Origin of the sequence: Vibrio cincinnatiensis, from assembly GCF_022113815.1 — a bacterium.
GTDB classification, from domain to species: Bacteria; Pseudomonadota; Gammaproteobacteria; order Enterobacterales; family Vibrionaceae; genus Vibrio; species Vibrio cincinnatiensis_A.
In genome coordinates this window covers 115,343-173,013 of record NZ_SGOM01000008.1, presented here as the reverse complement: position 1 = coordinate 173,013, position 57,671 = coordinate 115,343, and the positions used below count along the sequence as shown (strand labels likewise).

The following is a 57,671-nucleotide window of genomic DNA, read 5'->3' as shown; positions in this document are numbered from 1 at the left end:
ATGAGCGCGCAGAATGTGAAAGATATCACACTTTACTATTTTGAAACAAAAAAGTTGACCAAAGGCCAACAAATGGCGGTGAGGGAGGGATTCGAACCCTCGATACGGCTATAAACCGTATACTCCCTTAGCAGGGGAGCGCCTTCAGCCTCTCGGCCACCTCACCACAAGCATGTTTCAATATAATATGGCGCGTCCTGGAGGATTCGAACCTCCGACCGCCTGGTTCGTAGCCAGGTACTCTATCCAGCTGAGCTAAGGACGCGCTATTGCTTAATTACCTAAGCATTGCAAGAATGGCGGTGAAGGAGGGATTCGAACCCTCGATACGGCTACAAACCGTATACTCCCTTAGCAGGGGAGCGCCTTCAGCCTCTCGGCCACCTCACCGTCTTGCGGAGGCACATATTACGATTTACCAAAAATATGTCAAACACTTTCTTGGCAAAAGATTTAAAAAAAACGTTAACCGTTGGCTATTTAACCAAAGCGTCGAGTTTTTGCACTTCACCTCCAAAAGTGGCGATTTAGTACGTCATTTAAAATGAGTAACACTAAGATTCTTAATTAACGGTAAAAATAAATAAGGCTGGTCAATGCCAGCCTTATCTCGATAATTAGTAGTTGCCAGGTGCAACGTTACCATTACCTTTTTCAGCTTGAATGCGCATGTAAATTTCTTCACGGTGTACCGATACTTCTTTTGGAGCGTTAACACCAATCCGTACTTGGTTACCTTTTACGCCCAAAACTGTGACAGTTACTTCATCACCGATCATCAGTGTTTCGCCAACGCGGCGAGTCAAAATTAGCATTCTTTGCTCCTTGAGTAATCTCTGTATTATCTTGCAACTACGCTATTATCCACTAAAAGTCATATTTCAGTAAACTTTATTACATCTAAATCAGCCTAAAAGCATCTGTTTAGCCTGAAACGCCAGCGAAGTATCCGAATTAATATAAGCCTTGTGCAAAATATTGGCCGCATTATCTACCTTGTGCGGCGCAAGCATTAACATCAATGATTGCGAACCAGTAGAAACATAATGCACATCAATACCCTGTTCGGTCAATAATGCACGTGCATGTTCTGTCAACGTAGGGGCTTGCCGTCCCACGGTGGTTAACAAGCTCACAGGCTCACTATTGCGGATTTTATCGTTGAACGCCAGATCCAACTTCGCATAAGCATCCTGTTTTATCACCACAGCCGTCCATTCTGTTTCCTCGATCACATTCCACAACTCAATACCTAGCATGTGACACTGCTTTGTTACCATGGCCAAATCACCATGAGCGATACGGACTAACAACATCTCTCGTTGAATCGCAATACCACAAATATGCTCAGTGCCCACCTCACCTTTGATTAAACTACCTCGATTAATATCAAAGGTAGACAATACTCTTAATGGAACTTGATGTTTCCAAGCGTATTGAACACACGGTAAGTGCAACACTTTCGCCCCTCTACGCGCCATTTCCTCCATCGAAGGAAAATCGATCACCGCCAACTTCTGAGCAAATGGCACTACGCGAGGATCGCAGGTATACACGCCATCCACATCGGTAAAAATTTGACATTCGTCGGCTTTCAAGGCTCCTGCTAACGCTACAGCACTGGTATCTGAGCCACCTCGACCTAACGTAGTGATATCTCCATTCTCATTCACCCCTTGGAAACCCGCAACAATAACAATGAAATCTTGTGCCAATAATTCGTTGATCGGTCGAATATCAATCGATTGAATCGTGGCATCATTGTATTGGCTATCCGTCACGATGTTAGCCTGTGTCCCCGTAAGAGAACGCGCAGGATAACCAAGTTTATTCAAGGCCATCGCTAACAATGCCATAGAGACTTGTTCACCAGCCGAGAGCAAAACATCAAGTTCCCTTGCATTCGGTACACGATCGATTTGTTGAGCAAGCCCTAATAATCGATTCGTTTCTCCTGCCATCGCAGAGACGACCACAACCACTTGATTACCATCATTTTTCGCTTTAATGATGTGTTCAGCAACGGTATATATTCTCTCAATCGAGCCAACCGAAGTTCCGCCGAACTTTTGCACGATCAGGGGCGTTTTCACCAGTATTCACCTTCCCAAGACAACGTCTCATTGATCTACTAAATAGTCAACCAGTTGATTATTTAGTAGGAGTTATAAACAACAAAACCAAGTGGATAATTGGCCATGTTTAAAACAGCACCAATTACACCACTTGGTTGATCAAATAAAATTAAGCTCAATCAAAAGATAATTGATTGAGCTTAATTTATCACTATTTTTTATAGACGCTCAGCAATCCAAGCATCAACGGATGCTAAAGCCGCAGGTAGTGCTTTTGTATCACTTCCTCCAGCTTGAGCCATGTCTGGCCGGCCACCACCTTTGCCGCCAACCTGCAATGCTACCATGTTCACCAATTCACCGGCCTTCACTTTTGCCGTCAAATCTTTGGTTACACCTGCAATCAAGCCAACTTTATCATCCGCAACATTACCTAGCATGATGATACCACTGCCTAGCTGATTTTTCAGTTCATCAACCATACCACGTAGTGCTTTATTATCAGCATTCTCTAACTGAGCAACGAGGACGTTAACACCAGCGATCTCTTTAACTTTATCCGTTAACGTTGCGCTTGCTTGCGACGCCAATTTATCTTTCAACTGCTGGATTTCTTTCTCTAACAGCTTCGCTTTTTGCGCCGCTTCTGAGAGTTTTTCTTCAAATTTATGTTGCTGAGTCTCTAAAGCATCCAATGCGGTTTCACCAGTCACCGCTTCAATACGACGAATTCCAGCCGCGATCCCACCTTCAGAAAGGATCTTAAACAAGCCGATATCTCCTGTATGTGAAGCATGGATACCGCCACACAGTTCGGTTGAGAAATCTCCCATAGAAAGGACGCGCACTTGCTCATCATATTTCTCACCAAATAGTGCCATCGCTCCTTGCTGCTTCGCTGCTTCAATATCCATGATCGCCGTTTCAATCACATGGTTACAACGAATCTGTGCGTTAACCAAGCGCTCAACTTCTTTTACTTCAGCAGCGGTCATTGCTTCAAGATGAGAGAAGTCAAAGCGTAATCCTTCCGCTCTCACTAACGACCCTTTTTGAGCAACATGTTCGCCTAACACTTGGCGAAGGGCTGCGTGTAATAAGTGGGTGGCTGAGTGGTTAAGTGAAATCGCAATACGACGTTGTACATCAACGATGGCTTCAACTTGATCCTCTTTGGCCATGACACCATCTTGCATCAAACCATGATGAGCAATGGCATTACCTAATTTCTGTGTATCTTCAACTTTAAACACGCCGGACACTGTTTTTAATACACCAGTATCGCCACATTGACCACCCGATTCAGCATAAAACGGAGTTTTCTCAAGTACGATAATCGCCTTATCTCCGGCAGACAGCGCACTGACTTCTTCACCGTCAATAAACATGGCGAGCACTGGGCTTGTTTCTTGCACTGCGTGGTAACCACAGAATTCAGACTGACCCTCAACCTTGATCAAACTGTTATAGTCCGTTCCAAAGTGTCCAGCCTCGCGTGCACGTTGACGCTGCTCTTCCATTGCAGTTTCAAAACCGGTTTCATCAATGGTAAAACCGCGCTCACGAGCCACATCATTGGTTAAGTCGGCAGGAAAACCGTAAGTGTCATAGAGCTTAAAGACCGTTTCACCATCCAGCTCTTGTCCAGCTAGACCATCTAATGCTTCATTCAAAATGGCCATTCCCCGTTCAAGGGTTCGGCCAAAATTTTCTTCTTCTATGCGCAGAATTTTTTCAACCAACGCTTGCTGATGATCTAATTCTTTACCAGCACTGCCCATCACTTCAATCAGTGGTGTGACAAGTTTGTAGAAAAAGGCTCCTTGAGCACCGAGTTTGTTACCGTGGCGAACCGCTCGACGAATAATACGGCGTAATACATAACCACGCCCTTCGTTAGAAGGCATTACACCATCCACGATCAAGAAAGCACATGAACGAATATGGTCAGCTAAAACACGTAATGATTGATTGGTCAGATCTTGATAACCAATGACCTCTGCCGCCGCTTTGATCAAGGTTTGGAAAACATCGATCTCATAGTTTGAGTGCACACCTTGAGTAATTGCTGAGATGCGCTCAATACCCATCCCAGTATCTACCGAAGGTTTCGGCAATGGTTCCATCTTTCCATCAGCATGGCGGTTAAACTGCATAAACACCACGTTCCAGATTTCAATAAAACGGTCACCATCTTCTTCTTCCGATCCTGGAGGCCCACCCCAAATGTGTTCACCATGATCATAAAAGATTTCAGTACAAGGGCCACAAGGTCCGGTATCCCCCATTTGCCAGAAGTTATCTGACTCATAAGCTTTACCTCCGGGTTTGTCACCAATACGAATAATGCGTTCTTGTGGAATACCGACTTTTTGATGCCAAATATCAAACGCTTCATCATCCGTTTGGTACACAGTCACCAGTAAGCGCTCTTTTGGTAATTGAAGCACTTCAGTCAGAAACTCCCATGCATATTGAATCGCATCTTCTTTGAAATAGTCACCAAAACTGAAGTTACCTAACATTTCAAAAAACGTATGGTGACGAGCAGTAAAGCCAACATTTTCTAGATCGTTATGCTTACCGCCAGCACGCACACAACGCTGGGCTGTTGTCGCACGCGTATAGGCGCGTTTCTCTAAGCCAAGAAAACAATCTTTAAATTGGTTCATCCCTGCATTGGTAAATAACAGGGTCGGATCATTAGCAGGCACCAATGATGAACTATCAACGATCTGGTGCCCTTTACTTTCAAAGAATGAGAGGAACGCGCGGCGAACCTCATCGGTGCTCATATACATGCAGCTCTTCCTGAATGACTCAAGTTAGAATTTTGCGCTATTGTAAAGCATGGATAAGGCTTCGACTAGTTTTCTTAATTAAAAGCAGGAAATTGAAAGACCCGAGATAAAAATAAGTGAAGGTAAGATGGCTTACTGGAAAAACATTCATCAAGCAGATTCATTCTGGCCTTGATCGGATAACGCGTACTGGATTTGCTCAAAACTAAACCCTCGGTACTGTAAAAAACGAATCCGCTTTGCTTGTTCTTTTCTGTCGATATCAACCAAAGAATGAAATTTTTTCTCTGCCGTCTGTTTGGCGAGTTCAAACCAGTTCACATCTATTTGCGTAAAAGCTGTCGAAATAGCATCATCACTCACTCGGTTTTGTTGTAAAGATTGACGAATCCGCCTCTCACCATGCCCCTTGCTTATATGTTGACGAATGACACTGAAGGTATAGCGTAAATCATCGATATACCCGTATTGTTGGCAATATAAAATGGCTTGCTCAACCTCACTACTCAAAAAACCTTTGCTCAGAAGTTTTTGGGCAAGTTCATATTGACCATGATCGCGCCGAGCTAATAACCCTAACGCGCTCTCTTGACAACTTCTCTTTGGCTTATTTCCAGCCGATCTCGGGGGGCCAAAAGACATATCTAATTCTCCAATAAGAAAAAAGCCCTGCAAAAGCAGGGCTAGATAAACCGAATGAATCGCTTATAACTCTTCTTCTTGTTCCGGTACGATACCGAACTCTGGTTCTTCAACCGCAATTTGTTCAGGACTCAGCAACATTTCACGCAATTTGCTATCAATCGCTTTAGCTGATTCAGTATTTTCACGTAAGAACTTGCAAGCGTTCGCTTTACCTTGACCGATCTTATCACCGTTATAGCTATACCATGCGCCTGCTTTCTCAATCAGCTTATGTTTCACCCCAAGATCAACGAGCTCACCTTCACGGTTAAAGCCTTGACCATACATAATTTGGGTATTTGCTTCTTTAAATGGAGCCGCAATTTTGTTTTTAACCACTTTAATACGAGTTTCGTTCCCTACGACTTCATCCCCCTCTTTAATCGCACCAGTACGGCGAATATCAAGACGAACAGAAGCATAGAACTTCAATGCGTTACCACCAGTTGTGGTTTCTGGGTTACCAAACATCACACCAATTTTCATCCGAATCTGGTTGATGAAGATACACATACAGTTAGACTGTTTGAGGTTACCCGTTAATTTCCGCATCGCTTGAGACAGCATACGCGCCTGGAGGCCCATGTGGCTGTCGCCCATTTCACCTTCAATTTCCGCTTTTGGTGTTAATGCGGCAACAGAGTCAACAACGATAACGTCAACGGCACCTGAACGTGCCAGTGCGTCACAAATTTCCAGTGCTTGTTCACCGGTATCTGGCTGCGACACAAGAAGTTCATCAATATTGACCCCCAGTTTGCGCGCATAAACGGGATCAAGTGCATGTTCTGCATCGATAAAGGCGCATGTTTTACCTTCTCGCTGCGCAGAGGCAATCAACTCAAGGGTTAATGTGGTTTTACCTGAAGATTCAGGGCCAAACACTTCCACAATTCGCCCCATCGGCAAACCCCCCGCGCCTAATGCAATATCCAGAGAAAGAGAACCCGTTGAAATGGTTTCAACATCCATGGCTCGGTTATCACCGAGGCGCATGATCGAGCCTTTACCGAATTGCTTTTCAATTTGACCAAGCGCCGCGGCCAATGCTTTTTGTTTATTCTCGTCCATTACTTTCTCCAGACTGTCACCTAAATGGTGAGCGGTGAATGCTTAGATAGTGTGTCGACAGGATCGTCAAGTTGCTGCTCATTATACTGTTGATTCATACAGTGTCTAGACCTGTATGAAAAAAATTGCGCTTAACTTCAAGTTAACTAAGCGCAGATAAATAAGTCGCTAACGTTTGTAAAGCATGGACAATGGCCTGTTGGCGAACTTGCGATCGATCGCCAATAAAATGCATCGTCTCCATTTTTTGCCAACCTTGTGTATCAGCCCAAGCAAAACAAACCGTTCCAACGGGTTTCTCTTCACTGCCACCATCAGGGCCAGCAATTCCACTGATCGCGACCCCGATTGTCGCTCGTGAATGCGCCAGTGCTCCTTGTACCATCTCTTGCACCACCGGCTCAGAAACGGCGCCAAATTCAGCTAATGTTTCACTTTGAACGCCTATCATCTCTTGTTTCGCATCATTACTGTATGTCACAAAAGCACGCTCAAACCATGCAGAGCTACCCGGAATGTCCGTGATAGCGAAAGCGACCCCGCCTCCTGTACACGACTCGGCACTGGTTAGCACTTGTTGGCTTCGTAATAATTGCAACCCTACTTGCTGGCTTAACGAAAATAGTGTTGTCATGTTCTTCTCCACGGATACCGATTAGGCGTATACCCTTACCACAGTTCGAAGGATGAGAAAATACAATGGGTACATCATCGTACCCATTGTATGTTCAAATTACCGAAAAGCGTTTAAATCTCAAACATCAAACTGTCAGGATCTAAAAATGGCCAGCGAATAACATAAGGAGCACTTTGTTGTTCACCAAAAAAGTAGCCGACTTGGGGGGTTGCAAAGGTGTGGTCTCCACGGGTTATCGAGTACTCACTTAATGCTCGATGAGTTAATTTGGCTTCCCAAAGTTCATCGCTTTTCCATCCGACCGGAGCCAGTTCAATACGCACTTCCGCACCAACCGGATTAACAGAAACAACCTCAAACGGTAACGATGCCTGACTGTTAGGCTTACGAGAAAGCGTTAACTCATGGCTGCGAACGTATAGCTTACCAGAGTAGTCAATGGCTTGTTCTTTTGGCGGTAAAATAAACGCCTGACCATTGGCCCATCGCTCATTTTGCCACTCAGCTTGGAACACATTCACATTACCGAAGAAATCAAATACAAACCGGCTATTAGGCTGCGCATACAGTTGTACGGGAGAATCAATCTGCTCTATCCGTCCATTACTCATCACCACCACACGATCTGACAGTTCTAAGGCTTCATCTTGATCATGGGTGACAAAAACACTGGTAAAGCCCAATTCATCATGCAGATTACGTAACCAACGGCGCAACTCTTTACGCACTTTGGCATCTAATGCTCCAAATGGCTCATCTAGCAACAATACTTCAGGCTTGGTCGCTAACGCCCTTGCCAGAGCAATACGCTGTTTTTGTCCACCCGAAAGTTGCTCTGGGTAACGATCGGCAAGATGCCCTAACTGAACAATCTCTAATAGCTGTTTCACGCGTTGAGCAATCACCGCTGGTGCCGGTCTTTGACGTCGATCCATCACTTGCAAACCAAAAGCGACATTATCCGCCACCGTCATATGACGAAAAAGCGCATAATTTTGAAATACAAATCCGACTCGACGCTCACGAACATGCACATTGGTGACATTTCGATCACGAAAGTGAATCGTGCCGCTATCAGCCCCTTCTAAGCCTGCAATAATACGTAATAGCGTCGTTTTTCCTGAACCAGATGGTCCAAGCAGACCCACCATCTCTCCATCATCAATATGCAAAGAGAGCGGAGAGAGGGCTTGAAATTGGCCAAAATTTTTGGATATATTGTCTAAACGTATACTCATACCGTCTCTTGCTCACTGTTATTTTTTACTTGGTTGTGCTCTTGTCGCCACTCTACGTAGGCTTTAAAAATAAGGGTCAATAATGCGATAAACGCGAGTAACGATGCGCTGGCAAACGCCGCTTCTGATTGATAATCCTCATAGAGCAACTGAACATGCAGTGGCAAGGTATTCGTTTCACCACGAATGTTGCCCGACACCACCGCCACCGCGCCAAATTCACCAATAGCGCGAGCATTGGTTAAAATTACGCCATAAATGAGTGCCCATTTGATATTAGGCAGGGTGACTCGTCGAAACAGTTGCCACCAAGATGCCCCCAAAATCACCGCCGCTTCTTCATCAGAGCGCCCTTGCTGCTGCATTAATGGGATCAACTCACGCGCCACAAAAGGACAAGTCACGAAAATGGTGACTAACAAAATCCCCGGCCAAGCGAACATGATTTGTAAATCCCGTTCAAACAACCATGCGCCTAACCAGCCGCTGCTGCCATATAGCAATAGATAGAGCAATCCGGCAACAACGGGGGAAACGGCAAAAGGGATATCAATTAACGTCACTAATATTTTTCGACCGGGAAATTCAAAACGCGTCACAGCCCAAGCCAGCAGCACACCAAACACCAAATTAATCGGCACAGTAAGTAGTGCGACCAAAAGCGTTAAACCAATCGCATGGCGAGTATCGGCTTCGAGCAAACTCTCTAAGTAACTGGATAAACCACTAGCAAACGCTTGCTGAAAGATACTGACCAATGGAATGATCAACAGCAAAGTCACCCAAAATAACGCCAGAGCAATCAGACTCCATTTTACCCAAGGGCTTTCACCGACACGTCGTGGTTGATGTACACTCATCCTTTATTCCTTAACGTCCATGAATACGACGCAGATAAGCGCCCTGCCATACATTAATGGCAAACAGTAGTAATAAAGAGGTGATCAATACCACTGAGGCGATGGCACTGGCTGCTGGAAAGTCAAATTCTTGCAGGCGAACAAAAATCATCAGTGAGGTAATTTCACTGATATAAGGCATATTACCTGCTATAAAAATGACTGCGCCAAATTCACCCAAACTACGTGTAAATGATAAAGCAACCCCAACCAATAGCGCGGGTCGAATAGACGGCAGGATCACTTTACCAAAGACCGCTCGATCTGAGGCTCCTAATGTCATTCCCGCCTCTTCTTCTTCCTTAGAAATTTCTTCTAACACTGGCTGAACCGTGCGAACCACAAATGGGATACTGGTAAATGCCATCGCTAAGACAATACCGACTGGGGTATAAGCCACTTTAATCCCCAATGACTCAAGAACACTCCCAACCCAACCGCTTGACGAATACAGTGTTGCTAACGTAATCCCGGCAACAGCGGTTGGCAGAGCAAAAGGCAAATCGACTAAAGCATCGAGAATTCGCTTTCCATAAAAATCATAACGAACCAGTACCCAAGCTAACAGCAAGCCAAGTAACCCATTAAATAGTGAAGCAATCAATGCCGCTCCAACCGTCACTTTATAACTCGCCACCACACGAGGATCAGTAATCACCTGCCAATATTCACTCAATGACATTTGGCTGGTTTGCATAATTAAGCCACTGGCCGGTAGCAGCAATATCAAGCTGATAAAAAACAGCGATGTACCAAGGCTGATACCAAACCCGGGCAATACCCTTTTATGTCGTGGCCGAACCGTGGCAGCAATGAGAGAATGACTCATAAGCCCTCTAAACTCTATCAAGCATGAAATCACCACTCGACTGGCAAGTGGCGAGCATCCATTAACGACGTTGTAGTTGGTCTAGTTTTGCTCCATTCGCAAAATGCGTTTTCATCGCGTTATCCCAGCCACCCGCAATATTTTCGACGGTCAGCAGCTCAACGTCAGGGAAACGGTCCGCAAATTCAGCTTTAACTGTCTCATCGTGAATTCGATAGTTAAAGCCCGCTAACAAACGCTGAGCTTCTTCACTATAGAGATAAGACAAGTACTCGGTTGCCACTTCTTTGGTGCCTTTACGCTGGGTATTTTTCTCCACAACAGCAACTGGAAACTCAGCCAAAATAGAGGTTTTCGGTACCACCACTTGGTAATCATCCACCCCATATTGCTGACGAATGTTATTCACTTCTGATTCAAAGGTGATTAAAACATCACCAATACCACGTTCAACAAATGAAGTCGTAGCGCCGCGACCACCGGTATCAAACACGGCAACATTGGCTAAGAACTGTTTAAGAAATTTATCTTGTGCCGCCTGATCGTCTTTACCAAAGGTCTTTTGGGCATAACCTAAAGCAGCCAGATAGGTATAGCGTGCATTACCCGATGTTTTGGGGTTAGGGAAAACCGAAGCCACCCCATCTTGAGCCAGATCTCCCCAATCCTGAATATTTTTAGGGTTCCCTTTGCGAACTAAAAAAGCCGTTGTGGAATAATAAGGTGAGCTGGCATTGGGCAGTTTCTCTTGCCAATTCGCCTCAATCAGCTTGCCTCGATCATGTAAGATCTGCACATCGGTCACCTGATTAAAGGTTACGACATCAGCTGCTAGACCTTGTAGGATAGAGCGAGCTTGAGCAGAAGAGCCACCATGTGACTGTTTAACTTCTACCGTTTGACCGGTTTTTTCTTGCCAATGTTTAATAAACAATGGGTTATAAGAGGCAAACAGTTCACGAGCAATATCGTATGACGAATTGAGAATGGTTTGATCTGCGGCAGAAGCATTCAATGACCCCACCATTAATAGGCCAGCTAACGCTGATTTAATAAATTTCATATTTTCCTACTCCATAATTACGATGCCACCGTGGCTTGCTTAATCAGTAGAGTATGGGGAAATTGAATTATAACAAAGCCCCCCTACTAGAACTTTTTGGAATAAACTCTAGCAATAAATTGTATGCCACTTTGATCCACATCCTTGTAATATAGAAATTAACTTATTTATTTAATCACTATCACGGACTCACTCATCATTGTATTAAGGATAAGCACGTGGCTGACTTTCCCACTATCGAAGCCTATGTTGGGCAAACTCCCTTAGTTCGCTTACAACGCCTCACCGCACAAACCTCCAGTACGGTCTTAGTCAAGCTGGAAGGCAATAACCCGGCCGGTTCTGTTAAAGATCGTCCAGCTCTCAATATGATCGTCCAAGCAGAACGGCGCGGAGAAATTCAGCCCGGTGATACCTTAATTGAAGCGACCAGTGGCAATACAGGTATCGCTTTAGCCATGGCAGCAGCGATTAAAGGCTACCAAATGATTTTAATCATGCCGGACAATGCGACCCAAGAGCGCAAAGATGCTATGAAAGCATATGGCTGTGAACTGATCCTTGTCAGTAAAGAGAAAGGCATGGAAGGTGCTCGAGACTTAGCCCTCCAGATGCAAAGTGAAGGGAAAGGCAAGGTACTGGATCAATTTAATAATCCAGATAATCCAGATGCTCACTTTCATTCTACAGGGCCGGAAATCTGGCAACAAAGCCAAGGAAAAATTACCCATTTTGTCTCAAGCATGGGTACTACTGGTACAATCATGGGCACCTCTCGCTACTTAAAGTCACAAAATTCTGACATTACCATTGTCGGGCTTCAGCCTGCTGAGGGAAGTACGATCCCTGGAATTCGTCGCTGGCCGAAAGAATATCTTCCCAGCATCTTTGAACAGTCCCGTGTCGATGTGGTGCTCGATATTGAAGAACAAGATGCGATAGCTACCGCGCGAGCCTTAGCCACACAAGAAGGGATTTGTGCTGGGGTTAGTTCTGGAGGTGCTGTCTTTGCTGCCCTACAGGTTGCCAAAGCCAATCCCGGTTCTGTGGTGGTGGCAATTATCTGTGATCGGGGTGATCGATACCTCTCTTCTGGGCTCTTTTCTTAATCTCCATTATCGACCCAAGAGTGGTATGCCCTTTACCACTCTTTTTTCTTCTGCATCGCTTGATTGCTCAGCAATAGTGAAATTTGTTATTCTCTCTAGCTATTTTCAAGTTCTGATCAGAGATTATCCCTTGATCGGAATACAACGACTCCAGCGACTTTCTCTCACAGTGAAAACGCTTTTACTGTCAGTAACACGACTTGGTAACCGAGTGACAAATAACATGAGTATATCCAGCGCTTCTTCAGTAGAGTCTGAGCAACAACACACCCCGATGATGCGACAATATCTGAAGCTCAAAGCAGAAAACCCAGATATTTTACTGTTTTATCGCATGGGGGATTTTTACGAACTGTTTTACGATGACGCCAAGCGAGCTTCACAGCTGTTGGATATTTCGCTAACAAAACGTGGCGCTTCCGCTGGTGAACCCATTCCAATGGCAGGCGTCCCTTACCATGCCGTAGAGGGCTACCTTGCTAAGTTAGTTCATCTTGGTGAATCGGTCGCCATCTGTGAACAGATCGGCGATCCGGCCACCAGCAAAGGTCCAGTAGAAAGAAAGGTGGTACGAATTGTCACTCCCGGCACCATTACCGATGAAGCCTTACTTTCAGAACGAAGTGATAATCTGATTGCTGCCATTTACCATCAAGAAGGTAAATTTGGTTATGCTACTCTCGACATAACTTCAGGTCGTTTTCAACTCTGTGAGCCAGAATCATTCGAATCAATGACGGCAGAATTGCAACGTACCTCTCCCAGAGAATTGCTGTTTCCTGAAGACTTCTCTCCCGTTCAATTAATGGCAAACCGAAAAGGTAACCGTCGCCGTCCAATATGGGAGTTTGAACTCGATACCGCCAAACAGCAACTTAATCAACAATTTGGCACTCGAGATTTAATCGGGTTTGGCGTTGAACAAGCCAAACTGGGGCTGTGCGCTGCTGGATGTTTAATTCAATACGTCAAAGATACCCAGCGCACCGCACTGCCGCATATCCGTTCGCTCACTTTCGATAGCCAAGATCAGTCCGTGATTCTTGATGCCGCCACTCGCCGTAATTTGGAACTCACACAAAACTTATCGGGCAGTAGTGACAACTCGCTAGCAGAAATTTTAGACCACTGCGCAACGCCAATGGGCAGCCGTATGCTCAAGCGCTGGATTCATCAACCCATGCGCTGCATCGAGAGTTTAAATCAGCGACTAGATGCCATTGGTGACATTAAACAACAAGCCCTTTTTGCCGATTTACACCCCATACTCAAACAAATTGGTGATATTGAACGGATTTTAGCTCGTCTAGCCCTACGCTCTGCTCGGCCACGCGATCTCGCTCGCCTACGTAATGCGCTGCAACAGCTGCCAGAACTCAATGAGTGGTTATCTTCGCTCTCACTCCCTTATTTACAACAACTTCGCCAAGATGCGCAGCCGATGGATGAGCTGTGCCAACTGCTTGAGCGAGCCATCAAAGATAACCCTCCCGTTGTGATCCGAGATGGTGGGGTTCTGGCCGATGGATATAATGCAGAATTGGATGAATGGCGCAACTTAGCTGCCGGAGCAACCGAATACCTAGAACAATTAGAAGCCGAAGAACGTGAACGGCATGGTATTGATACCCTGAAAGTGGGTTATAACAATGTGCATGGTTTTTATATTCAGGTCAGCCGAGGACAAAGCCACTTGGTTCCACCGCACTATGTACGTCGTCAAACGTTAAAAAATGCCGAACGTTATATCATTCCTGAACTGAAAGAACATGAAGACAAAGTCTTAAACTCAAAATCAAAAGCTCTAGCATTAGAAAAACAGCTCTGGGATGAATTATTCGACCGACTGCTTCCTGATTTAGAGCGCATGCAGAATTTAGCCTCTGCCCTCTCACAGTTGGATGTGTTACAAAATTTAGCAGAAAGAGCAGAAAGCTTAGATTATTGTCGCCCAACACTAAGCCAAGAAGTGGGGCTGCATATTCAAGCAGGGCGGCACCCTGTGGTTGAACAAGTGATGGATGCTCCTTTTATTGCCAACCCTATTGAGCTGCACCCACAACGAAAAATGTTAATCATTACCGGCCCCAATATGGGGGGGAAATCTACGTATATGCGTCAAACGGCGTTAATTGCGTTAATGGCTCATATTGGAAGTTATGTCCCCGCCGAATCTGCACAAATTGGGATACTTGATCGTATCTTTACTCGTATTGGTGCATCCGATGATCTCGCCTCGGGTCGTTCTACTTTTATGGTTGAAATGACAGAAACCGCCAATATTTTGCACAATGCAACTCACCGCAGCCTTGTATTGATGGATGAAATAGGTCGAGGCACCAGCACCTATGATGGTCTGTCGTTAGCTTGGGCAAGTGCTGAATGGCTAGCAAAAAAAATTGGGGCTCTGACCTTGTTTGCTACCCATTATTTTGAACTGACCGAGCTCCCTAGCCATTTACCGCATTTAGCCAATGTACATTTAGATGCGGTTGAACATGGTGATAGCATCGCGTTTATGCATGCCGTCCAAGAAGGAGCTGCCAGTAAATCCTATGGATTAGCGGTTGCTGGCTTAGCGGGAGTTCCTAAAGCGGTGATCACTCAAGCTCGAGCCAAACTTTCTCAGTTAGAACAACTGAGTTTGCCATCAGAGAGAAAAAACGCCCATGTTGATATTGCAAATCAACTGAGCTTGATCCCTGAGCCAAGTGAAATCGAGCAAGCCTTATCTAACCTTGATCCTGATGAGCTAACCCCTCGCCAAGCGCTAGAGGCCTTATATCGTTTGAAGAAAATGCTGTAAGAACATTGCAACGAATTCAGGCGCTCAAATGAGAGCCTGAATCTAGTATGAGCGAGAAGGTTATCCATCATTCTCAATATTAAACAGGGCTTCCATATTCAGTCCCTGTTTAAGCAAAATTTCGCGCAATCGGCGCAGCCCTTCAACTTGGATTTGTCTCACTCGTTCACGAGTTAAACTAATTTCTCTTCCAACTTCTTCAAGTGTTGATGGCTCATAACCCAACAAGCCAAAACGCCGAGCAAGCACCTCTTTTTGTTTCGGGTTCAGTTCATCTAACCAATTAACAAGCGAGTCTCGAATATCGTCATCTTGAGTTGAAAATTCAGGATCGGAATTATTCGCATCAGGCAAAATATCCAGTAGCGCTTTGTCTCCATCTCCACCAATCGGTGTGTCTACTGAGCTAATACGTTCATTTAAACGCAACATTTTATTGACATCATCAACCGGCTTATCCAGCTCTGCCGCAATTTCTTCTGCGGTCGGTTCATGATCCAATCGTTGGGAAAGTTCACGCGCTGTACGTAAGTAAATATTCAGCTCTTTAACCACATGGATGGGTAAACGGATCGTCCGAGTTTGGTTCATCAATGCTCGTTCGATGGTTTGTCGAATCCACCAAGTCGCATAAGTTGAAAAACGAAAACCACGTTCCGGATCGAATTTCTCAACAGCACGAATCAAACCTAAGTTGCCTTCTTCGATTAAATCTAATAAGGCAAGCCCTCGATTACTGTAGCGACGGGAAATTTTCACCACTAAACGTAGGTTACTTTCAATCATACGTTTTCGGGCCGCATCATCGCCCCGTAATGCTCGCCGTGCGTAGAGAACTTCTTCTTCTGCAGTCAGCAGGGGTGAAAAACCAATTTCGCTTAAGTACATTTGTGTAGCATCTAAGCTTTTATTTGATGCATCGTACTCTTCTCGGAGACTGGTGTTGGTGGGTGATGGCTCAATAGCAGAGTCAGACTCTAGGGTATTGAGAACCTCTGGGTCAAAATCAAAATCTTCGACTTTAGTTACTGCTGTATTGCTGATACTCATAACGCCTCCCCTGGCGAGCTAGCAAGACATTAAAACGTCAAATGTCGCGATATCACTCTTAACAAATTTACGGTAAGTAACGTTGTGGATTCACCGGTTTTCCTTGATAACGAATTTCAAAGTGCAAACGAACGCTGTTGGTTCCTGAACTACCCATGGTAGCAATTTTCTGGCCCGCCTTAATACTTTGACCTTCTTTTACCAGCAGTTGATCATTATGAGCATAAGCACTTAAGTAATGATCATTGTGCTTGATAATAATCAAGTTCCCGTAGCCTCGCAGCGCATTACCTGAATACACAACGGTGCCAGCAGCTGTAGAAATAATGGATTGACCGCGTTGCCCCGCAATATCGATACCTTTATTTCCTTGATCACCTGCCGAAAAGTTTTTAATGACCCTCCCTTTCGCTGGCCACAACCATTTAGCCACCTTATCATTAGTCTGTTTAGGTTTAGTTACAACCTTGTTATTAACATTTTTTTTACTTCCAGAGCCAACATACGCTTTTGTTTTTCCCTGATCAATAGGTTTTGTTGCAGGTTTGCTCACAGAACTTGTGGCTTTTTTATTATTTTGAGAGGTCGATACCGGATTAGAGCTCTTACTCACAGTGGGAATCGGCGGTGAAACCAGCGGTGCTTTTTTCACATTTGAAAGCGTGGCAGTCGTCGCGGCAACTGTTCCTGCCCCCGTCCCACCATAAGCAGGAGGTGTATAAGCTGGGATCCAAAGGCGTATTTTTTGACCTGGATGAATGGTATAAGGGGGTTGCAATTGGTTGTAACGAATCAAATCATTGACATCTTTATCGGTGATATAAGAAATAAAGTAGAGGGTATCCCCCTTCTTTACTTCATAGTAGCTTCCCCGATAGCTGCCTCTAGGAATAGAATTATAGTCTTTATTTAGCCCCGAAACAGGTGCTGGTGTTAGCGTCGTGCAGCCTAACATTAAGCTACATAAGCCTATCAGCCAACCATATCGAAACCAAACACCATTCATTACGCTAATTCACCTGCGATTAAGGGAACAAAACGCACCATTTCGACCACATCCGTTATCCAGTTATCTCCTTGGCGAACAATTTTTAATAGTTGCTGCTCATTCTCCCCAACAGGGATCACTAAACGCCCACCATCATTAAGTTGTTCAAGCAAAGCTTGTGGGATCTCTTGCGCCGCGGCAGTAACAATAATGGCATCAAACGGTGCTTTAGCAGGCCAACCTTGCCAGCCATCACCATGCTTGGTAGAAACATTATAAATATCCAATTGTTTCAAACGCCGTTTAGCTTCCCATTGCAACGTTTTAATCCGTTCAATAGAAAAGACATGGTTCACTAATTGAGCCAGTACTGCGGTTTGATACCCCGAGCCCGTTCCCACTTCTAATACTCGACTAGAGGGCGTCAAATCTAACATTTGGGTCATTTTTGCCACGATATAGGGCTGAGAGATAGTTTGTCCTAATCCGATAGGCAAAGCGTTATTATCGTACGCTTGATGTACCATAGCTTGGGACACAAAGAGTTCACGGGGCAATGTGTGTATAACCGATAAGACTTGATCATCATCAATGCCTTGGCTGATTAAAAATTCAATCAATTTATCTGCTTTCGGGTTTGCCATCGATTTATTCCTTCACCCACTCAGACATCGCAGTAAGAGACTCATGTGCCGTGAGATCAACCAAAATAGGCGTGATGGAAACAAACTTATGTTCCACTGCATGAAAATCTGTCCCTCTTCCTGCATCCTGTTCCCGCCCCGGAGGTCCTAACCAATAAATAGAATGCCCCCGTGGATCTTTTTGCTTAATCATATTCTCAGCATGATGTCGAGCACCTAAACGGGTCACTTGAATTCCCTGCACTTGATCGATCGGGAGATCCGGGATGTTTACATTGATCAAACGGTTCGTCGGAATCGGTGAGGCCAAATGCTGCAAAACCAATTGGCGAGCAATTTTCCCCGCGGTTGCAAAATGTCGCTTGCCAACCAATGAAAATGCGATCGACTGAACACCTAAAAAATGCCCTTCCATTGCAGCCGCTACGGTGCCTGAATACAGTACATCATCCCCAAGATTCGCTCCGTGATTAATGCCACTAAGCACTAAATCGGGTAAATCATCTTTGAGTAACTCATTGAGAGCAAAATGAACACAGTCCGTCGGCGTGCCTTGTACCGAATACGTATTCGGCTCAATATTGGTCACTCGTAATGGCTGCTCTAGGGTTAGCGAATTCGATGCCCCTGAGCGATTACGATCTGGGGCGACAATGATAATATCCGCTAAATCAGCGAGGGCATACGCTAAAGCATGTATGCCTTCTGCATACACACCATCATCATTACTTAGTAATATTTTTAATTTGTTTCTACTCATAGACTCGTTCAACGGGGATCTCTTCCACTAATTCACGAATGATCGAAGTAGCGAAGCTACCAGCATCTAACGTAAATTTGAGTTTGATGGTATGGTCTTCGGCTTCCCAACTGAAAAGTTTAGGAACAAGCGAAATTGCGCGTCGTTCATGACGCATTCGATTACCTCGAATCAAAGCCATGAGCTCAGGCTCAGCATCCAACTCTCGCTGTTCAATCTTTAATGCTTCTTTTTCGGTGGGTAAGGCATTATCTCCGGCCAGAGCGGCTGAAATCTGTACTTGTTGAAGAGCAAGTTGCTGATTAAACTCAGCCAATTGATCAGCAGAGATCAAAATGGCTTGCCCTTCTTTTAAAGCAATATCCCCTTCGATAAAGCGATCAAAGCACCCAGCTTGAATTCGCTGAGAAACAATATGATTGAAGATCCATGAACGGGCTGCAGATAGATACAAACTACGTTGATTTTGATTACGAGAACGGACGTTATCCCGCCCCCAACGGCGAGCTTCCGAAACATTATTCCCTTCTCGACCAAAACGCTGTTGGCCAAAATAATTAGGAACACCTTGTTGAGCGATCATAGGTAAGCGTTGCATGACATCAGCCATATTACTGACTTCACTCAATAACAGCTCAAAATGATTACCTCGTAGATCGCCTGGACGCAATTTTTTGTGATGACGAGTCATCGCTAGCACTTCAATACTGGGGTATTGCGCTTCAAATGCAGCTAAATTGGGGAATTTTCCATCCGGGAGATAAACACTCAGCCACTGCTCGGTGACAGCATGGCGATCTTTTAAACCTGCCCAACCCACATCTTTAGATTTTACGCCACACGCTTTTGCCAACTCATTGGCAACAAAACTGGTATTTTCACCCGTTTTGCGAATACAGACCATGACGTGTTCGCCTTGCCCAGAAAACTCATAACCTAAGTCTTCAACCACTTTAAAATGCTCAGGAGACGCTTTAATTTTTGCTTTTGCGATAGGTTGACCACATAAATAGGCCAACGGGGAGAGAAGATCGCTCATTTAATAATTCTCGTTATTTAGACGTAGGCTCAGAGAGAGTATTTATTCAACTTTAACCAATAAGACGACGGCTTCACAGGCAATACCTTCTTTACGCCCAGTAAACCCTAAACGCTCAGTCGTAGTGGCTTTAACATTTATATTGCCAAGCTCGGTTTGTAAATCTTCACTAATGGTACGACACATCGCATCAATGTGCGGAGCCATTTTTGGCGCTTGAGCTAAAAGGGTGATATCAGCATTACCTAACCGGTAACCTTGTTGTTTGACACGCTGATATACATCTCTTAGCAAAGCACGACTGTCTGCCCCTTTCCACTGATCATCCGTATCTGGAAAGTGACGACCAATATCGCCTGCTGCAATAGCACCGAGTAAAGCATCACATAAAGCATGTAGTGCAACATCACCATCGGAATGAGCAATAAGACCTTGTTCATAAGGAATGGCCACGCCGCCAATCATGATCGGACCATTTCCCCCAAATTTATGTACGTCAAAACCATGACCAATACGTATCATCTTTTTTCCTTACTCCGATTGAAATAGAACTCGGCGAGGGCGAGATCTTCTGGCTGGGTAATTTTTATGTTGTCAGCACGTCCGGAAACTAACGCTGGTTTTTTCCCAATCCACTCTAATGCAGAAGCTTCATCGGTAATAATGGCTTGTTCAGCTAAAGCGTTTTCTAATGCTGACAACAATAATTCAACAGGGAACATTTGCGGTGTTAACGCATGCCAAAGTGCTTCGCGATCTACCGTTTGCTCAATCGTATTTGTGACATTGCCTCGTTTCATTGTGTCACGTACTGGAGAAGCTAAAATCGCTCCGACAGGATGTGCCTGCGCACACTCAATTAACTGAGTAAGATCACCTTGAGTAATACAAGGACGAGCTGCATCATGCACCATCACCCATGAACTCAATTTTATTTGGCTGACTAAACGCAAAGCATTCAGTACTGAGTCAGCCCGTTCTTTACCACCACAAGCACGAATCACTCTTGGGTGATGGGCGAGAGGAAGAGTACAGAAATAAGGGTCTTCTTCACTGACTGCAATCACCACATTACCGACACGAGGATGAGCCAATAAAGCAGCAACGGTATGCTCAAGCACCGTTCGCTCACCCAGCATAAGATATTGTTTAGGGCGATCGGCTTGCATGCGTTTTCCAACGCCCGCAGCAGGAACAATAGCCGTAATCAATGACGTCATCCGCGTGGCTCCTCACCGATAACCCGAAAAAAGGTTTCCCCTTCTTTCACCATTCCCAGCTCATGCCGAGCACGCTCTTCAATGGCATCTAACCCTTGCCGCAAGTCATCAATTTCCGCAAACATTTCTTGGTTTCTCTGCTGTAAATTGCTGTTCACTTGCTCTTGAACGACGATTTCACTGGCGACTAACCGATAGTCTGCAATTCCGTTTTTTCCTAGCCATAAATGGTATTGAAGCCAACCAAATAACAACAATAACGTTATTGCAAATACTCGCATTACATCCACTCTCATGGGCCATTACTGCGCCATATCTAGCGGCACAGTAGGCGTTGTTCGATTAGAAAAGAGCCCACTTATACCATAAGCACAAAACTCAGGCGAGTAAGCATCACCAATGCTTCGTCATGATATCGTCATTTACTGACTCAGCAGAAAAAGAAACAAGCCTCCGCCTAAAATAAGCCGATAAATCACAAAGGGGGTCATTCCCATACGTGAAATTAATTTTAAGAAAAAGAAAATACACAGATAAGCACTCACAAAAGAGGTGATCATTCCTGTGAGTAAAAAATTCACCTCAACAGGCTCACCACTCGCCATCAATTGTAAGCCTAAGTACCCCCCCGCAAGAGTAATAATAGGAATTGACATCAGAAAAGAAAAACGAGCAGCAGCTTCACGAGTGAAACCAAGATAAAGAGCCGCCGTAATGGTTGCCCCTGAACGCGAAGTGCCCGGAATGATGGCTAACGCTTGCGCCAGTCCGACAAACAGTGCTTGTTTCCACCCGGCTTGATATTCATCGCTAACTAAGCGAGCGCGCTTGTCCACATACCACAACAGTAAACCAAAAATAATGGTCGTTACTGCGATAACCCAAGCACTACGCAGGTAAAACTCTACAATATCTTTCATTAACAGCCCGAGAATACAGGCCGGTATGGTGGCTAAAATGATCAGCCACGCCAATTTTGCCTCTTTGCCACGCTCCCCTTTGAAAACAGAAGCAACAAAAGCATTAAGCAAAGTCACCACTTCATGACGAAAATAAATTACCACGGCAGCCAAAGTGCCAACATGCACTGCAACATCAAAGGCTAACCCTTGATCCGCCCACCCAAAAATCGCCGAAGGTAAAATTAAATGAGCAGAACTGGAAATAGGCAGAAATTCTGTCAATCCTTGAATAAGGGCCAACATAAACGCTTCAAAATAATTCATTTTTTTCTCTACTAACGATTAATTGAAAACCACAATGGAACTGGCGTAAGTGATGACAAATTCGAAGCAGTAAGCCATACCTGCTCGATCGTTTGCTCATCTCCCGGAATAGATAACTGTGGACACAATTCATACAAGGGCTGAATCACAAAAGGGTAGTGATAAATATCTGCCCGTGGAATTATCGGCGTGTCAACAGAGACTACATCGCCATACAAAATCAAGTCCAAATCTAACGTTCGGTCTTGAAACTTCTTTGCTTCGACCGCTCTTCCCCAACGCAGTTCAATCTCACGCAGTTTTTTCACCAGTGCAGCTAAAGGCAACGAAGTTTGTAACTCAACCACAAGGTTATAAAAAGCATGGCTATCAAACCCCAATGAGTCACACTCATAAATGGTGGATAAACGTAGTTGCTCCCCCACTTGAGTTAATTCATGGTAAGCCGCTTCAATATGCTTATGCCTCTGAAGGTTAGAACCTACACCAATATAGCAGGTGATCATGCCTGCCCTCGTTCAATGACAACACCAACCCCTTTGGCGTTAGGAACGGCTCCAGGCTTGGTTAATCGAACTCGTATCCAAGGCACAGAGAAACGATGCATAATCAGTTCGGCGACCTCTTCTGCCACACGCTCCACCAATAAAAACCGCCCCTGTTCAATATGTTCAATCACCGCTTGGCTGACTTGAGCATAATCCAGAGCATCTGCGACATCATCACTTTTCCCTGCCAGGCGATTATCGTGTGCCATCTCCAGATCGAGCACTAATTTTTGCTTAATGGTTTGTTCCCAATCATAAACACCAATTGTAGTGATCACGGTTAACTGCTCGATAAAGACTTTATCCATGCTTGTATTACATCCTTTTCACAGGTCGGATACCCAAATTGAGTAAAAAAACGTACTATTGTGGTTAATCGGGATATCATATACCTAAACCACCTCTTGATGCGAAATTCACGTGAGAATTTTTATTTTTGAGCTTGGTTAACAAGGACTTGTAAACCTCGCCTAGCGAAATCACCATTTTGAGGGTTCTATGACGCCATTGGTACTGACTATGATCATTTGCGCCTATTTACTGGGTTCCATATCCAGTGCGGTGCTGATTTGTCGCGTACTACGCTTGCCAGACCCTCGTGCAGTCGGATCACACAATCCGGGAGCAACGAATGTCTTACGTATTGGGGGGAAAAAAGCCGCCATTGCCGTTTTACTGTGTGACATGCTAAAAGGAACTATTCCTGTCTGGGGTGGGTACTATTTAAATATCGATCCATTAATGCTTGGTTTAGTGGGAATAGCGGCTTGCCTTGGCCATATGTATCCACTCTTTTTTCATTTTAAAGGTGGGAAAGGCGTTGCCACCGCATTAGGCGCAATCGCCCCCATTGGATTAGATTTAACAGGAATGGTCATGGCAACATGGATAGCCGTAGCCGTTATTTTTCGTTACTCATCACTGGCCGCTCTCATTACCGTACTTTTGACCCCTTTTTACACTTGGATGGTCAAACCACAATATACCTTACCCGTTGCCATGCTTTGCTGTTTGATAGTCCTTCGCCATCAGCAGAACATTAAACGTCTTTTTACTGGTACTGAGCCCAAAGTGGGAGAAGGTAAACCCTCTAACGATTAGTTTTTAGTTAAATAGTCGACTTGCTCACCAACCTTAAATCAACACGAACATCTTTGCCGCTAGCAGAGCGACTTCGGCAGGAAAAACATACGGTCACCAAAAGTGACCGCAGTATAATTAAATAATTGCGGTAAGTTGATCAATCGGCCAACGAGGTTTTGCTTCAATACTGAGTTCTGTCACATCGCCATTTTTTAAACGCTGCATTCCTGCATAGGCGATCATCGCACCATTATCAGTACAAAATTCGGTACGAGGATAATAGACTTCTCCCCCTACTTTTTTCGCTAACGTGGCCAATTCTTGACGCAGTTGTTTGTTGGCACTCACACCTCCTGCAATCACAATACGCGTCATTCCGGTTTGCTCTAATGCACGTTTACACTTAATCACTAATGTGTCACACACTGCCTCTTGGAAAGCGTAAGCAATATCAGCCCGAGTTTGTTCATCATCACCATTAGCCGCGATAGTATTGGCCGTGAAAGTTTTTAGCCCTGAAAAGCTCATATCTAATCCTGGACGATCCGTCATTGGACGAGGAAACTTAAAACGACCAGGCGTCCCTTTTTCAGCCAAGCGAGCCAATAGTGGACCACCAGGGTAATCAAGCCCCATCAGCTTAGCCGTTTTATCAAACGCCTCACCCGCCGCATCATCAATCGACTCACCTAAAATGGTATAATCACCAATACCTTTAACTTCCACCATCATAGAATGCCCACCTGAAACCAATACGGCAACAAACGGAAATGGGGGCGGATTATCTTCTAACATTGGAGCCAGTAAATGCCCTTCCATATGGTGAACGGCCACGGCTGGCACATTCCAAGCGTAAGCCAAACTGCGCCCAATGGTTGCACCGACTAATAAAGCCCCCACCAAGCCCGGCCCAGCGGTATAAGCCACACCATCAATATCATCAGGGGTGACATTTGCCTCAGCCATCGCCGCTTGAATCAAAGGAATGGTTTTTTTTACATGGTCACGCGAGGCAAGTTCAGGCACCACACCGCCATAATCGGCATGCAGTTTAACTTGGCTATAGAGCTTATGAGCCAACAAGCCTTGTTGATCGTCATAAATCGCAATTCCTGTTTCATCACAAGACGTTTCAATTCCAATAATGCGCATAGTCTTCTCAGCACGCTGTCTGCTATCAATAAAAATTGCGCTCATGTTACCTCGCCTTTACGTCACAAACAAATTTTGCGCAGACAGTAAACAACAAAGTGCTTTACAAAAGGATAGTGATCGGATTAAAATTCGGCACCATTTTTGATCAAGCTGGTTCTCGTCCTAGTTAACAGATTATCTTGTTACTTTGGTCACAAAATGCCAGCGTTAACGAATTAACCCCTGAGGTGAAAGGCATATGCCAATAGTTAAAGTACGTGAAAACGAACCGTTCGACGTAGCACTACGTCGTTTTAAGCGCTCTTGCGAAAAAGCAGGTATCCTTTCTGAAGTGCGTCGTCGTGAGCACTACGAAAAACCAACTACTGTTCGCAAACGTGCTAAAGCAGCTGCTCAAAAGCGTCATGCTAAGAAGCTAGCTCGTGAAAACGCTCGTCGCGTTCGCCTGTACTAATAACTGACTCTCAAAAAGGAATCAGTTATGGCTCTGATTGACACTCTCAAAGAAGAGCAAAAATTAGCGATGAAAGCCAAGGACAAAGCGCGCCTTGGCACTATTCGTTTAGCCCTCTCAGCCATTAAGCAACGAGAAGTTGACGAGCAGATCACTCTGAACGATGACGACATTATTGCTGTGCTCACTAAGATGGTTAAACAACGTCGTGACTCTGTTGCGCAGTACGAAGCAGCGAATCGTCAAGATCTTGCTGATGTGGAAACAGCAGAAATCACCGTCCTTGAGGAATTTATGCCTCAACCTTTGACTGAAGAAGAAGTTACAGCATTAATTGAACGTGCAGTAACAGAATCTGAAGCCGCAGGCATGCAAGACATGGGTAAAGTGATGGCTCTTCTGAAACCACAAATTCAAGGGCGTGCAGATATGGGTAAAGTGAGCGGTTTGGTTCGCGCTAAACTCGCTTAATCCCACACCCAATTGCATCAAGCCGTGCTATCTTCTGGTAAGCACGGCTTGTTCGTATCTACACTTTTTGTTTTTATCTCTTTTTTAGGTTGTATGGCAGGACAAATCCCCCGTAGTTTCATTGATGATCTGCTTGCTCGACTCGATATTGTCGACATCATTGACGCACGCGTAAAACTTAAAAAAAAGGGGAAAAATTACAGTGCTTGTTGCCCTTTCCATAATGAGAAAACCCCTTCTTTTAGCGTTAGCCAAGAAAAACAGTTCTACCACTGCTTTGGTTGTGGTGTACACGGTAATGCGATCGATTTTCTCATGGAATATGAACGGCTTGAATTTCCAGAAGCGATTGAAGAACTTGCCTCATCACTTGGGCTAGAAGTTCCTAGAGAAACTCGCCCCGGCGGCCCTTTTAATCAACAAGCACCACGCAGCAACAGTGAAGAAAAGCGAACCTTATATGACCTTCTGGGTAGCATTGCACAATTCTATCGCCAACAATTAAAAGCTCCCGCTAGCCGCCAAGCGATTGAATATTTAAAAAATCGAGGTTTATCCGGCGAGATCGTCCAAAAATTTGGCATCGGTTATGTCGCCGATGAATGGGATCTTATTCGTAAAAACTTTGGCCAAAGCCGACAAAATCAAGAGATGCTCGTGACTGGCGGTATGCTGATCGAAAACGACAAAGGCAATCGCTATGATCGCTTTCGTGGTCGAATCATGTTCCCCATACGAGATCGCAGAGGCCGAGTGATAGGCTTTGGTGGGCGAGTCATTGGTGATGGCACCCCAAAATATCTGAATTCACCAGAAACACCGATTTTTCATAAAGGGAAAGAACTTTATGGGCTCTACGAAGTCTTAGAAGCCTATAGAGAGCCAGAACAAATTTTAGTGGTAGAAGGCTATATGGATGTGGTTGCGTTGGCGCAATATGGGGTAGATTACTCCGTCGCGTCACTCGGTACGTCAACAACTGGCGATCATCTCCAGCTGCTATTTAGACAAACTAATACTGTTGTCTGCTGCTACGATGGTGACCGAGCTGGACGTGAAGCCGCTTGGCGAGCCTTAGAAAATGCACTCGGTTATCTAAAAACGGGGAATATTCTTAAATTTCTCTTTTTACCTGACGGTGAAGATCCTGACAGTTATATCAGAACACAAGGTAAAGCTCGTTTTGAACAAGCAGTAAAAGAAGCCAAACCGCTTTCAAGTTACCTCTTTGATAACTTGATTGAGGCTCACGCCATTAATTTAGGTACCGTAGAAGGGAAATCGACCCTACGAACTTTATCAAGTGAGTTAATCGAGAAGATTCCCGATCCCGGTTTTCAGCAAGAACTGGATGAAAAACTAGACAAATTAACGGGGTTTATGGGCCATAAGCAGCGGCGCAGCTCGTCACTGAACGCTCGGCCTCTGCCACACAAAGAGATCAAGCGAACCCCCATGCGTGAAGTTATCGCTTTGCTTGTGCAAAATCCGAGCTATGCTGAAATGGTGCCCGATCTTTCTAGTGTGAAAGAATTAGCCCTGCCGGGACTGAGTTTATTGGTTGAGGTGCTTGAAAATTGCCAACAATACCCCCATATCACTACGGGCCAATTACTTGAACATTGGCGTAATAGTAAAAATGAGACACTTCTGTCTCGTCTGGCAAGCTGGGAAATCCCCCTTGTCGAAGACAACCAAGAAGAACTATTTTTAGACTCATTGGACAAAATCCTTGCCCAGTGCGTAGAAAAACAAATTGAAAACTTGCAGGCGAAAGAAAGAAGCGTCGGCTTATCAGCCGATGAAAGAAGGGAGCTAGTAGCATTAATGCTAGAATTAAAAGCGTAACCCAGTTTAAATAGTCAGCAACGAATAAATTTGTTAATATACGTGGTTTGCATTTCGCATACTATTCCTTCACCAGATACGAAGTTGGATACCGTCTATGGATCAAAATCCGCAGTCACAGCTAAAATTACTTGTCATTAAAGGCAAGGAACAAGGCTATCTGACCTACGCCGAAGTAAATGACCACCTACCTGCTGAAATCGTCGATTCCGAGCAAGTAGAAGATATTATTCAGATGATCAACGATATGGGCATCAAAGTCGTAGAAACGGCCCCCGATGCTGATGATCTCGCTTTAAGCGATGATAACACGATCACTGATGAAGACGCGGCGGAAGCCGCTGCCGCAGCGCTTTCAAGCGTAGAAAGCGAGATTGGTCGAACGACTGATCCTGTACGCATGTATATGCGTGAAATGGGAACAGTAGAACTACTAACTCGTGAAGGTGAAATTGATATTGCTAAGCGCATTGAAGATGGTATTAACCAAGTTCAAAGCGCCGTTGCTGAATATCCAGGCACAATTCCTTATATCCTTGAGCAATTTGATAAAGTTCAAGCAGAAGAGCTACGTCTAACCGACCTAATTTCCGGTTTCATCGATCCGAATGAAGATGGCACAGCAGCCCCTACAGCTACTCACATTGGTTCAGAGCTGACAGGCACTGATCTTAGTGATGATAAAGATCTTGATGACGATGAAGATGAAGACGAAGATGGTGATAGCAACGATGATGATACCGAAGAAGAAACCGGTATCGATCCCGAGCTAGCGTTAGAGAAATTTACCGAGCTACGTAATAAGTATCAAAACTTACAGCTAGCGATCAATGAACACGGTAACGACAGTAATAAAACTCAGCAAGCATCTGAGTTAATGCTCGATATTTTCCGTGAGTTCCGTCTAACACCGAAACAATTTGATCACCTAGTCGATACCCTTCGAACCTCGATGGATCGCGTACGCACTCAAGAACGCTTGATCATGAAATCGGTCGTTGAAGTAGCGAAAATGCCTAAAAAATCATTTATCGCACTCTTTACCGGTAATGAATCGAGCGAAGCATGGCTTGATCAAGTACTTGCTTCAGATAAACCTTACGTCGAAAAAATTCGAGCCAATGAAGAAGCAATTCGGCGCTCTATTCAAAAGCTGCAAATCATTGAGCAAGAAACCTCACTCGATGTGAGTCGCATCAAAGATATCAGCCGCCGCATGTCTATCGGTGAAGCTAAAGCTCGCCGTGCGAAGAAAGAAATGGTGGAAGCAAACTTACGTTTGGTTATTTCTATCGCTAAGAAATACACCAACCGCGGTCTGCAATTCTTGGATTTAATCCAAGAAGGTAACATTGGCCTAATGAAAGCCGTTGATAAATTTGAATATCGTCGCGGTTATAAATTTTCAACCTATGCAACATGGTGGATTCGTCAGGCAATCACACGTTCCATTGCAGACCAAGCTCGAACCATTCGAATTCCAGTTCATATGATCGAAACAATCAATAAACTGAATCGAATCTCACGACAAATGCTGCAGGAAATGGGCCGTGAACCTCTGCCAGAAGAGTTGGCAGAACGCATGCAAATGCCAGAAGATAAAATTCGTAAAGTATTAAAAATTGCCAAAGAACCCATCTCCATGGAAACCCCAATCGGTGATGATGAAGATTCACATCTCGGTGATTTTATTGAAGATACAACACTTGAGCTACCACTAGACTCAGCAACAGCAACCAGTCTAAGAGCAGCCACTCGTGATGTACTTGCAGGCCTCACCCCTCGTGAAGCTAAAGTACTCCGTATGCGCTTTGGTATCGATATGAATACCGATCACACTTTGGAAGAAGTCGGTAAACAATTTGATGTCACACGTGAACGTATCCGCCAAATTGAAGCGAAAGCACTGCGTAAACTTCGTCACCCAAGCCGCTCAGAAACCCTGCGCAGCTTCCTTGATGAATAAGCGTTAAGCATGAACTAAAAAGGTGAGCAAAAGCTCACCTTTTTTTATCGCACAAGTGGCTAAGTGAATAAAAACTAAGCGCTATTACCCTATTTTGCGGCTAGACAGACACTCAGCCTTCCCCTATAATCACACACCTATCGGCCCCTTAGCTCAGTGGTTAGAACGGGTGTAAACCCCCATTCGTTTACAACATTTAACTAAAGCCTCTGACTACAATATGTTTGCTTGTTGTTAATTCACAACTTTTTGTTTTTCATTGACAACAAATGGTTTGCCATGCAGAATCGGCCATACAGAATTTCGTGCCCATAGCTCAGTTTGGTTAGAGCATCCGACTCATAATCGGCAGGTCCTCGGTTCAAGCCCGAGTGGGCGCACCATCATAAGAAAGCCGCATCATGTGATGCGGCTTTCTTGTATTTAATTTTTGAGTAATCAGGGTACGAGCCATAGAGCTAATAGGTAGCCAACTCACTTATTTCCCTGATTTGAGTAATTTACCCACTCATGACTAAATTACTCAAATTGGATACTCTCAGGGGATTCAAAGAGTAGAGAGCTGCCCATAACGATCTCGAACGTCGTAAACAACGCTATTGGTCGAGATTCCATTCCCCTCACATCCAGATAAGCAAAGCCCTTAGATGAAAGAGCTTCGAAAGCATCAGTAACATCCTTGATACTGCGCCCACTGATTTCAGCAAGTTCATCCAGACTGTTCGGTTTTTCGCAGGCCATCAAATTCAGTAGTTCAACATTTTCGTTCGACAACAGTTGTGAAAGCGCAGCTAGTGACTCAAACAAAAAAAGAGGATAAGACTCTTCAGGTGTTACTTTCCTTTCTGCAATGCGAATCATGCGCTTACGAGCAAGCTCTTCCGATAGAATGCCGATTTTTGCCTTCATCCATGCCATCCTCACTACTAATATTCGCCATCTAAATCGGCTGAATATTCACCGACAATATCGTCTAATTGTTCTTTCATTTCTTGAGAAGGAACGATCAATTTATCAGGATGTTGCTCTATGTCTTTTTCGAGTAAGTCTAGAAAGCGATCGATGTCCTGGTTCCCACAAGACGGCTTTGTCAGCTCGCTAATTTTATCGTCCTCATTGGTCACTGCTAACTACTCCCGATTTTATTGCCGCAATCACGTTCAATAAATCTTTCGTGATAACAGGGCATTTGTCGTTCATAAGAACCGTTACTTCATCACCAAACTTCATCGTTACGATACCGTTCTTATCAACACTTAACAGAGCAAAAGACTGCCTCAAATCAAGAGTCGTGTTACTTTCATTAGCAATAGCGTCAGTCATATATCCCTCATTACTAGCGAGTAAGTTTACAAAAATGGTAGTAATTGTTACCCAAGACGTTTACTTGATTGATCTGTTTAACTTCTCGACGTTTTCAGTGGCATGTTGAAATATAGCGTTCTTTACAAATGCGAACTCTTCCCCTGGAAATCGTTTGTCTATCGAGTTGAATGCATCACTGAATTGAGCAAGAAGGTCTGAGATGATCTCATGGCATTCAGCATTACTAATACCGAACTGATTAGCGGTTTGCTCTATGTGTCGTAAGAAAATTTTGTTGATATGGTATTTATATCCCTTGGATGCTTTTAGACCCATCGACAACTTTAGTTTTCTCTTATTCAACCCTTTAGGACCTACAGCAGGATATGCAGACAGTAAATCGTAGAATGGTGTGAGTTGATGGAATCCATTGGAATCAATATGCACCGAAAAGTTTTTTAGATGACCATCTGTTGCACCAATAAGGTACTGCAAAATCATAAACTTAAAAAAGTCACGAGTATTTTCATGGCTTTTTGTAGAAGCATTCAAAAAATTAGCAACCTTAGAGATGCCCAGTTGGTTCTCCGATTGATACTTTTTAGTTTCAGGAACGCCGAAAAACTGGCAAAAATCCTCTTGATGCCTACGAGACGCGACACTGCTACTAAAACATCTATCGAACCGCTCTACAGCCAGGGCTTTAGCTCCTGACAAGGTAGTAATTATCTCCACATTAGGAACATTAAAACCAAGCTTCTTGGCAATTTGAGTACAAATGAATTCATTCTCAACACTGCTGCTCATATCTAGTACTGTGTTGCTTTGCGCAATTGCATCCATTGCGTATTTGATAATATGGCTACTTAGTGATCTCTCTTGAGGTACATACCATTTACCGTTCAACCTAGTTAGAGTTGTTTTTCGCTGTGTTCCCGAAATACAAGGACGATAATCCCCAAAAAATTGAAGAAATGACTTACGCTGGGTAACGAGTTCATTTAATTCACTTGCCGAGATCTCTCGATATTTCCATCCTATCTCTGGCGGCTCCCTACTCTCACTAAATGAAATACCGCCCGTGCAATCGTGACCAATTTTGGAGAGTAAGGTGAATGCATCGTTGGACAGCACCCCCACCGACTGAGCAAGACTTAATCGTTCTTCTTTCAAGTCAGGAAGCAGGTTGTGAATAAAATTCAGTGCATAAAATGATGAACATTCTCCCTTTACGAGCGGCAGGCTTAACGAGATCGGGAAAGCTGAATCATATGCTAACCACTCATCAGAATATGAAAATGACCAGTAGGTCTTCGACTGTTGGACAAACTGCCCCACGAGCATGTTGTTGTTTGTGGAATGTGCGTAAAGTATGGGATTGTACAAATTAGCTCCCACTTTCTGCTGGGTGGGCTGTGTTTTTATAGAAGTTAATTGCATTTTCTACTGCCAGCATTTCGGCTTTGAGATCCAATCTACGATTGTCATGCTCTGAGATGTATTGCTCTATGCATGGCCTAAGCTCGGAGTATTGCGCACACAACCGATTGAAATGCTTCCATGCCCTTTTATGAAGAGAATAGGACTCTGACAGCTCTGACTGTTTATCTTGCAAAATCGTCAAGAGACTTTCTTTCTTGAGAGAAAGGTAATTGGAATCCTCACTGTAATTGTCGTAATCAACAACCTCCCAGTCGGTATGGTTAAACATAAAACCTTTGGAAAACAACTCATCTCCATGCTTATCGAAACCACACGAAAGGACTGCGCCGATAAGCGACATTTCCTTCAATTTTTTTTCGACGTATTCATCTGATAAGTATTCTTTCTCATCACAGTCTATTGGAAAGGACTTTAAGTCATTGGCAGAGAAATGTTCATTGTAATAAATGGCTAGAAATAACTCTTTTCTAATCTTTACCTTCATGTGTTCAAAAAGTGACCTTTATTGTTGATTTTGAGGATTATAATCCGTTGAGTTACATACCGCAACTGTGCAATTGTTCAGCAAATTAATTTCATAAATAAAAAATGAACAAGAAGCTTGCGGCACTTGTGGGCAAACGCATTGCAAAAATGAGGAAATCTAAAGGGTTAACTCAAGATAAACTCGCGTTGTTCGCAGAGATAGATAGAAGTTATGTTGGACGCATTGAGCGCGGTGAAGTCAATCTCACGGTTGAGAAGTTGTACGAGATTGCGGAGACCTTGGGCTGTGATGTTAGGGATTTATTACCATAATAATTTGACCTTAGACTCAAGGGGCTAGAGAAAGAGTTCAAATAAGATAAAAATGGGTTTCATCGTTCGGTACAGGTTTGGCAAGCATTAGGCTTAGTGATCTTTCTCGCTAGATCATGTCTAGACTATACGCTAGCTGAATACTACGAGGCTGGTGCTGCATTATCAAAGTTGGACTACAGAAAAAAAGCTGCTCATTGGGCACAGTGCTCAGCCTTTAAAAAAGATTCCACAAACACCTACTGGATAAACGCTACTGGAGGAGGTAGGACTCTTCGAGACAAAGTAGCCGAGTACTTCACCGAGATACTAAACAAAGCTGACGAACAACTATACATAAGAATCACTTTTATCGTACCAACACAGCATCAATTGCCACTTTAATTCACATATTAAATTAGTTCCACATGCATTCTTGCTTCAGGTACAGTAGTATATTTATTTTTAATCTTGAGGGCTAATGGATGAGTTCAGTTAGTACGGTATCAGATGCTACTTCTGCTGATAAGAGCAGCATTGGCTTTGACTATCAATACTACTTTTTTCTATGGAAGGTTCTTTGCCTTCAGCCAGGTCAGAGCGTAGGCTTAGAGTACAAAGATGATGTTCATACGGAGTTAGACAATGACACTCAGGTTCTCTATCAATTAAAACATACGGTTCAAAAGTCAAACTCTACTGGTAAACCAACTAATCTCACTAGCTTAGATTTAGATCTATGGAAAACTCTCTTCAACTGGGCCAAGCTTATTCAAGATCCTAACGCTGGAAGAACTCTTCCCAATGAGCAATTAAAATTCATCCAGAAAACTATATTTGTACTGGCATCTAATAAATCTGAAACTAAAAGAAACACCGTTGCATTGTTAATTGAAAGTATAACCAATGGTGAGCTAGAGCCTTCTAATGTTAAGGATAGATTTAGAAAGCTAACTGAAAAATCGCAATCTACAGATATAAAAAAGTACTCAAAAACAATCCTCTCACTTTCAAGTGATGTGTTATATAATTTTTTAAAAAGCGTGAGCTTCGAACTAAACCAAGAATATATAATAAAAAAATGTCATGATGCAATAAAGGCAAAAATGATTGATGATAAAGATGTAGAAAGTGCTTTCAAACTCATTGACTCTTCAATTAAAGAAAGTAATTTCATTAGTATTAAAGCCAATAGTAAGATAATTATCTCCTTCGATGAATTTCATAAAAAATACAGGAAGTATTTTCAAAAATTTCAAAACTCTGAATTAAATGTTTATGAATTTGACGAAACTCTACCTAGCGACATGGGAAATCTAACCTTCATTAAGCAACTAATAGAAATAGATGATTTTGATCAAGATGATTTAGATACCATCATAGAGTTTACCTCACTAATGCTAAAAGCTCAGAAAAATATTAATAACTGGTACTCTAATGGTGAATTGACAGATATCGAATTAAATTCGCTGAAAAAAAACACGCTAAGAGATTGGAAAAATCTATGGCGAATGAAGTATAGAAACTTTGATGAATCCTCGCATAATGCTCTAGCTCTAGATCTGGTTGATAGTATGCGTTCTAAAACTATTACATATGACGTACTACCAAACGATCTAACTATCTCGAACGGTTATCTGTATTACTTATCTGAAACACCAGATATTGGATGGAGAAAAGACTGGGAAAAATATAAAAAATGAGAAGTCAAATAAATTTAGCTCACTGTATTCTTGCAATACATTCCGTGTTAACCATATCTAGAAAAATGTCAATTGACAAAGTGTTATTGATATATCCTCTTGTATATCAGAAGCCAATGCTAAGTGCATTAGCAAGTAAGAAAACCATATATAATTCATTAGAAAAACTATTAATTGAACATCCTGAGTGGTTTTCTAATTTTGATAACATTTACTACAGCACTTTATCTTTATCAATCAACGCCATCCAATATATGAACGAAATGGAACATATTGATATAAGCAATGGTGTTATAACTCTAAAAAAAGACATTCAATATAATAAAAAAATGGGTTTAGATGTAAATAAATACTTTTCTTCTTCCACTTGCATTTCAAACTTACTAAATAAACCATCCGACTACCTATATTTAAATTTAAGGATTACTCTATGAACTACTATATAAACAAAATAGTAATTTGGTTTAAAAATGGTACAAATAGAGAACTTACATTTTTGCCTAATAAAGTAAACGTAATAACTGGTCGTAGTAATACAGGTAAAACTGCTATCATTGACATTATTGATTACTGCTTCTTTGCATCAAAAAGCAAAATTTCCGAGAGTACGATAAATGAAAATGCATCGTGGTATAGCCTTGAAATAAAAATCAATGACGATTTAATAACCTTTGCAAGAAAAGCCCCTATACTATCCAAGGTTTCAGATGAGTATTACTTTACAAATGAGATAAATAAAATATCCACCCCCCCGTACACTAACTCTGATAAAAAGACAATAAAAACTTATTTTGAATCAGTCTTCGGAATAACATCTAACACAAGGGTACAATTTGGAGGTAGATTTTTTTCACCAAATTCAAAGATCTCCATTAGATATTTTCAAATGTTTAACACTATCTCAGGTAATATCATAGAAAATGACTCGGATGTATTTTTTGACAAACAATCAGAGGATAGGTACAGAGAAGCATTACCTAGGATTTTCGATCTTGCTGTTGGTATAGAGAACATCCAGAATATAATAAAGAAAGATAGAGTCGATTATCTTGAGTCAAAACTAAAAAGAATTGAAAGGAAAAATGAAAGAATTGATATCCAATCAGATATCTTTAACGAAGAGAAAATAGAATTAATAAAATTGGCAAAGAGTTATTCTCTATTACCGAACGATATGACTGGAGATGAAGCCTGGACTAAACTTTCTTCTCTATCCATAGATAGTCTAGCTGATAATAACATCGATTCAGAAAGAGAAAAATTAGAAAATTTACAATTCTCAATTTCAAATAAAATAAAAAAACTAAAGTTGTTTAACAACCAGTACAATTCATATAAAAAGTCACTCTCTTCTTTAGAAAATAGATTAAAACCTGTAGAATATCTTAGAGAAATTGATAAAGACCTTATAAAAACATCAATATTTGACGAGATAACATCTCAACTTGCCAATCAAATATTAGTAATAAAAAATGAAAGAAGAAGTAAAACACCACTTAACATTCAAGTCGGTGATAGGTTATTAGAGCTAGAAAAAGAGTTGAGATTAATTACAGAAAGTCTACAACAATTTCCAGAAAATACTAAGGATTTTGCTACTTCAAGAGAAAGATATTTTTTCTTGGGAGAAATTTCTACAAAAGCAAAGATTTTTAGTAAATCTAATAAAATTAGCAAGTCAAGGGATACTAGTGAACTAGAGGAACAAATCAATAGTATTTATATCGAAGATACTAGTATCAAAAGAGAGTTGAGCTGTCGAGCTATCGAAGAATTCATTACTGGTTACATTGAAACCGTTGGTGATTCTTTAGAAAACTATAAAGATTATCTCCCCGTATTTGACTATAAGAATAAAAGTTTAGGTCTTAGAAAACCTAGAACAACCTACATAGAAAATGTAGGCAGCAGTTCAAATCAGATGTTCTTACATTTATTTTTCACTCTGGCAATGCATGATGTAATTGAACAAAACAAATCTTCTTTTGTGGCTCCTTATATAATAATAGATCAACCAAGTAGACCTTATTATGGAGACGAGTCAGAAGAAGAGAAAAAATTATCTAGTAGTGATCAAGCAAAAATAAAAAGTGCATTTAAATTACTAAATAAATTTATAAATGACAAAAAACATAACAATAGTAATTTCCAGATGATTGTACTAGAGCACATACCACGTGAACTGATAGAAGATATGGAAAATGTAAATATAGTTGAAGTATTTAGAGATGGTAATGCTCTTGTAAGAGAAGAGAATATTAGCTCTAACTTTGATGAACAGTAAAAATGTAAAGTATTATAGTGAGGGATTGTTTGTAATTTTGGTTACACTAACCTAACTCATATCTGTTCAATTGTGAGTTATGATACCAGCAGGCAGACTGTATGTTCTAGTAGTGGCTAACCTGCGGATGTGTAAGATCGAGTAAGAGTTACTACATCGAAGTCATCTGCGGATTCTTCTAAATGTTTTAAATCGTTTTCCTATAAAAACCAAGCTCGTCTATCCAATTGATGTGAGCTAGACGAGCAAAACTGTACATATACCTAATTGTTATAACGGCGTACGAAGATATTATTGGCTGATGCGCACCAGATGATTGGTTTATCGGTGTTACCTGATACCCAGCCATTACCAGCAACTAAAACATAGGCACCAACCAAATCTTCAATATCATCAACATCAAATCGCTCCAGAAATTCATCAACGATATCGCTATACACGACCACGCTTACGTCATTCCTACGCATAGAGGAATTTAGCCAAAGTCTCCCATCGTCGGTGTATCCCGTCGAAGCAATTGGTCCCCAAAAGAATTGGACGCCATCAGTAAAATTTCCGTGAACATCAATGTCATCAAAATGAGTAATCACATCGCGGATTTGCCCCTGAACCAAAGGCTCGTTATTGGTTCTGTAGAATGTGATTGAATTATAAGAGTCCCTGAACGCTTCACTTTGTCGCAATCGATGCAATATGCGTCTCAATGTAAACTGTTGAGCGAAGTTCTGTTGAGCAACACCGACTCTTACTGTTCTTCCACCACCTTCTCGATGTCTACCATGAGGATGCTGAGGTGGAGCAACTTCCAATTCTCCGCCAACCTCTTCATCTAGCCTAACAATGATGTCATCACCCTGTTCAATCCCTTCTTCATCAAACTCGCCATTTGGTACTCGAACATATTCCGTTCTCAAATCACAATCTTCCAAATGGTGAGCACTAAAGAATGGATCTTTGCGACCTTCCACGCCTCGATTGAACCAAGCAAACTCCCTACATTCAGGACATTCTAAGTTACGTCTCTTTGCCTCTAACAGGCGAGGCTCTAACTCTATGAAGTCATCGGCATCCCAGATGCGATCATCCAAAGTACAATAAGCGTCTCTCATGTAATCACCTATTTAAAAATAAACATAGTTTATCTGTGGCCTTTCTTTAAAAAAGCAACTATAAGCATTACATACAGTTGAATACAAGGAGGTTGATCACCCTTTTCAGCAACTAGAAGGAGAGATTTTGGGTGAAAAGCGATTCCATCACCGTTGGTGATTGTGATGCGAGAAGATTATATGAAAGACATGAGGAGGCAGCTTGCCTCCTCATGTGAGGCTAACCTAATATCGGCATACATTTATTCAATGACTGCCCGTTATTAATTATGACTAAAGATGTTACAACGCTAAATTTGGCGAAATCATGGCGAATGTTAAAACTATACATAAAGGACTAGGTATACACGTCAGAAGCCAACGGCTAATCATATATAGTGTTATTGTTCTTCAAGGTGATTTTTTCAACAACGCCATTTATTTCCTATTTTTCTATCAATACCTTATATGCTGTTTCTATTGCGGATTTAAAATCAATATCACTAAGCATGTCACCTTTTCGGATTGTTGTTTTAGCGATTAAGAAACCCTCATCATCAAATTCAATTTTACTATTACCATTCAAGAAATAGCGAATGGCATCTGCATATTCTTCAATGTATTCTTCATTTAACTCTGAGGGACTGATACCTTGAGATGGTGATACAGCATCATCGATTAGCCCATTTTTACGATATATAAGTTTTTCACCTGTATCTTCAATAATAGGTAAGTCATGAATTTGCTTGAGCATATTGATTTGATTTCTTGCTGACCTCAACTCGTTGTATAAGGTTTGAACTTTGAACTTAACAACATCACTACCAATAGTTGCAAAATCAGCATCTGTCATTGAAGTAAAGTCTACAGGTGAATAATCCGCAGATGCCTTACTTACTTTTGCCTTATCTATATCATGTGACCACGCATCGAATAAGACTCTGTATGGGTTGGGTTTTCCCCGAACGGTTTTGTTATAAATTGAGCTGGCACTCATTTTTATTCCAATAGCCTCTAATGCACCAACTACATTAGGTACGGTTAAATCCACATGATTCTTTTTAAAACCATAAATAATTTTATTCAACGCTTTTAGGCGTGTTTCAACATTTGAATTTGCATCTTTAAGAAGGCTCTTTAGAACGGTATCAACATCATGCTGCATGGCATACCTCCATCAAATTCTCTAATCTCAAAGCTGCAACTAGATACTTCCCTTCCTGTGCTTTGATGTCGTTTTCAATCAACTTTGCCGTTGCTGATATAGCCTGCTCCTTTTCCTCATGACTTAAGTTCCTTAGAAATATTGGTTGCTCACCAATGGCAACAAGTGCTTTATCAACAAACGTGTCACGTTTGAACTTCAAGTTTTTATCTCTTTCGAAATAGGGCAAATAAGACTCGGACTCTACCACTGCGTTCAAATGTTCAAAGTTAGTACAATCCTCAAAACCGATACTTTCAACGAAATCTTCGCTGGTATTAGTTAGATTCCTAACCGTTTCAAATAGTAAGTTCCCATAGTAAACCTCAGAAAGAATTAAATTCACATCTCCTGAGTTCATTTCCATACTATTCTCCGCTTTCTTAATCAACTTGTTAAGGCTAGCCCATTCATCTGAACGACCATTTGCTTTGAACTCACTCTTCCTCTGTTTTATAAGCTTCCTATAATCAGCTTGCAGAAGAATATAATCATCATTGAGTTCTTTCGCTTTATAAAGAAGAGAATTCACATGCGCCCAAATATTAATTAAGAATGGTTTACCACTGATTAGATATTTGCAATTCAAGCACTTCCCTATACCATTAAACTGTGCAGCATCTTCATCACGACCTTCATGACAAAGAGTCCCTGAGTTCGGGCATATTCCCAATGCATTAGAGTTCCAGCTACGTTCTTGAACGTCTCCCCAAGACGTTAGATAGATATCAGGGACGTAAGCAATCTGTCTCGCTTTCTCGATATCCGATGTCTTCAGCTCTTCTGTAAGCGCTAACTCCATCTTGCTGCTTATTTTAGCTTGAGCTTCAGTAATTCTGTCATTTATATAGCTCTTATCATATTTGGTATAACGGTATGTAGTTCTTACGTTGGCGTGGCCAGCGATTAACTTAGAAATGATATGAATAGGCACACCAAACTCTTCGAGCCTTGTAATTCCTGTAACTCGTGTACAGTGCGGCGTTAGATAGCTGATGTAAGAGTTACCACCGCCAACATTATTTCTAAATTTTTCAAGTTTCTCTTGAGATATTACAGAGTAATCAGCTCCCTCAGCATCAAGACGGCACTGGATCTCCATCATCAATTGGTTCCACATCTTTGTAATCAACAGCTTAGTTGGTGGGAAATCTCTACTTTTTTCATCAGAATTCAAATTACATCTAAACAAATAGAAGCGTGAAGGTGTAATTTCTAAAACCGCAGCAGTTGGCTTGCCGCCTAGGATAGTTTGAGGTCTATCAAGATCTTTCATAGCAGCAGGAGATTTAACGGGATGATGTTTGTTCAAAAACTCTAACTGTCGTGCATATATAGCAAGTGCATCTGCATGATGCCAAGGAATGGTATACCCACTAACCTCACTGAAAGCTACACTCCTATCTGCTGTCTTATTCGTGTTGATGTACATGTAGGCTTGTCTAACTATGGGGGAGCCATTTTCATCAATATTTTTACTCTGTATAGCTTCCCTTACTAAGCTAATGTCACGCTTAACAAACCCTCGGTCTTGATTAACTGAATACCTCGATTTCCAATAACCTGCATGACCACTGTCGTTTGGTATCCATCGTAAACTGTCAAAGTCATAACGATAGTCGTCACCCTCACCACTATCTAACACTTGAGCCTGAATTATTCTTATCGGCAATAGAAAAACCAAAGCCAATAAATTATTCAAGGTTGGGTTAAATACACTATTACCTTCATCATCAATGAAATATTGATCTTTCAGCGTCTTTGCCCACTTATATTCCTCGTCAAGCAAGATATCAATGGCTAGTTGGTGGACTCTCATTGGTATCACCGCTTTAGGTGTTTCGTCTTTACTAGAACCAGTACTTTTCTTGAAAACCTTATCTCTCTGAATACGATCCCATTCATAATTATCAAATAGAGGCTCGAAACCATTCTCAGGATCAATGTTATATTCATTCATCGCCCAAAGCATCATATCTCGGATGTACATGGACTTCGCTCTAACACTCGCTTTAACTTCATTCTCTAGATAGTGAAGAAAACGTTGAGAACCTCTACGTCCCTGAACTAAAAGCTCAGTTAGCTCATCGACTGTATGAATACACTCAATTCCCAGCACATTCTCAACATAATCAAGCAAGTTATAAAATGCTGAATTTTGCCCCTTCTGGGTCTTTAAAATAAGCGTATCAATGTAAGATTCATTAATCTTTACAAGAAGAGAATATGTAGCTAACTGCTCTTGACGGCCTAGAGATTTGACTTTTCCACGAGCAATACTTCTACCTTGAGGTTTAATAAGATCGTCAGGAACAATCTTCTCTAAAATACCTTTCGGAACTTCAGTTTCGTTAAACTCATAGATTGTTCTTAGAAAAGCAGTTATGCCGTAAAGATCCCTCCTTGTAAGGCTATTTGATTCATCGCCTCTGTTTCCTTTGAATAAATCATAATTACTCACGACCAAATCAAAAAGGTATTGAGCATCTGCTATTTTCAATTCCTTAATACGATATCGCTTGTAAAATAACGAATAGAGCCTAGCGAAGAGCCTTCCCTTTTGTCTTGGTGCAGAGTTGTCACCATAAGATGAATTGTGCTCATCAAATTCATCCACAAACTTTTGAACATCTGGACTAGACTTAGTAGCCAAAGCCGTTAAATATGAGGCTGACCAATTGAACTTGGCAAAGTTGTAGAATTCAGAGAAGCAAACTTTCCTGCGTAGCATCTCATCATGCAGTTTTTCTGAAAAAATATCTGGTAATGATGTAGCATTTAACACCAAGAAACACTCAATCAATTTCGTGTTGCTTAACTCTTTTATGCCCGTATCTTCGATGTATTTTAAGACAGTTGATTTTGTGATTTTCAATTTAGACCTACATACCTTTTAGAGACAATAGATATACACCTGCAACATTTTTCAAAGCTTCGTCGATTGCTCGTTTATTCGCTGATTTATATATTTCTTGTGACATGATACTTCTATGGTTCATCATATCTTGAAGTACTTTTGGAGGTACGCCAGCTTCCTCCAAAATTGATGCAAACCAATGCCTCATAGAGTGCGGTGCAATCCCGTTCTTTGCACCATACTCAACATAATATCCTAATTTTTGAAGTCTCTTACATGCTTGTTTAAATGCTTTTAAATAAGAGTTAATAGACATCGGTGCACCAAGATCATTCACATCTCCAGTTTTTACAAAAAAGAATGGATGCTCATACCCATACTTGGCTTTATAGTCTCTCATACAGATTTCTCTTTCATGCATATACTGTTTGAACAACTTAACGAATAATATTTCAGCATCTTCATGAATTAATCTAATTGGTGTTGTGTAGTCTTTATCAAGAGCCAAGTCTTTCCACCCAGCATAATAAGAGTTAGAGTTGTTCTCGTTATCTCTCGGTAATAGGCCACGCTCCAAAAGATACTCTGCTCGACTTTTATTTTTATATGGAGGGATATCACAACTCGATTCTGATGGGTGATGAAGAGAGATTTCAAGCTTCCCCGAGCTAGGGTAAATATTGAAATCGTTGAACCATAAATGGAACGGCTCACTCTCTCTTAGCCCACCAAAAATCAAGAGCATTGTAATCATCTTAGCACCAATATTTTCTCTTCCATTTCGCAGTTTGAATCCTTCATTTAGAAGTGGCTCAATCAAATCCTCTGGGAACTGGGACACCTTGTTGGAGGTTGTGGTAGTACTCTTGGAAAACTTGAATATGTGATCTGTTGAAGTCGCCTGTAGCCTAGCAGCAACCTTATTAACGTCTGTAACGTGGCTCAGGAACGAGTTATTCTTAACTTGGCTAGCACGAAAGAAATACTCCTTATGTATCTTAGAAGGTGACTTAGGCAGGGTGCCATTCAATCCTATGTAGCGAGAGAAATCTAGAATGTAACCGACATTCCTTCTGACTGTTTTTGCGCTGCTTGGAGTCCAACCCAAACCAGAATCTCCAGATAATGAGCACTGAATAAAGCCCCTTATGGTGTCAGCAACATTGTTGTCATTCTTGTAGGTAGGAGCCTTCTCAACACAGAAGTCGTAGAATAAGCCAATTGCTCGGGCTACCTGACGTTGCCAAGACCCGCTGTTACTATTTGTCTCGAAGTAGTTGATTAGCTCTCTAAATACGATTGGCTTCTCTGAGCCAAGAGGTTTGATGTAAAGGACGATAAAGTGATTCGTCACTCCACTCTTGAGCTTTATTTTCTGCTTTACCGTAACATGGTGAACAGGATGAGCGTAAGATTGCTTCCTGAACTTCATTCACCTAACCTCTCTTGCTTACAATGATTAACTATCTTCCATCTTCTTGTTGTAAGTTGTAAGGGATTAACACTTAAACTTACTTGAACAATAATACAGTTTAACTTATAGTTATCAAGACTATTGTTGGAAGTTGTTGTAAGTACATTATAGGTTATATACGAGCAGTCGACTCATAATCGATTGGTCCCCAGTTCAAGTCTGGGAGGGGCCACCAAATTCTAGAAGGTTAGTAAGCGTAGTGTTTACTAACCTTTTTTTGTACCTGACGATTTTGGGTCAGGTAAGCCCCGCTCACGCACTCTTCTCTGTCTTCTTCCAATACTAATCCGAATACTACGCTGTTGCCAAATGTGTCGTTCTGGCTGATAAATACCTCCCATAGAGAACAAAAAGAGAGATTGGACTATCAAACTAACCATAAGTAACTTAAATTGCACTTATAGATAATTTCTTATACAGTCACTACAAAAGTGAGTTATAGTGAACTTATATATTAAGACGAACCCAACAGTGACAAAAGTACATTAAAAGGCACTTATGAGAAAAGGTAAGATGGTAAAGGCACAACCTATGCCTGATTTGAATACCGAGTTCAGTATGGAAACGCTGGGGAGCGCCATTCGCTCAAAGCGCACCGATAGAGGCTGGCGTATTGATGATCTCGCTTCAAAAGCCAACTTATCTCGTAGAACAGTCATGAAAGTAGAAAAAGGCGATACCAGTGTCACCTTTGCCAATGTACTCGTCCTCATGGACATCTTAGGGCTATCTTTACGCCTTATCGATTTAAACCTATTTGTTCGTCCACATAGCCAAATAACCTCCCAAGTTGAAAACAGCGTGAGAAGCAATGAAGACGGTTGGTATGAGTAAGTTACAACAGTTAGACGTGTTTATCGGTACGAATACCAAAATTGGTCGTTTGATTCTTCCTGTCGGGACAGAAACCGAGTTCTCATTCATCTATGAAGATGAATGGAAACACACTGGTTTCCCAATTTCGCCACACATCCCTTTCGATGATAAGGCTTCGCCACGTAGTATTGAGAACTACCTCAGAAATCTCCTCCCTGAAGGAGAAGCCTTTGAGGAGATGATACAAAACACGACTATCTCCAAAAGCAACACGTTCGGGCTGATTCGTAAGCTTGGTGCGGAAACATCTGGCGCATTATCTTTTCGAGTTCCAGAATCAGAACCTCAAGAAACTAGTTTTAGACCTGTACCTGATGATGAACTAATAGAACGACTAGAGAGAAATCTAGCGCCATTAGTATATTGGGACGGTAAGGTTCGCCTTTCGGTTGCTGGTGTGCAAAACAAATTAAACTTACTTAAGCGCGGTGATGAATGGGGGTTTGGTGAAGGCAAATTAAGTTCGAACTACATTCTGAAGTTTGAAAGCGGTAGAGCACCGTGTATTGCTGTTAATGAGTTCTTTTGCATGACATTAGCCAAGCTAGCAGGTTTGGACGTCGCTAATGTTGCGTTAACTCGCATTGGGAAGACTAGAACACTGATAATAGAGCGGTTCGATCGTGCCTATATCGAGGCTCGAGATGTCGTTCAACGAAGACATGTGATTGATGGCTGTCAGGCAACTGACTTACCTCCAGGTTACAAATACGAGCGTCAGAATGGAGATGAAGGCGATGGCGTATATATGCGTGATGGCGTTTCTTTCCCACGCCTACTGAGCGTCAAAACCATAGACACGGTCATCACTAACCTAAAGCTCACCCAATGGATGCTCTTTAATCTAGTAACGCTAAACTACGATGCCCATGGTAAAAATATTAGCTTCTTCGTCACCCCTAAAGGCCTGGAATTGACCCCTTTTTATGATTTAGTAAACATAGAAGCCATCGCTCAAGAGGGAGCAAAACGCAACTCACGAAGCGGTAAATTGTCTCCTGATGAGGGTCGTGCCGCCAGTATCCCTCAATATTTTGCAATGTCGATTGGAGATTGGGAAAGTGAAGACTTTCAAAATCCGCCGAAAGGTAACTTCAAACGCCCTATCACCAGCTATGATTTAGTTGAATTCGGCGCTCTGCTGGGTTATTCAGGCACCAAAATGGCTTCCATAATGGTAGAAACCGTTGGTGCTATAAAAAATGCCCTGAAGGAAGCGATTGGCCTTACCGAAGCTCAAGGAATCGATGATGGAGAGCGTGAACACATAGAACTATGTGTGTTACTCATCCAAACAGAGTGCGAATACTTGCTAGCGCAAGCCGACAGCGTGCCAGAAATGAGTGGGCTTCTTTAATGACTAATACAGGGGCTATAGCAAACAATTTATAAATTACTTTTGGACATAACCTTCTTAGAGCAATAACTTAAATTAGAAAGTTACGGATAACTTTTGGTATGGGAAAGCCACTTAATGAAGTGTTCAACTTCACTCGTACAGACCAGCGCTTGGGTTGTAAGCTATATCCATACTTGAGGCAAGGACACAAGCGGTATTGTCGCAGTAAAAAAAGAAAGCGCCAACGATTAAGAATACAATTTCGATAAATGACAGATCGGTTTGGTTGCAATTATTGATGCATATCATCTAGTTGATTATCAATCGTACTTATAATCACAAAGTAACTACTGACTTGATAAATGATACAAAGGTGATTTATGAATATCGTACATATTCGTGATAAAGCTCTGGTTACTCCGGAAATTTTTGAAGCTATGGAAGCCAAACTTAAACAACAATCCTTTGACCATATGACAAAAGCATTTGGTTTAACGAATCTCACAATTGAAGAGGTGATGAGCTGCGGTGAAGGAGAAATTTTTGAGTTGGTTGCAAACAAATACAACGAACTTGGCCGCTCAGAAGAACCTACTCCTGTCGAAACCGAAGAGTCGTTCTTGGAGCTCATGGCTCGATTCCGTGTAGTCGGCAATCGCAACATCTACGGTAATAACTGTACAGTGTTCACTCCACCATCTGGCTATCAGTATAATGAAGAGGTTTCAAATACCTACTACTACATGTATGACAACGCTTTGGAGGGTTCGAAGCTGTTAACACTGTAGAGTACCTTCGTAGAGAAATCGGCAGGCTATGCAATTAAAGGTGGACCACTGAGTATGTTCCGCTGGATTAAAGAAGTTGCTGTACCAGTAGCGATTGAAGAATGGAAGCTCGAGCAAGCCGGTGATGAAGAAGTTCTAAACCCAACTCTTGTTTACTTAATTAATCAAAACAACCAGTCGGCTCTAACAGTCGCTTACATCTTTGGCTAATCATGAGCAAAGTAACCATCGGTTTTATATGCATCACCTTTGCTGCCAGCTACTTCACCTACTCGAGTTATATCAGTAGTGAAAAACTGAAAACGGTAAACTCGGATATGGCTCTCAGTTACTTGGCGCACAATCAAAAATGGATTGAACAAACCGACCAGCTAAGAGCCATCAACCGAGGCCAGTTTACTGTTACTTCCGTAATCATTGGCAAGGTAGGAGCAGATTACATCTCCGATGGCAAAGTAGAAGACAAAGGGAACTCGATTTGCTATACCGCTCGTTATCAGTGGAATGATCAAACAAGAGAAAACCCAACTCTTCTCGATGCCAACAAATGCTACTAAAGCACCTATCAAAAACGCTATGTTCCTTCCAGTTGCTGATTATTTTAAACTGAAGAGAACATAGCGTTTTGATTAGATTAAGTAGGTCATCACGTCACTACGACCTCGCTATTGATAAATTTAACTAGAGAATAATGGGGCAAAGGTGAGCCAGCGCTGATCTGGCTGACTCGAAGACGGACAAAACTGTTAAATCATGCGGCATCACTAAGACGGAGGCTTTCGTAATAGTCTTCCGCCAGAGCGGTCATTTTGAACTCAGCATCTACTCCAGCGATCTTTTCAACCGCATCTTTAATTTCCTCTAGATCGACACTGAAGAACTCCTTGCGAAGGTTAACTGCATTAACACGTTGAGAATGGAATTCACGGTGCAAAGCTGTTTCGAGTGCAGGTGCATCATCAGTATAAATCATGGCATGTACGTCAAATGGGAATGGTACACTGGCATCACCAAGCTCTTTAACTCTGTCCATAGGCTCTAGCCTGCGCGTTAAACCTATCTTGTAAACATCTTCTCCAAAGGAACCAATGTTACTTATTACGTACACATGGCCCTTACGAGTTTGTTCCGCCATACTCTTAGCACGCTCTTCTTTGGCTTCAGCTTCGGCCAATTGCTGCTCTAGAATGGCTATTCTTTGTTCCATTTCACTACGTTCTTGTTCATTTGCTTGAGCAAGCTCTTGCTGAGCTTTATCAAGAAGGTTTCGATACATTTTTTCTTCTTTCTCAGCTTCAGCAATAGCTTTTTCAAACTCCTTTATTGCTCTCTGCTCTTCACGAATTTGCTCTTTGATGAGCTTCTGCTCGGCAATTTCTTCCTGTTTCTTCAGGGTATATTGATACTGAAGCTTACATTCTTCGAATTTTAGTTCGATGTAGTCAATATCAAAGCCACACTCCAGTGTCGCAGCCGACTTTTCTAGATTGTTTGCTAGTTTCTCGATTCGTTCTAGCGTACGACCAAATGAGCTTGGAGAAACCTTGCCAATAAGCATGTCACATTCAATATTGAACGCAGTTAGCATTAGCTTAACTTGACCATTGAGGATTTTTTTATTCAAAGACTTATCATTAGAAATAACGGTCGTTTCTGGGAAGGTGACTGCGGTCTTCGCTTTAATCATGTCTTTTTGTTGCTGCCGTATGTCTTTGATCTCTTCAGAATAGCGAGCTGATGTTTCGTAGAGATATTGTGGCATTTCAAAATGACCATGAGCAGTATATTCATCGAGTCGTGAATACAAGTCTATCCCACCCATTAGCTCGTTCAGATCCAGTTCGCCTTTTTCAATATTGGCATTAAGTTCATTTAGAGTGTTTTGGGCAGCGTCAAGAGACTGTTGCTGTTCTAGAATACTAACTTTAAGAGAGTTATCTTGTCCTTTCAAAGCTTGTAGGTCGGCAGTTTCAGCGTTAATTTTGGAAAGCGCCTGCTTTGCTATCTCAGTAGTTTGCTGTAGTGATTCATTTGCTTTCTTTAATGTCTCGTGCTCTTTTTTGGCTTTCGTTAACGCTTCATCAATTGACTTGTACTGTCCAACTTTTTTATCCGCAGAGCGTTTCGTCACTATATAGGTCAGCAAAACTGCTAACAAAGATATGCCTGCTAATATCAGTAAATTATTATCCATTGTTTACCTTAAAACCTCTTGTATGAATTGCTTTCTAAGGGCGGCTCGTTCTTCGCAGCGGTCTTGGTACTCTTCATTTGCATTTGATAGCGCATTTTTAAATGCTTGCTTTGCTGCGGATTGTTGCTGTCTTACTTGCCGCTTTAGTTCTCGCTGAGCTTCGCGCACACCTCTTTCATGCTCTCTAAGTGCTTGAGCTTCAGCACGTTGCCGAGCTTTCTCTCTACGCTGAGCTTCGCGGGCGGCTTGTTTGCTGGCCCTATCTATAGCTTTAACAACCTTTATAGCCGTCCTTAAACCACTTCCTCGTCTGGCCAATGCATTTCTCCTCTGAGCAAATTAAAATTATGCTTCCGATGCTAGCACAACAAAATTGGAAGGGTTGTTATTGAAATCAAACAGATTGCATAAAGTCTATAGCTATGAGAGTGCTAAGGTTTTAAATATCTATGTTTCTCACAGGCAGATTAGCCCCTTACTTTGGGTTAGAAAAAATATTCCAAATGATGGCATGGAGAGTAATGGCTCATGCAGTCGCTGACTCGTTTTGGGGCAAAAATGTTTCAGAGCTTAAATTCATTAACCCATTAGTTCTGACAAACCTAATGGACCTGAGATTACCGGAAGTAATCGCAGACCGGATATGGAAAGGACTAGAACGAAAAAAGACTTACGGATTTCTCCATAAGCCTTATCTGAATATGGTGGCCCTCCCAGACTTGAACTGGGAAGCAATCGATTATGAGCGAAGGCCTGCAGTAACCTCCCCGCACAATCAACATAGAACCCCGGCCCCGAATCCCGCCCAAATCCACCAGCAAAATCACATCACCTGAGTAGCATTCACAACACCCCAATTAAGAAACACCACTAGGTACTTGAATTCTCTTATCAAAAAATGCTGATCGGCAGATAGAAGTCAATTTCAAATCGTTCATCAAGGCTGAGAAAATGATTTTTATGATAGTGAACATAAGCAGGAGTTGAGCGCAATTTATAACGTGATTGAGGCAACCACTTTTCAAAAATCTGGCTCACTTGAGGTAATAATTCGCCATAACGGCCTTGCAGCCGAAATACCGCATGCAATCCACCGGGGATCGTTAGCTGGTTCACCGCCCCTCTCAATTTTACTGGTTTATGAATTTCCAAGCAGGCGACATAACGACATTTATCTAATTCAACCCAAGCGGGGTTTGAATGGTGGAGTCCAAACTGCTGAGTCATATTTCGCTGTTCTTCCTTCGCCCAATGAATTAATGCATTCCAAGAGTCACGAATCGAGCGATTATAACCTTGATGCCGGATATAAGCCGTCAAGCGAGGCTGAGTTTCTATGATTTTTGGTCTTGGTAAGACAAGATTTGCCACTCGTCGATAGCCTTCCGCCACATCGCTATCCTGGATAGGTGCTCGTGTTGACAAGTTTCCCTCTCCATGCCGCCATTGACCCGGAGCCACATGAAATTCCGCTTTAAATGCTTTAGAAAAAGAAGAAAGTGAGCTAAATCCGCATTTGTTTGCAATATCAATAACCGGAGTTTGTGCATCAAACATTAATTGGTTGGCAGCATACTCCATTCGTGTTCGGCGGATATATTGGTGTACGGCTTCCCCCACAACACGTTTAAAAACACGGTGAAAATGTTGTTCTGAATATGCGGCTAAGTCGGCTAATTTCTTTGCTGACAAGTCATTCGCAATATCTTGATGAATGTAATAAAGAACATCATTGATACGCGAAACATGCTGTGAATTCATCGGTTAAATAATACCCATAAAGATGCATTTGAGCATAAATGGACAAACAATTTTATGCTACCAATCGTACTATGCGAGGCATAAAAATAGAATACAGGAATCAAACATGGACATCGCAGAGTCGTTACAACAAGTGAAATCATCCTATATCCGTGAAATCCTCGCGGCGGCCAGTGATAGCAAGGTGATCTCTTTAGCGGGAGGGTTACCGGATGAAGCAACCTTTCCCATTGAGCTAATGCGATCCACACTCGTGGGGCTAGCCGAGCATCCTCACGTTTTTCAGTATGGTGCAACCGCAGGTTATAGCCCACTCATCGACTTTCTAAAAAATGCGTTTGCTCTGCCCGCAAGCCATGAGGTCATGATAACAACAGGATCACAGCAAGGGTTAGATCTCATTGCTCGAGCTTATATTAACCCTGCAGATAAAGTTGTTATGGAAGCACCCAGCTACTTAGGTGCAATGCAAGTGTTTGGGTTAGCTCAAGCTCACATTGTCACGGTTACGCAAACACCTGAAGGACCAAACCTTGAAGAGTTAGCACAGTGCTTCCAATCTCAACAGCCTAAAATGTTTTATGCTGTCCCGGATTTTCATAACCCCACAGGCATCAGCTGGAGTTTGAATACACGTAAAAAAGTAGCTGAACTCTGTAAAATATTTAATGTCGTTTTAGTGGAAGATGTCCCTTACCGTGAATTACGTTTTGCCGGTGAAGTCTATCCATTGGTCTCTGACTTTTGTCCAGAACAATCCATTGTTCTGCGCTCTTTCTCTAAAATAGCCTCTCCGGGTCTAAGATTGGGTGCAGTTTCAGGCTTATCATCCTATTTAGCGCCAATGATTAAAGTTAAACAAGGGGCCGACCTTCATTCCAGTGTTCCTATGCAAGCCTTGCTACATGGCTTACTCGCCAACCCTAAATTTCCGGAACACCTCGAGCAGATTCGTACACTATACCGTGCACGTTATGAGGTGTTATTTAATGCTCTGAAAAGCGAATTACCTGAAGACTGTGAACTGAACCCTATAGATGGCGGCATGTTTATCTGGCTCTCCATTCCTCAGTGTGACACTTTTGAACTGGCTAAACAGCTACTGGCTGAAGGGGTTGCGGTTGTTCCTAGCCCTGTTTTTTACCCTGACCCAGATGAAGCCCCTGCGGCGTTGCGGCTTAATTTCACCAATTCAACTGAACAAGAACTAATGAAAGCTGCTCACTGTTTAGCTTCCGTATTAAAACAGCATTAACTGATGGCTTAGGGGAGAAAACCTCCCCTTTCATCTACCAATTCATTTAATTCAAAACCAAAACAACCAAAAAGTTAGCAAAATACAGAAAAAACAACCGATATAAGTCTAAAAATAGGATGATTTATCCAAATTGTGAATAAAAACAGCACCCATCCAAACCGCCAGAGAAAATCAAAATATAATTTCATATTTAATATAAAAATTAAACTTAAAACCCACAAATAGAGCGATTAACTAGATATAAAAACTATAATATCAAAATTAATTAAACAGATATTTCAAAAATAACAAAGGACGTTATCATACTCACAAGCTCACTCCATTGAGACGACATTCCGTTTGAATGCCAACCCATCGAGTAACACGACATCTCTGTATTTGCCCTTTCTTCAGTGGCGATACACGACGGATTACCGATGTTGTTCACATCATTGTTCATCTAACAATGGAAAACATGAGCTCATCGCACGGTAGTGTGCATTGACTTTATCGATGTTATTTTTGCGAGAGTGGTATGTTGGAAAGTATCGGAATTATTAATCTTTGGGCCTATTTAGTCGGCGTCTTTTTGATTGTGATCGTCCCCGGCCCTAACTCTATCTTTGTATTAACGGCCAGTGCTAAACATGGGGTGAAAGGCGGGTATAAAGCGGCTCTTGGCGTGTTTACTGGGGATGCTTTACTGATCTTTTTAGCTTTTTTAGGGGTGGCGACTCTCGTTAAAAATTCACCACTGCTCTTCCATGTTATCCAATATATGGGGGCGGCATACCTCTTCTATCTTGGAGCGAAGACCATTATTCACAGCTTCCGCCAACGTGCTCAAGTCATAGAACGTAATGAGGTTGGCAAAAAGCACCAAGGCCTTTACCTAAAGGCCTTAGGGCTGAGTGTGTTGAATCCGAAAATGATCATTTTCTACGTTTCTTTCTTTATTCAATTCATCGATTTTAATGCTGAAAGCACTGGGCTCTCTTTTTTGGTTTTGGGTTCGATACTGGAGCTATGTAGCATGCTCTATCTTTCACTGCTGATTTTTGCTGGGTTTGGTATTACCAATAAAGTGAAACAAAATCAAAAATTAGCCAAAATGTCTAATACCTTCATTGGCTCGCTGTTTGTCCTCTTTGCTTTAAGACTAGCGCTCACCGCTTAGTACTTGGTTCTTGGTGATTAGAGGCGACACAAAAGTTTCATCGCTATGCAGCGTTACTGACATTAACCACTTTTAGCATAACGTCACGATCACAGTTAGTGAGGACGTTATGCTATCCACCAGCCCGTTTAAATTACCCCGTAAAACACCTTTTGGCCTTGCTGAACATTTTGCTGAGTGGGCAACTGGTCTGAGTAAACTGGATGAGTTTTATACTCAACGTCCCGCTCAATGCAATACCGCACAATTTTTACGCTTCACTCTTGATGTCTTAGGGATTGCCTACCAAGTCCGTAAAGGTGCTCTTTCCCACATACCGGAAACAGGCGCAACGGTGGTGGTAGCCAACCATCCATTAGGCTGTGTAGAAGGCATCATCTTAGCGGAACTATTATTGGCGAGACGCGGCGATGTAAAAATTCTAGCGAATCACTATTTAAAAACGGTACCAGAGCTTGATGCTCTGTTCATCGGCGTGGATGTATTTACCGAAGGAGCCGCCAATAACACCAATGTGGTCGCCTTACGCCAAGCGCACAAACACCTCGCTCAAGGTGGTGTACTGCTTATCTTTCCGGCTGGAGAGGTTTCTCGATGGGTTGACCACAAACAGAAGCGGCTGGAAGACAGAGAATGGAGCCACTCAGTCAGTCGTCTAATCAAAAAGCATCAGGCCAACGTTGTTCCTATTTATATTGATGGTCAAAATTCTAAACGCTTTTATATGGCCGGAAAGATACACCCACTACTACGGACACTGCTGCTGGGGCGTGAATTGCTCAATAAGAAGCAGCAATGTATTGAACTGTTCATCGGAGAAGTGATTACGTTTAAAGAGATTCATCAATTAGAAGACCACACTCTCATCAACTATTTACGCTTAAATACCTATTTACTGCAAAACACGGATACCCTCTCTCGTAATAAAACACAACAAGATCGAACCTTGCCTCCTGTCGTTGACGCCCTCCCCAGATCGTTCCTACAGAAAGATATCACGCAGCTTCCCGATGAGTGTCATTTATTAGATCACCAAGATTTTAGCGTCTACTGCGCCAGTGCAGAGCAGATTCCAGCGATCTTGCATGAGATAGGTAGAATACGAGAAATTAATTTTCGACATGTCGGTGAAGGAACAGGGCTCGCTCTGGACTTGGATCATTTTGATCGAGACTACCTTCATTTGTTCATTTGGGATCACGCTAAGCAGGCTGTGGTTGGGGCTTATCGCCTCGGATTGGTGGATACGCTCCTACCAAGAAAGGGAATAAATGGGCTCTACACCAGTACTTTGTTTCAGTATGATTCACGTTTTTTACAACCGATGGGTAAATCCATTGAAATGGGGCGTTCAGTTATCGACAGCGCTTATCAAAAAAGCGTCGCTCCCCTATTACTATTGTGGAAAGGAATTGCAACTTATGTGCATAGAAACCCACAATATACTCATCTATTTGGCCCAGTGAGTATCAGTAGCGACTACAGTGAACTTACTCGTCAGCTATTAGCCGACACCATGACTTTGCACTATTATGATCAAGCACAAGCCGAATTGGTCCAAGCCAGTCACCCTCTCAGCTCAACAACACCGATGCCATGGAATGCAAGCTTACTCTCTGCCTTAGCCGATTTACAATTGTTGACACGTGTCATTGCACGTATTGATGAAGGAAAAGGGATCCCGGTTTTACTGCGTCAATATCTAGGGCTCAATGGCAAGCTTGTCTGTTTTAATGTCGACCCTGATTTTAATGACTCTTTAGATGGGCTCATTGTGGTTGATTTACGGCAAGTGCCATGGCCAACGCTCGCACGTTATATGGGAAAAGAACAAGCCATGGCATACTTCAGTCAGCATTCGGTTATGATACCTTCATGAGAAAATGAAGACTTATCACTTGCATGAGCTTTTAACTGCGTTAAAAAACATTCTGCAATGATGGCCAAACCATAATAAAAATCCGTCTCTGAGCAAGCGGACTTTAATTGCTGTAAATATTGGTCAGCCCATGGCAATAGGTGATCGGTTAGCAATGTTAATGCTGCACTATCTTGCTCTTGCTCAAGAAAATGTGCCAATGCCAATAGCATCAACCCAAACTGATCTTCAGGCTCATGATTGGCGAGTTGCACTTCAATACCATGTTGTTGCAAAAATTGGCGATAAGCGAGGGTGCTCTCTCCCATGACAATCCGTTCAGGATCTAAATACACCGATCCCCAAGGTGGAGCTGGCATCTCCCCGATCCCTTCAAATAACAGGCTAAATTGCTCTAACTGAGGCTCCGGTAATGCTTGGCACAAAGTATGAATTTGTACTGGATTTGCCCAAGAAAAGTGCTCGGCTAAATACGGCAAATCTTGTTGTGCATACAGAGCGGGTTCGCTATGGGGTGGGTAGTAAAATAGGCTACCTAAAACTCGGGGGACCACCGCTAACATAAGCTCTCCTTTATTATCGAAAACAATCAGCCTGTTACTCATCAACTTTCATTGCTAAGCACAGGCTGAATTTTTATATTTCACTCTTTGCACAATAGGTTATGTATTGAAAAATAGCCCTATCATGCGATTACATGGTTATCCACCACAGGTTATAAAAGGTGATCCTACCAGCAAACTCACCCACAAGTACCAGCATAGCGCTGCCCAATAGCACAGGTTTTACTTGTTGTTTTTTCAAGCCGCCTAATAAAGCAACCAGCAACGCCAGAATAACCGCAGCAAGGTAAATAAACCAGAACGGCTCTTGCGCATTGACTAAATGGGGAACGCGTTCATTCAACAAAGCCATGTATCCGGAACGCGTGGCGATAGCGGTGATAGTACCAACAATAACCACCAAACTGCCAAGTCGGTAAACCCCTAAAGCTAAAGCGCCCATTCCACCCGAAATCAGCACCGTCAACCATAAATGTAACGAGGTATAGTAACTATTCCACGCAGGAACGGTCTCTAATTGGTAAACCTGAGTAATTGACCAAGCAAACGCTAAACCCAGTAATACCGCTAAACCATTTAAACCTTGGTGCAGTGAGTCGGAAATGGTGAGCCTAGCCTGTGTTTTCACCATGTCACGTACGCGAGAAAAACTTAGAACAACGGTCAACAAGGTACAGCCAAAATAGAGGCCACTGAGTACAATTTCATTACTCATGGGTGAACGTAATAGGCCAAATAGTAAGTTAAATGCCCGCTGTGGCTGCCCCATGTGCAAACCACCAACCGCCATACCAACAACAAATAAAATAAGCGCAATGAGGTTAATTTTATGCCGTTGAGAGGGCGTAATTTGCCCGATTAAGCCAGCAATCCATGCTAGCAACATCATGCCAACCGCAGTCTGGCCTAAAACGGTAAAGAAAACTAAAGGTAATTCATGCATCGTTTAAACCTCTGAAGGATTTTGAATAGCGCCGGTGGTATCGCCCGACATTCGCGCATCGGCATGGGCTTTAATCACTAAACTTGGCTTGGTTAATCGAGGATCAGGCAATGGTGCAACCGCATTGGTATTCCCATATTTAGCTCGTAGAATCTCAATCTCATCAAAATCGAGCGCCCGTTGCGGGCAAGATTCAACACAAACCGGTTTCAGCCCTTGTGCAACACGCTGATAGCAACCATCACATTTTGACATCACTTTCTTCTGCTCATCGAACTGAGGAGCCCCATAAGGGCAGCGCATTTCACAGTAACGACAGCCGATACAAACATCTTGATCCACCACCACTAACCCATCTTCTTGGCGTTTATGCATCGCTCCGGTTGGGCAGCCTTTTACACAAGCAGGATCCGCACAGTGGTTACAAGAAATAGACAAATAGTAATTGAAAGTATCTTGTTTCCACGCATTCCCTACTTTTTGCCAGTCACCCCCACCGTATTCATACACGCGGCGATATTTGGGGCCTACTTCGAGTGCCTTCTCATCTTTACAACTGATTTGGCAAGTTTTACAGCCAGTACATTTGGATGAGTCGACAAAAAAGCCGTATTGTTTCATTTAAAATCTCCTAGATGCGCTTAACGTCGACCAAGTTCGTGTGTTGTGGGTTACCTTTAGCTAAAGCCGTTGGTCGTAGAGAGGTCAAACGGTTAATACAACCACCAACATCCACGCCTTCTTTATTGGTCTGAGCCCATGCCCCTTCTGGCATCGCCGTTACCCCCGGCATAATACGCGGTGAAACTTTGGCTTTAATTCTTAACCGACCACGATCATTAAACACTTCGACAAAATCATCCGTGTGAATACCTCGGGCTTGTGCATCAATAGGATTCATCCATAACACATCGGGCGCAGCTTCTTTCAATTGCGCGACCGATGAATAGGTTGAGTGGCAATGACCTTTAGTATGGAAGCCTGTCAACTGTAAGGGGTACTTACTTAACATAGGCTTATCTTCAATACCTTCAACGGCGGGCCAGTATTCCGGAATGGCGGAGATTTTATCACCCGGTAGTAATTCCCACTTCGTCGCCAATTCAGCTAACGGC

At 42.5% G+C, this 57,671-nt stretch carries 57 protein-coding genes, 5 tRNA genes and 1 pseudogene (2 of these 63 running past the window's edge); 21 read left to right on the top strand and 42 right to left on the bottom strand.

Annotation, left to right across the window (positions count from 1 at the left end):
* From EXA13_RS11885 to cysP, 14 genes are all read right to left on the bottom strand, one after another.
* Positions 1-8: transfer RNA gene (locus EXA13_RS11885), tRNA-Arg, on the bottom strand; it reaches 69 nt to the left of the window's first position.
* Positions 9-73: 65 nt separating this feature from the next.
* A tRNA-Ser gene (locus EXA13_RS11880) sits at positions 74-166 on the bottom strand.
* Positions 167-188: 22 nt separating this feature from the next.
* A tRNA-Arg gene (locus EXA13_RS11875) sits at positions 189-265 on the bottom strand.
* A 32-nt stretch (positions 266-297) separates the two neighbouring features.
* Positions 298-390: transfer RNA gene (locus tag EXA13_RS11870), tRNA-Ser, on the bottom strand.
* Between the two features lie 227 nt (positions 391-617).
* Positions 618-815 carry a carbon storage regulator CsrA gene (csrA, locus tag EXA13_RS11865; protein ID WP_009847619.1) on the bottom strand — a complete coding sequence of 66 codons (198 nt, stop codon included), beginning with the start codon at positions 813-815 and terminating at the stop codon, positions 618-620.
* A gap of 90 nt (positions 816-905) precedes the next feature.
* Complete coding sequence (locus EXA13_RS11860; protein ID WP_238133365.1) at positions 906-2,093, bottom strand: aspartate kinase; 1,188 nt, start codon at positions 2,091-2,093, stop codon at positions 906-908.
* Positions 2,094-2,293: 200 nt separating this feature from the next.
* Positions 2,294-4,876, bottom strand: a complete 2,583-nt coding sequence (gene alaS / locus EXA13_RS11855; protein ID WP_238133364.1) for an alanine--tRNA ligase — start codon at positions 4,874-4,876, stop codon at positions 2,294-2,296.
* Between the two features lie 150 nt (positions 4,877-5,026).
* Positions 5,027-5,518, bottom strand: a complete 492-nt coding sequence (recX, locus tag EXA13_RS11850) for a recombination regulator RecX (RefSeq protein WP_238133363.1) — start codon at positions 5,516-5,518, stop codon at positions 5,027-5,029.
* A 63-nt stretch (positions 5,519-5,581) separates the two neighbouring features.
* A complete protein-coding gene (gene recA / locus EXA13_RS11845; RefSeq protein ID WP_238133362.1) occupies positions 5,582-6,631 on the bottom strand; it encodes a recombinase RecA in 1,050 nt (349 codons plus the stop codon).
* Positions 6,632-6,773: 142 nt separating this feature from the next.
* Positions 6,774-7,265 (bottom strand): nicotinamide-nucleotide amidase, encoded by a 492-nt coding sequence (pncC, locus tag EXA13_RS11840; RefSeq protein WP_238133361.1) that lies wholly within the window; start codon positions 7,263-7,265, stop codon positions 6,774-6,776.
* Between the two features lie 113 nt (positions 7,266-7,378).
* Positions 7,379-8,506, bottom strand: a complete 1,128-nt coding sequence (locus EXA13_RS11835; RefSeq protein WP_238133360.1) for a sulfate/molybdate ABC transporter ATP-binding protein — start codon at positions 8,504-8,506, stop codon at positions 7,379-7,381.
* Positions 8,503-9,366: a sulfate ABC transporter permease subunit CysW gene (gene cysW, locus EXA13_RS11830; protein WP_238133359.1), complete on the bottom strand. Its 864-nt coding sequence runs from the start codon at positions 9,364-9,366 to the stop codon at positions 8,503-8,505. Before cysW ends, EXA13_RS11835 begins: the two co-directional genes overlap by 4 nt.
* 10 nt (positions 9,367-9,376) lie before the next feature.
* Positions 9,377-10,234, bottom strand: coding sequence for a sulfate/thiosulfate ABC transporter permease CysT (gene cysT, locus EXA13_RS11825; RefSeq protein ID WP_238133358.1), 858 nt, complete (start codon positions 10,232-10,234; stop codon positions 9,377-9,379).
* Between the two features lie 61 nt (positions 10,235-10,295).
* Positions 10,296-11,297, bottom strand: a complete 1,002-nt coding sequence (gene cysP / locus EXA13_RS11820; RefSeq protein WP_238133357.1) for a thiosulfate ABC transporter substrate-binding protein CysP — start codon at positions 11,295-11,297, stop codon at positions 10,296-10,298.
* A gap of 218 nt (positions 11,298-11,515) precedes the next feature.
* On the opposite strand from cysP, the gene cysM reads away from it, so the two are divergent.
* Positions 11,516-12,406 (top strand): cysteine synthase CysM, encoded by an 891-nt coding sequence (gene cysM / locus EXA13_RS11815; RefSeq protein WP_238133356.1) that lies wholly within the window; start codon positions 11,516-11,518, stop codon positions 12,404-12,406.
* A 223-nt stretch (positions 12,407-12,629) separates the two neighbouring features.
* Positions 12,630-15,212 carry a DNA mismatch repair protein MutS gene (gene mutS / locus EXA13_RS11810; RefSeq protein WP_238133355.1) on the top strand — a complete coding sequence of 861 codons (2,583 nt, stop codon included), beginning with the start codon at positions 12,630-12,632 and terminating at the stop codon, positions 15,210-15,212.
* A gap of 60 nt (positions 15,213-15,272) precedes the next feature.
* Here the strand turns inward: mutS and rpoS are convergent, their stop codons facing one another.
* The 11 genes from rpoS to folB all read right to left on the bottom strand — a co-directional run bounded on the left by rpoS (position 15,273) and on the right by folB (position 22,995).
* Complete coding sequence (gene rpoS, locus EXA13_RS11805) at positions 15,273-16,262, bottom strand: RNA polymerase sigma factor RpoS (protein WP_238133354.1); 990 nt, start codon at positions 16,260-16,262, stop codon at positions 15,273-15,275.
* Between the two features lie 67 nt (positions 16,263-16,329).
* Positions 16,330-17,268 (bottom strand): murein hydrolase activator NlpD, encoded by a 939-nt coding sequence (gene nlpD / locus EXA13_RS11800; RefSeq protein WP_238133353.1) that lies wholly within the window; start codon positions 17,266-17,268, stop codon positions 16,330-16,332.
* A complete protein-coding gene (locus tag EXA13_RS11795) occupies positions 17,268-17,894 on the bottom strand; it encodes a protein-L-isoaspartate(D-aspartate) O-methyltransferase (RefSeq protein ID WP_238133352.1) in 627 nt (208 codons plus the stop codon). Before EXA13_RS11795 ends, nlpD begins: the two co-directional genes overlap by 1 nt.
* 4 nt (positions 17,895-17,898) lie before the next feature.
* Positions 17,899-18,654, bottom strand: a complete 756-nt coding sequence (gene surE, locus EXA13_RS11790; protein ID WP_238133351.1) for a 5'/3'-nucleotidase SurE — start codon at positions 18,652-18,654, stop codon at positions 17,899-17,901.
* Positions 18,647-19,693, bottom strand: coding sequence for a tRNA pseudouridine(13) synthase TruD (gene truD / locus EXA13_RS11785; protein WP_238133350.1), 1,047 nt, complete (start codon positions 19,691-19,693; stop codon positions 18,647-18,649). Before truD ends, surE begins: the two co-directional genes overlap by 8 nt.
* A 42-nt stretch (positions 19,694-19,735) precedes the next feature.
* Complete coding sequence (gene ispF, locus EXA13_RS11780; RefSeq protein ID WP_238133349.1) at positions 19,736-20,215, bottom strand: 2-C-methyl-D-erythritol 2,4-cyclodiphosphate synthase; 480 nt, start codon at positions 20,213-20,215, stop codon at positions 19,736-19,738.
* Positions 20,212-20,913 (bottom strand): 2-C-methyl-D-erythritol 4-phosphate cytidylyltransferase, encoded by a 702-nt coding sequence (gene ispD / locus EXA13_RS11775; RefSeq protein WP_238133348.1) that lies wholly within the window; start codon positions 20,911-20,913, stop codon positions 20,212-20,214. The genes ispF and ispD overlap by 4 nt, the downstream gene beginning before the upstream one ends.
* Entirely contained in the window at positions 20,910-21,194 is a 285-nt protein-coding gene (ftsB, locus tag EXA13_RS11770; protein ID WP_238133347.1) for a cell division protein FtsB, read from the bottom strand. Before ftsB ends, ispD begins: the two co-directional genes overlap by 4 nt.
* A 141-nt stretch (positions 21,195-21,335) precedes the next feature.
* Positions 21,336-22,139, bottom strand: coding sequence for an undecaprenyl-diphosphate phosphatase (locus EXA13_RS11765; RefSeq protein ID WP_238133346.1), 804 nt, complete (start codon positions 22,137-22,139; stop codon positions 21,336-21,338).
* An 11-nt stretch (positions 22,140-22,150) separates the two neighbouring features.
* Positions 22,151-22,645 (bottom strand): 2-amino-4-hydroxy-6-hydroxymethyldihydropteridine diphosphokinase, encoded by a 495-nt coding sequence (folK, locus tag EXA13_RS11760; protein WP_238133345.1) that lies wholly within the window; start codon positions 22,643-22,645, stop codon positions 22,151-22,153.
* A complete protein-coding gene (gene folB, locus EXA13_RS11755) occupies positions 22,642-22,995 on the bottom strand; it encodes a bifunctional dihydroneopterin aldolase/7,8-dihydroneopterin epimerase (protein WP_238133344.1) in 354 nt (117 codons plus the stop codon). The genes folK and folB overlap by 4 nt, the downstream gene beginning before the upstream one ends.
* A 190-nt stretch (positions 22,996-23,185) precedes the next feature.
* Between folB and plsY the strand changes: the two genes are divergently transcribed.
* A complete protein-coding gene (gene plsY, locus EXA13_RS11750; protein WP_238133343.1) occupies positions 23,186-23,788 on the top strand; it encodes a glycerol-3-phosphate 1-O-acyltransferase PlsY in 603 nt (200 codons plus the stop codon).
* A 117-nt stretch (positions 23,789-23,905) separates the two neighbouring features.
* On the opposite strand, the gene tsaD is transcribed toward plsY, so the two are convergent.
* A complete protein-coding gene (gene tsaD / locus EXA13_RS11745; RefSeq protein WP_238133369.1) occupies positions 23,906-24,922 on the bottom strand; it encodes a tRNA (adenosine(37)-N6)-threonylcarbamoyltransferase complex transferase subunit TsaD in 1,017 nt (338 codons plus the stop codon).
* Positions 24,923-25,163: 241 nt separating this feature from the next.
* Between tsaD and rpsU the strand changes: the two genes are divergently transcribed.
* From rpsU to EXA13_RS11720, 5 genes are all read left to right on the top strand, one after another.
* Positions 25,164-25,379, top strand: a complete 216-nt coding sequence (gene rpsU, locus EXA13_RS11740) for a 30S ribosomal protein S21 (protein ID WP_004396009.1) — start codon at positions 25,164-25,166, stop codon at positions 25,377-25,379.
* 27 nt (positions 25,380-25,406) lie between these two features.
* On the top strand, positions 25,407-25,850 hold the full coding sequence (locus tag EXA13_RS11735) for a GatB/YqeY domain-containing protein (protein WP_238133342.1): 444 nt from the start codon (positions 25,407-25,409) through the stop codon (positions 25,848-25,850).
* A gap of 93 nt (positions 25,851-25,943) precedes the next feature.
* Complete coding sequence (dnaG, locus tag EXA13_RS11730; protein ID WP_238133341.1) at positions 25,944-27,698, top strand: DNA primase; 1,755 nt, start codon at positions 25,944-25,946, stop codon at positions 27,696-27,698.
* Between the two features lie 97 nt (positions 27,699-27,795).
* Positions 27,796-29,664 carry an RNA polymerase sigma factor RpoD gene (gene rpoD, locus EXA13_RS11725; RefSeq protein ID WP_238133340.1) on the top strand — a complete coding sequence of 623 codons (1,869 nt, stop codon included), beginning with the start codon at positions 27,796-27,798 and terminating at the stop codon, positions 29,662-29,664.
* Positions 29,665-29,969: 305 nt separating this feature from the next.
* Positions 29,970-30,047, top strand: a tRNA-Ile gene (locus tag EXA13_RS11720).
* A gap of 136 nt (positions 30,048-30,183) precedes the next feature.
* On the opposite strand, the gene EXA13_RS11715 is transcribed toward EXA13_RS11720, so the two are convergent.
* Genes EXA13_RS11715 through EXA13_RS11695 form a run of 5 tightly spaced genes read right to left on the bottom strand, consistent with a single transcriptional unit; the run spans position 30,184 to position 32,896 of the window.
* On the bottom strand, positions 30,184-30,573 hold the full coding sequence (locus EXA13_RS11715) for a transcriptional regulator (protein WP_238133339.1): 390 nt from the start codon (positions 30,571-30,573) through the stop codon (positions 30,184-30,186).
* Positions 30,574-30,590: 17 nt separating this feature from the next.
* Positions 30,591-30,788, bottom strand: a complete 198-nt coding sequence (locus tag EXA13_RS11710; protein ID WP_069548586.1) for a hypothetical protein — start codon at positions 30,786-30,788, stop codon at positions 30,591-30,593.
* Positions 30,778-30,987 carry a hypothetical protein gene (locus EXA13_RS11705; RefSeq protein ID WP_238133338.1) on the bottom strand — a complete coding sequence of 70 codons (210 nt, stop codon included), beginning with the start codon at positions 30,985-30,987 and terminating at the stop codon, positions 30,778-30,780. Before EXA13_RS11705 ends, EXA13_RS11710 begins: the two co-directional genes overlap by 11 nt.
* A gap of 60 nt (positions 30,988-31,047) precedes the next feature.
* The gene (locus EXA13_RS11700) at positions 31,048-32,355 is read right to left on the bottom strand and encodes a HipA domain-containing protein (protein ID WP_238133368.1); all 1,308 of its coding nucleotides are present in this window, start codon (positions 32,353-32,355) and stop codon (positions 31,048-31,050) included.
* 1 nt (position 32,356) lies between these two features.
* Positions 32,357-32,896 carry a hypothetical protein gene (locus EXA13_RS11695; RefSeq protein WP_069548588.1) on the bottom strand — a complete coding sequence of 180 codons (540 nt, stop codon included), beginning with the start codon at positions 32,894-32,896 and terminating at the stop codon, positions 32,357-32,359.
* A gap of 104 nt (positions 32,897-33,000) precedes the next feature.
* Here EXA13_RS11695 and EXA13_RS11690 point away from each other — a divergent pair, with 104 nt between their 5' ends.
* The 4 genes from EXA13_RS11690 (at position 33,001) to EXA13_RS11680 (ending at position 37,176) form a co-directional block, all read left to right on the top strand.
* Positions 33,001-33,210, top strand: coding sequence for a helix-turn-helix domain-containing protein (locus EXA13_RS11690; protein WP_069548589.1), 210 nt, complete (start codon positions 33,001-33,003; stop codon positions 33,208-33,210).
* A 464-nt stretch (positions 33,211-33,674) separates the two neighbouring features.
* A complete protein-coding gene (locus EXA13_RS11685) occupies positions 33,675-34,892 on the top strand; it encodes a hypothetical protein (protein WP_238133337.1) in 1,218 nt (405 codons plus the stop codon).
* Positions 34,889-35,326 (top strand): three component ABC system middle component, encoded by a 438-nt coding sequence (locus EXA13_RS16985; protein ID WP_430794488.1) that lies wholly within the window; start codon positions 34,889-34,891, stop codon positions 35,324-35,326. Before EXA13_RS11685 ends, EXA13_RS16985 begins: the two co-directional genes overlap by 4 nt.
* On the top strand, positions 35,323-37,176 hold the full coding sequence (locus EXA13_RS11680; protein ID WP_238133336.1) for a DUF3732 domain-containing protein: 1,854 nt from the start codon (positions 35,323-35,325) through the stop codon (positions 37,174-37,176). Before EXA13_RS16985 ends, EXA13_RS11680 begins: the two co-directional genes overlap by 4 nt.
* Before the next feature lie 263 nt (positions 37,177-37,439).
* Here the strand turns inward: EXA13_RS11680 and EXA13_RS11675 are convergent, their stop codons facing one another.
* The 4 genes from EXA13_RS11675 to EXA13_RS11660 form a co-directional block, all read right to left on the bottom strand.
* Entirely contained in the window at positions 37,440-38,285 is an 846-nt protein-coding gene (locus EXA13_RS11675) for a hypothetical protein (RefSeq protein WP_238133335.1), read from the bottom strand.
* Positions 38,286-38,709: 424 nt separating this feature from the next.
* The gene (locus tag EXA13_RS11670; protein WP_238133334.1) at positions 38,710-39,429 is read right to left on the bottom strand and encodes a hypothetical protein; all 720 of its coding nucleotides are present in this window, start codon (positions 39,427-39,429) and stop codon (positions 38,710-38,712) included.
* On the bottom strand, positions 39,419-42,343 hold the full coding sequence (locus EXA13_RS11665) for a VPA1269 family protein (RefSeq protein ID WP_238133333.1): 2,925 nt from the start codon (positions 42,341-42,343) through the stop codon (positions 39,419-39,421). The genes EXA13_RS11670 and EXA13_RS11665 overlap by 11 nt, the downstream gene beginning before the upstream one ends.
* Before the next feature lie 7 nt (positions 42,344-42,350).
* Positions 42,351-43,757, bottom strand: coding sequence for a site-specific integrase (locus tag EXA13_RS11660; RefSeq protein WP_238133332.1), 1,407 nt, complete (start codon positions 43,755-43,757; stop codon positions 42,351-42,353).
* A gap of 540 nt (positions 43,758-44,297) precedes the next feature.
* Here EXA13_RS11660 and EXA13_RS11655 point away from each other — a divergent pair.
* The 6 genes and pseudogenes from EXA13_RS11655 (at position 44,298) to EXA13_RS11635 (ending at position 47,359) form a co-directional block, all read left to right on the top strand.
* Complete coding sequence (locus EXA13_RS11655; protein ID WP_238114847.1) at positions 44,298-44,633, top strand: helix-turn-helix domain-containing protein; 336 nt, start codon at positions 44,298-44,300, stop codon at positions 44,631-44,633.
* Positions 44,626-46,032: a HipA domain-containing protein gene (locus EXA13_RS11650; RefSeq protein WP_238133331.1), complete on the top strand. Its 1,407-nt coding sequence runs from the start codon at positions 44,626-44,628 to the stop codon at positions 46,030-46,032. Before EXA13_RS11655 ends, EXA13_RS11650 begins: the two co-directional genes overlap by 8 nt.
* Before the next feature lie 143 nt (positions 46,033-46,175).
* Positions 46,176-46,291 (top strand): annotated as a pseudogene (locus EXA13_RS16980) (IS30 family transposase); the annotation flags it as partial.
* A 103-nt stretch (positions 46,292-46,394) separates the two neighbouring features.
* A complete protein-coding gene (locus EXA13_RS11645) occupies positions 46,395-46,802 on the top strand; it encodes a hypothetical protein (RefSeq protein ID WP_238133330.1) in 408 nt (135 codons plus the stop codon).
* A gap of 54 nt (positions 46,803-46,856) precedes the next feature.
* Positions 46,857-47,012, top strand: a complete 156-nt coding sequence (locus tag EXA13_RS11640) for a hypothetical protein (protein WP_186731602.1) — start codon at positions 46,857-46,859, stop codon at positions 47,010-47,012.
* Between the two features lie 2 nt (positions 47,013-47,014).
* Positions 47,015-47,359 carry a hypothetical protein gene (locus EXA13_RS11635; RefSeq protein WP_016788068.1) on the top strand — a complete coding sequence of 115 codons (345 nt, stop codon included), beginning with the start codon at positions 47,015-47,017 and terminating at the stop codon, positions 47,357-47,359.
* A gap of 194 nt (positions 47,360-47,553) precedes the next feature.
* Here EXA13_RS11635 and EXA13_RS11630 read toward each other — a convergent pair whose 3' ends face one another.
* From EXA13_RS11630 to EXA13_RS11620, 3 genes are all read right to left on the bottom strand, one after another.
* A complete protein-coding gene (locus EXA13_RS11630) occupies positions 47,554-48,996 on the bottom strand; it encodes a DUF4041 domain-containing protein (RefSeq protein ID WP_238133329.1) in 1,443 nt (480 codons plus the stop codon).
* A 3-nt stretch (positions 48,997-48,999) separates the two neighbouring features.
* On the bottom strand, positions 49,000-49,314 hold the full coding sequence (locus EXA13_RS11625; RefSeq protein ID WP_238133328.1) for a hypothetical protein: 315 nt from the start codon (positions 49,312-49,314) through the stop codon (positions 49,000-49,002).
* 573 nt (positions 49,315-49,887) lie between these two features.
* Positions 49,888-50,757, bottom strand: a complete 870-nt coding sequence (locus tag EXA13_RS11620; protein WP_238133327.1) for an AraC family transcriptional regulator — start codon at positions 50,755-50,757, stop codon at positions 49,888-49,890.
* A gap of 106 nt (positions 50,758-50,863) precedes the next feature.
* Here EXA13_RS11620 and EXA13_RS11615 point away from each other — a divergent pair, with 106 nt between their 5' ends.
* The 3 genes from EXA13_RS11615 (at position 50,864) to EXA13_RS11605 (ending at position 55,050) form a co-directional block, all read left to right on the top strand.
* On the top strand, positions 50,864-52,012 hold the full coding sequence (locus EXA13_RS11615) for a PLP-dependent aminotransferase family protein (RefSeq protein ID WP_238133326.1): 1,149 nt from the start codon (positions 50,864-50,866) through the stop codon (positions 52,010-52,012).
* Between the two features lie 517 nt (positions 52,013-52,529).
* The gene (gene leuE / locus EXA13_RS11610; RefSeq protein ID WP_238133325.1) at positions 52,530-53,171 is read left to right on the top strand and encodes a leucine efflux protein LeuE; all 642 of its coding nucleotides are present in this window, start codon (positions 52,530-52,532) and stop codon (positions 53,169-53,171) included.
* A 109-nt stretch (positions 53,172-53,280) separates the two neighbouring features.
* A complete protein-coding gene (locus tag EXA13_RS11605) occupies positions 53,281-55,050 on the top strand; it encodes a lysophospholipid acyltransferase family protein (protein WP_238133324.1) in 1,770 nt (589 codons plus the stop codon).
* On the opposite strand, the gene EXA13_RS11600 is transcribed toward EXA13_RS11605, so the two are convergent.
* The 4 genes from EXA13_RS11600 to EXA13_RS11585 all read right to left on the bottom strand — a co-directional run.
* Positions 55,023-55,613: a TorD/DmsD family molecular chaperone gene (locus tag EXA13_RS11600; protein ID WP_238133323.1), complete on the bottom strand. Its 591-nt coding sequence runs from the start codon at positions 55,611-55,613 to the stop codon at positions 55,023-55,025. The two genes, EXA13_RS11605 and EXA13_RS11600, sit on opposite strands and share 28 nt — an antisense overlap.
* A 130-nt stretch (positions 55,614-55,743) precedes the next feature.
* On the bottom strand, positions 55,744-56,556 hold the full coding sequence (locus tag EXA13_RS11595) for a dimethyl sulfoxide reductase anchor subunit family protein (RefSeq protein ID WP_238133322.1): 813 nt from the start codon (positions 56,554-56,556) through the stop codon (positions 55,744-55,746).
* 3 nt (positions 56,557-56,559) lie between these two features.
* Positions 56,560-57,177, bottom strand: a complete 618-nt coding sequence (locus EXA13_RS11590; protein ID WP_238133321.1) for a DMSO/selenate family reductase complex B subunit — start codon at positions 57,175-57,177, stop codon at positions 56,560-56,562.
* Between the two features lie 10 nt (positions 57,178-57,187).
* Positions 57,188-57,671: the end of a DMSO/selenate family reductase complex A subunit gene (locus tag EXA13_RS11585; RefSeq protein WP_238133320.1), read on the bottom strand. It continues 1,952 nt past the right edge of the window; only the last 484 of its 2,436 coding nucleotides appear in the window; its start codon lies off the right edge, out of view — the gene reads right to left on this strand; the stop codon is at positions 57,188-57,190.

Coding starts and splice junctions, on each gene's coding strand:
- csrA (WP_009847619.1), bottom strand. CDS start 815: ATGCTAATTTTGACTCGCCGCGTTGGCGAAACACTGATGATCGGTGAT.
- alaS (WP_238133364.1), bottom strand. CDS start 4,876: ATGTATATGAGCACCGATGAGGTTCGCCGCGCGTTCCTCTCATTCTTT.
- recX (WP_238133363.1), bottom strand. CDS start 5,518: ATGTCTTTTGGCCCCCCGAGATCGGCTGGAAATAAGCCAAAGAGAAGT.
- recA (WP_238133362.1), bottom strand. CDS start 6,631: ATGGACGAGAATAAACAAAAAGCATTGGCCGCGGCGCTTGGTCAAATT.
- pncC (WP_238133361.1), bottom strand. CDS start 7,265: ATGACAACACTATTTTCGTTAAGCCAGCAAGTAGGGTTGCAATTATTA.
- EXA13_RS11835 (WP_238133360.1), bottom strand. CDS start 8,506: ATGAGTATACGTTTAGACAATATATCCAAAAATTTTGGCCAATTTCAA.
- cysW (WP_238133359.1), bottom strand. CDS start 9,366: ATGAGTGTACATCAACCACGACGTGTCGGTGAAAGCCCTTGGGTAAAA.
- cysT (WP_238133358.1), bottom strand. CDS start 10,234: ATGAGTCATTCTCTCATTGCTGCCACGGTTCGGCCACGACATAAAAGG.
- cysP (WP_238133357.1), bottom strand. CDS start 11,297: ATGAAATTTATTAAATCAGCGTTAGCTGGCCTATTAATGGTGGGGTCA.
- mutS (WP_238133355.1), top strand. CDS start 12,630: ATGAGTATATCCAGCGCTTCTTCAGTAGAGTCTGAGCAACAACACACC.
- rpoS (WP_238133354.1), bottom strand. CDS start 16,262: ATGAGTATCAGCAATACAGCAGTAACTAAAGTCGAAGATTTTGATTTT.
- nlpD (WP_238133353.1), bottom strand. CDS start 17,268: ATGAATGGTGTTTGGTTTCGATATGGTTGGCTGATAGGCTTATGTAGC.
- EXA13_RS11795 (WP_238133352.1), bottom strand. CDS start 17,894: ATGGCAAACCCGAAAGCAGATAAATTGATTGAATTTTTAATCAGCCAA.
- surE (WP_238133351.1), bottom strand. CDS start 18,654: ATGAGTAGAAACAAATTAAAAATATTACTAAGTAATGATGATGGTGTG.
- truD (WP_238133350.1), bottom strand. CDS start 19,693: ATGAGCGATCTTCTCTCCCCGTTGGCCTATTTATGTGGTCAACCTATC.
- ispF (WP_238133349.1), bottom strand. CDS start 20,215: ATGATACGTATTGGTCATGGTTTTGACGTACATAAATTTGGGGGAAAT.
- ispD (WP_238133348.1), bottom strand. CDS start 20,913: ATGACGTCATTGATTACGGCTATTGTTCCTGCTGCGGGCGTTGGAAAA.
- ftsB (WP_238133347.1), bottom strand. CDS start 21,194: ATGCGAGTATTTGCAATAACGTTATTGTTGTTATTTGGTTGGCTTCAA.
- EXA13_RS11765 (WP_238133346.1), bottom strand. CDS start 22,139: ATGAATTATTTTGAAGCGTTTATGTTGGCCCTTATTCAAGGATTGACA.
- folK (WP_238133345.1), bottom strand. CDS start 22,645: ATGATCACCTGCTATATTGGTGTAGGTTCTAACCTTCAGAGGCATAAG.
- folB (WP_238133344.1), bottom strand. CDS start 22,995: ATGGATAAAGTCTTTATCGAGCAGTTAACCGTGATCACTACAATTGGT.
- plsY (WP_238133343.1), top strand. CDS start 23,186: ATGACGCCATTGGTACTGACTATGATCATTTGCGCCTATTTACTGGGT.
- tsaD (WP_238133369.1), bottom strand. CDS start 24,922: ATGCGCATTATTGGAATTGAAACGTCTTGTGATGAAACAGGAATTGCG.
- rpsU (WP_004396009.1), top strand. CDS start 25,164: ATGCCAATAGTTAAAGTACGTGAAAACGAACCGTTCGACGTAGCACTA.
- EXA13_RS11735 (WP_238133342.1), top strand. CDS start 25,407: ATGGCTCTGATTGACACTCTCAAAGAAGAGCAAAAATTAGCGATGAAA.
- dnaG (WP_238133341.1), top strand. CDS start 25,944: ATGGCAGGACAAATCCCCCGTAGTTTCATTGATGATCTGCTTGCTCGA.
- rpoD (WP_238133340.1), top strand. CDS start 27,796: ATGGATCAAAATCCGCAGTCACAGCTAAAATTACTTGTCATTAAAGGC.
- EXA13_RS11715 (WP_238133339.1), bottom strand. CDS start 30,573: ATGAAGGCAAAAATCGGCATTCTATCGGAAGAGCTTGCTCGTAAGCGC.
- EXA13_RS11705 (WP_238133338.1), bottom strand. CDS start 30,987: ATGACTGACGCTATTGCTAATGAAAGTAACACGACTCTTGATTTGAGG.
- EXA13_RS11695 (WP_069548588.1), bottom strand. CDS start 32,896: ATGAAGGTAAAGATTAGAAAAGAGTTATTTCTAGCCATTTATTACAAT.
- EXA13_RS11690 (WP_069548589.1), top strand. CDS start 33,001: ATGAACAAGAAGCTTGCGGCACTTGTGGGCAAACGCATTGCAAAAATG.
- EXA13_RS11685 (WP_238133337.1), top strand. CDS start 33,675: ATGAGTTCAGTTAGTACGGTATCAGATGCTACTTCTGCTGATAAGAGC.
- EXA13_RS16985 (WP_430794488.1), top strand. CDS start 34,889: ATGAGAAGTCAAATAAATTTAGCTCACTGTATTCTTGCAATACATTCC.
- EXA13_RS11680 (WP_238133336.1), top strand. CDS start 35,323: ATGAACTACTATATAAACAAAATAGTAATTTGGTTTAAAAATGGTACA.
- EXA13_RS11675 (WP_238133335.1), bottom strand. CDS start 38,285: ATGAGAGACGCTTATTGTACTTTGGATGATCGCATCTGGGATGCCGAT.
- EXA13_RS11670 (WP_238133334.1), bottom strand. CDS start 39,429: ATGCAGCATGATGTTGATACCGTTCTAAAGAGCCTTCTTAAAGATGCA.
- EXA13_RS11660 (WP_238133332.1), bottom strand. CDS start 43,757: ATGAAGTTCAGGAAGCAATCTTACGCTCATCCTGTTCACCATGTTACG.
- EXA13_RS11655 (WP_238114847.1), top strand. CDS start 44,298: ATGAGAAAAGGTAAGATGGTAAAGGCACAACCTATGCCTGATTTGAAT.
- EXA13_RS11650 (WP_238133331.1), top strand. CDS start 44,626: ATGAGTAAGTTACAACAGTTAGACGTGTTTATCGGTACGAATACCAAA.
- EXA13_RS11645 (WP_238133330.1), top strand. CDS start 46,395: ATGAATATCGTACATATTCGTGATAAAGCTCTGGTTACTCCGGAAATT.
- EXA13_RS11640 (WP_186731602.1), top strand. CDS start 46,857: ATGTTCCGCTGGATTAAAGAAGTTGCTGTACCAGTAGCGATTGAAGAA.
- EXA13_RS11635 (WP_016788068.1), top strand. CDS start 47,015: ATGAGCAAAGTAACCATCGGTTTTATATGCATCACCTTTGCTGCCAGC.
- EXA13_RS11630 (WP_238133329.1), bottom strand. CDS start 48,996: ATGGATAATAATTTACTGATATTAGCAGGCATATCTTTGTTAGCAGTT.
- EXA13_RS11620 (WP_238133327.1), bottom strand. CDS start 50,757: ATGAATTCACAGCATGTTTCGCGTATCAATGATGTTCTTTATTACATT.
- EXA13_RS11615 (WP_238133326.1), top strand. CDS start 50,864: ATGGACATCGCAGAGTCGTTACAACAAGTGAAATCATCCTATATCCGT.
- leuE (WP_238133325.1), top strand. CDS start 52,530: ATGTTGGAAAGTATCGGAATTATTAATCTTTGGGCCTATTTAGTCGGC.
- EXA13_RS11605 (WP_238133324.1), top strand. CDS start 53,281: ATGCTATCCACCAGCCCGTTTAAATTACCCCGTAAAACACCTTTTGGC.
- EXA13_RS11600 (WP_238133323.1), bottom strand. CDS start 55,613: ATGTTAGCGGTGGTCCCCCGAGTTTTAGGTAGCCTATTTTACTACCCA.
- EXA13_RS11595 (WP_238133322.1), bottom strand. CDS start 56,556: ATGCATGAATTACCTTTAGTTTTCTTTACCGTTTTAGGCCAGACTGCG.
- EXA13_RS11590 (WP_238133321.1), bottom strand. CDS start 57,177: ATGAAACAATACGGCTTTTTTGTCGACTCATCCAAATGTACTGGCTGT.